General features: G+C 54.0%; 58 protein-coding genes (2 of these 58 only partly in view). 39 read left to right on the forward strand and 19 right to left on the reverse strand.

Annotated elements, in window-relative coordinates; genetic code table 11:
* Both NMK_RS11500 and NMK_RS18995 read left to right on the forward strand, forming a co-directional pair.
* A protein-coding gene (locus NMK_RS11500) for an acyltransferase family protein (RefSeq protein ID WP_109015895.1) crosses the window boundary here: on the forward strand, positions 1-387 show its 3' end. Its footprint begins 711 nt before the window's first position; 387 of the gene's 1,098 nt are visible here — the last part of the coding sequence; its start codon lies off the left edge, out of view; its stop codon occupies positions 385-387.
* 261 nt (positions 388-648) lie between these two features.
* Positions 649-813 carry a DUF455 family protein gene (locus tag NMK_RS18995; protein WP_306419342.1) on the forward strand — a complete coding sequence of 55 codons (165 nt, stop codon included), beginning with the start codon at positions 649-651 and terminating at the stop codon, positions 811-813.
* Positions 814-941: 128 nt separating this feature from the next.
* Here NMK_RS18995 and NMK_RS18310 read toward each other — a convergent pair whose 3' ends face one another.
* A complete protein-coding gene (locus NMK_RS18310; RefSeq protein ID WP_146187185.1) occupies positions 942-1,340 on the reverse strand; it encodes a hypothetical protein in 399 nt (132 codons plus the stop codon).
* 274 nt (positions 1,341-1,614) lie between these two features.
* Between NMK_RS18310 and NMK_RS11510 the strand changes: the two genes are divergently transcribed.
* The 4 genes from NMK_RS11510 (at position 1,615) to NMK_RS11525 (ending at position 5,135) form a co-directional block, all read left to right on the forward strand.
* Positions 1,615-3,099: a PAS domain-containing sensor histidine kinase gene (locus NMK_RS11510; RefSeq protein WP_181376262.1), complete on the forward strand. Its 1,485-nt coding sequence runs from the start codon at positions 1,615-1,617 to the stop codon at positions 3,097-3,099.
* Positions 3,096-3,704, forward strand: coding sequence for a response regulator transcription factor (locus NMK_RS11515; protein WP_109015897.1), 609 nt, complete (start codon positions 3,096-3,098; stop codon positions 3,702-3,704). Before NMK_RS11510 ends, NMK_RS11515 begins: the two co-directional genes overlap by 4 nt.
* A 112-nt stretch (positions 3,705-3,816) precedes the next feature.
* Complete coding sequence (locus tag NMK_RS11520; protein WP_109015898.1) at positions 3,817-4,443, forward strand: nitroreductase family protein; 627 nt, start codon at positions 3,817-3,819, stop codon at positions 4,441-4,443.
* Between the two features lie 143 nt (positions 4,444-4,586).
* Complete coding sequence (locus NMK_RS11525) at positions 4,587-5,135, forward strand: HPF/RaiA family ribosome-associated protein (protein WP_109015899.1); 549 nt, start codon at positions 4,587-4,589, stop codon at positions 5,133-5,135.
* A gap of 67 nt (positions 5,136-5,202) precedes the next feature.
* On the opposite strand, the gene NMK_RS11530 is transcribed toward NMK_RS11525, so the two are convergent.
* Positions 5,203-5,967 carry a protein-L-isoaspartate(D-aspartate) O-methyltransferase gene (locus NMK_RS11530; protein ID WP_109015900.1) on the reverse strand — a complete coding sequence of 255 codons (765 nt, stop codon included), beginning with the start codon at positions 5,965-5,967 and terminating at the stop codon, positions 5,203-5,205.
* Positions 5,968-6,165: 198 nt separating this feature from the next.
* Here NMK_RS11530 and NMK_RS11535 point away from each other — a divergent pair, with 198 nt between their 5' ends.
* The 8 genes from NMK_RS11535 to NMK_RS11570 all read left to right on the forward strand — a co-directional run bounded on the left by NMK_RS11535 (position 6,166) and on the right by NMK_RS11570 (position 15,531).
* A complete protein-coding gene (locus tag NMK_RS11535; RefSeq protein ID WP_109015901.1) occupies positions 6,166-6,390 on the forward strand; it encodes a hypothetical protein in 225 nt (74 codons plus the stop codon).
* A 239-nt stretch (positions 6,391-6,629) separates the two neighbouring features.
* Positions 6,630-7,958, forward strand: a complete 1,329-nt coding sequence (locus NMK_RS11540; RefSeq protein ID WP_109015902.1) for a serine hydrolase domain-containing protein — start codon at positions 6,630-6,632, stop codon at positions 7,956-7,958.
* Positions 7,959-7,966: 8 nt separating this feature from the next.
* The gene (locus NMK_RS11545; RefSeq protein ID WP_109015903.1) at positions 7,967-8,548 is read left to right on the forward strand and encodes a type 2 periplasmic-binding domain-containing protein; all 582 of its coding nucleotides are present in this window, start codon (positions 7,967-7,969) and stop codon (positions 8,546-8,548) included.
* A complete protein-coding gene (locus tag NMK_RS11550; protein ID WP_109015904.1) occupies positions 8,545-9,381 on the forward strand; it encodes a substrate-binding periplasmic protein in 837 nt (278 codons plus the stop codon). The genes NMK_RS11545 and NMK_RS11550 overlap by 4 nt, the downstream gene beginning before the upstream one ends.
* Entirely contained in the window at positions 9,381-11,966 is a 2,586-nt protein-coding gene (locus NMK_RS11555; protein ID WP_109015905.1) for an ATP-binding protein, read from the forward strand. Before NMK_RS11550 ends, NMK_RS11555 begins: the two co-directional genes overlap by 1 nt.
* 285 nt (positions 11,967-12,251) lie before the next feature.
* A complete protein-coding gene (locus NMK_RS11560; RefSeq protein ID WP_181376263.1) occupies positions 12,252-14,087 on the forward strand; it encodes an adenylate/guanylate cyclase domain-containing protein in 1,836 nt (611 codons plus the stop codon).
* Positions 14,084-14,578: an SH3 domain-containing protein gene (locus NMK_RS11565; RefSeq protein ID WP_109015907.1), complete on the forward strand. Its 495-nt coding sequence runs from the start codon at positions 14,084-14,086 to the stop codon at positions 14,576-14,578. The genes NMK_RS11560 and NMK_RS11565 overlap by 4 nt, the downstream gene beginning before the upstream one ends.
* A complete protein-coding gene (locus tag NMK_RS11570; protein ID WP_109015908.1) occupies positions 14,575-15,531 on the forward strand; it encodes a M48 family metalloprotease in 957 nt (318 codons plus the stop codon). The genes NMK_RS11565 and NMK_RS11570 overlap by 4 nt, the downstream gene beginning before the upstream one ends.
* Positions 15,532-15,796: 265 nt before the next feature.
* Here the strand turns inward: NMK_RS11570 and NMK_RS11575 are convergent, their stop codons facing one another.
* On the reverse strand, positions 15,797-16,627 hold the full coding sequence (locus NMK_RS11575) for a hypothetical protein (RefSeq protein WP_109015909.1): 831 nt from the start codon (positions 16,625-16,627) through the stop codon (positions 15,797-15,799).
* Positions 16,628-16,927: 300 nt separating this feature from the next.
* Between NMK_RS11575 and NMK_RS11580 the strand changes: the two genes are divergently transcribed.
* The 4 genes from NMK_RS11580 to NMK_RS11595 all read left to right on the forward strand — a co-directional run bounded on the left by NMK_RS11580 (position 16,928) and on the right by NMK_RS11595 (position 22,302).
* Positions 16,928-18,454, forward strand: coding sequence for a DUF4118 domain-containing protein (locus tag NMK_RS11580; RefSeq protein ID WP_109015910.1), 1,527 nt, complete (start codon positions 16,928-16,930; stop codon positions 18,452-18,454).
* Positions 18,455-18,462: 8 nt separating this feature from the next.
* Positions 18,463-19,143, forward strand: coding sequence for a two-component system response regulator KdpE (kdpE, locus tag NMK_RS11585; RefSeq protein WP_227871460.1), 681 nt, complete (start codon positions 18,463-18,465; stop codon positions 19,141-19,143).
* A gap of 41 nt (positions 19,144-19,184) precedes the next feature.
* Positions 19,185-21,062, forward strand: coding sequence for a potassium transporter Kup (locus NMK_RS11590; RefSeq protein ID WP_109015912.1), 1,878 nt, complete (start codon positions 19,185-19,187; stop codon positions 21,060-21,062).
* A 112-nt stretch (positions 21,063-21,174) separates the two neighbouring features.
* Positions 21,175-22,302, forward strand: a complete 1,128-nt coding sequence (locus NMK_RS11595) for an acyltransferase family protein (protein WP_109015913.1) — start codon at positions 21,175-21,177, stop codon at positions 22,300-22,302.
* A gap of 28 nt (positions 22,303-22,330) precedes the next feature.
* On the opposite strand, the gene NMK_RS11600 is transcribed toward NMK_RS11595, so the two are convergent.
* Positions 22,331-23,269, reverse strand: coding sequence for a TIGR01459 family HAD-type hydrolase (locus tag NMK_RS11600; RefSeq protein WP_109015914.1), 939 nt, complete (start codon positions 23,267-23,269; stop codon positions 22,331-22,333).
* 246 nt (positions 23,270-23,515) lie between these two features.
* Here NMK_RS11600 and NMK_RS11605 point away from each other — a divergent pair, with 246 nt between their 5' ends.
* Positions 23,516-24,025 (forward strand): c-type cytochrome, encoded by a 510-nt coding sequence (locus tag NMK_RS11605; RefSeq protein ID WP_109015915.1) that lies wholly within the window; start codon positions 23,516-23,518, stop codon positions 24,023-24,025.
* A 155-nt stretch (positions 24,026-24,180) separates the two neighbouring features.
* On the opposite strand, the gene ppnN is transcribed toward NMK_RS11605, so the two are convergent.
* A complete protein-coding gene (gene ppnN, locus NMK_RS11610) occupies positions 24,181-25,560 on the reverse strand; it encodes a nucleotide 5'-monophosphate nucleosidase PpnN (RefSeq protein WP_109015916.1) in 1,380 nt (459 codons plus the stop codon).
* Positions 25,561-25,777: 217 nt separating this feature from the next.
* Between ppnN and NMK_RS11615 the strand changes: the two genes are divergently transcribed.
* A complete protein-coding gene (locus tag NMK_RS11615) occupies positions 25,778-27,103 on the forward strand; it encodes a hemolysin family protein (RefSeq protein ID WP_109015917.1) in 1,326 nt (441 codons plus the stop codon).
* A gap of 21 nt (positions 27,104-27,124) precedes the next feature.
* Here NMK_RS11615 and NMK_RS11620 read toward each other — a convergent pair whose 3' ends face one another.
* A complete protein-coding gene (locus NMK_RS11620; RefSeq protein ID WP_109015918.1) occupies positions 27,125-28,291 on the reverse strand; it encodes an HD-GYP domain-containing protein in 1,167 nt (388 codons plus the stop codon).
* A 238-nt stretch (positions 28,292-28,529) separates the two neighbouring features.
* Here NMK_RS11620 and NMK_RS11625 point away from each other — a divergent pair, with 238 nt between their 5' ends.
* Complete coding sequence (locus NMK_RS11625; RefSeq protein WP_109015919.1) at positions 28,530-28,787, forward strand: hypothetical protein; 258 nt, start codon at positions 28,530-28,532, stop codon at positions 28,785-28,787.
* A gap of 18 nt (positions 28,788-28,805) precedes the next feature.
* Positions 28,806-29,297, forward strand: a complete 492-nt coding sequence (locus NMK_RS11630) for a universal stress protein (protein WP_109015920.1) — start codon at positions 28,806-28,808, stop codon at positions 29,295-29,297.
* Between the two features lie 19 nt (positions 29,298-29,316).
* Here NMK_RS11630 and NMK_RS11635 read toward each other — a convergent pair whose 3' ends face one another.
* From NMK_RS11635 to NMK_RS11675, 9 genes are all read right to left on the reverse strand, one after another.
* Entirely contained in the window at positions 29,317-29,514 is a 198-nt protein-coding gene (locus tag NMK_RS11635) for a DUF3079 domain-containing protein (RefSeq protein ID WP_109015921.1), read from the reverse strand.
* 21 nt (positions 29,515-29,535) lie between these two features.
* Positions 29,536-30,045 carry a nitrous oxide reductase accessory protein NosL gene (locus NMK_RS11640; RefSeq protein WP_109015922.1) on the reverse strand — a complete coding sequence of 170 codons (510 nt, stop codon included), beginning with the start codon at positions 30,043-30,045 and terminating at the stop codon, positions 29,536-29,538.
* A complete protein-coding gene (locus NMK_RS11645) occupies positions 30,042-30,857 on the reverse strand; it encodes an ABC transporter permease (protein WP_227871461.1) in 816 nt (271 codons plus the stop codon). The genes NMK_RS11640 and NMK_RS11645 overlap by 4 nt, the downstream gene beginning before the upstream one ends.
* Positions 30,854-31,765 (reverse strand): ABC transporter ATP-binding protein, encoded by a 912-nt coding sequence (locus NMK_RS11650; RefSeq protein ID WP_109015923.1) that lies wholly within the window; start codon positions 31,763-31,765, stop codon positions 30,854-30,856. Before NMK_RS11650 ends, NMK_RS11645 begins: the two co-directional genes overlap by 4 nt.
* Positions 31,746-33,002 (reverse strand): nitrous oxide reductase family maturation protein NosD, encoded by a 1,257-nt coding sequence (locus NMK_RS11655; protein WP_227871462.1) that lies wholly within the window; start codon positions 33,000-33,002, stop codon positions 31,746-31,748. The genes NMK_RS11650 and NMK_RS11655 overlap by 20 nt, the downstream gene beginning before the upstream one ends.
* Positions 32,999-35,224: a 4Fe-4S binding protein gene (locus NMK_RS18775; protein ID WP_109015925.1), complete on the reverse strand. Its 2,226-nt coding sequence runs from the start codon at positions 35,222-35,224 to the stop codon at positions 32,999-33,001. Before NMK_RS18775 ends, NMK_RS11655 begins: the two co-directional genes overlap by 4 nt.
* Before the next feature lie 72 nt (positions 35,225-35,296).
* The gene (gene nosZ, locus NMK_RS11665) at positions 35,297-37,252 is read right to left on the reverse strand and encodes a TAT-dependent nitrous-oxide reductase (RefSeq protein WP_109015926.1); all 1,956 of its coding nucleotides are present in this window, start codon (positions 37,250-37,252) and stop codon (positions 35,297-35,299) included.
* 165 nt (positions 37,253-37,417) lie between these two features.
* Positions 37,418-37,936, reverse strand: coding sequence for a hemerythrin domain-containing protein (locus NMK_RS11670; protein ID WP_109015927.1), 519 nt, complete (start codon positions 37,934-37,936; stop codon positions 37,418-37,420).
* A gap of 81 nt (positions 37,937-38,017) precedes the next feature.
* Entirely contained in the window at positions 38,018-38,710 is a 693-nt protein-coding gene (locus NMK_RS11675) for a Crp/Fnr family transcriptional regulator (RefSeq protein WP_109015928.1), read from the reverse strand.
* Between the two features lie 189 nt (positions 38,711-38,899).
* Between NMK_RS11675 and NMK_RS11680 the strand changes: the two genes are divergently transcribed.
* The 6 genes from NMK_RS11680 to NMK_RS11705 all read left to right on the forward strand — a co-directional run bounded on the left by NMK_RS11680 (position 38,900) and on the right by NMK_RS11705 (position 45,671).
* Positions 38,900-39,430 (forward strand): SRPBCC family protein, encoded by a 531-nt coding sequence (locus NMK_RS11680; protein ID WP_109015929.1) that lies wholly within the window; start codon positions 38,900-38,902, stop codon positions 39,428-39,430.
* A 113-nt stretch (positions 39,431-39,543) separates the two neighbouring features.
* Positions 39,544-40,146 carry a cysteine hydrolase family protein gene (locus NMK_RS11685; RefSeq protein WP_109015930.1) on the forward strand — a complete coding sequence of 201 codons (603 nt, stop codon included), beginning with the start codon at positions 39,544-39,546 and terminating at the stop codon, positions 40,144-40,146.
* A gap of 385 nt (positions 40,147-40,531) precedes the next feature.
* Positions 40,532-41,032, forward strand: a complete 501-nt coding sequence (locus NMK_RS11690; RefSeq protein WP_146187186.1) for a hypothetical protein — start codon at positions 40,532-40,534, stop codon at positions 41,030-41,032.
* Positions 41,007-42,947: a hypothetical protein gene (locus NMK_RS11695; RefSeq protein ID WP_146187187.1), complete on the forward strand. Its 1,941-nt coding sequence runs from the start codon at positions 41,007-41,009 to the stop codon at positions 42,945-42,947. Before NMK_RS11690 ends, NMK_RS11695 begins: the two co-directional genes overlap by 26 nt.
* Positions 42,948-42,957: 10 nt before the next feature.
* The gene (locus NMK_RS11700) at positions 42,958-43,950 is read left to right on the forward strand and encodes an ATP-binding protein (protein ID WP_109015933.1); all 993 of its coding nucleotides are present in this window, start codon (positions 42,958-42,960) and stop codon (positions 43,948-43,950) included.
* 5 nt (positions 43,951-43,955) lie between these two features.
* Positions 43,956-45,671 (forward strand): TniQ family protein, encoded by a 1,716-nt coding sequence (locus NMK_RS11705; protein WP_146187188.1) that lies wholly within the window; start codon positions 43,956-43,958, stop codon positions 45,669-45,671.
* A gap of 121 nt (positions 45,672-45,792) precedes the next feature.
* Here NMK_RS11705 and NMK_RS11710 read toward each other — a convergent pair whose 3' ends face one another.
* Both NMK_RS11710 and NMK_RS11715 read right to left on the reverse strand, forming a co-directional pair.
* The gene (locus tag NMK_RS11710) at positions 45,793-46,266 is read right to left on the reverse strand and encodes an antitoxin Xre/MbcA/ParS toxin-binding domain-containing protein (protein ID WP_109015935.1); all 474 of its coding nucleotides are present in this window, start codon (positions 46,264-46,266) and stop codon (positions 45,793-45,795) included.
* A gap of 221 nt (positions 46,267-46,487) precedes the next feature.
* Positions 46,488-46,910: a hypothetical protein gene (locus NMK_RS11715; RefSeq protein WP_109015936.1), complete on the reverse strand. Its 423-nt coding sequence runs from the start codon at positions 46,908-46,910 to the stop codon at positions 46,488-46,490.
* 95 nt (positions 46,911-47,005) lie between these two features.
* Here NMK_RS11715 and NMK_RS11720 point away from each other — a divergent pair, with 95 nt between their 5' ends.
* Positions 47,006-47,311 carry a helix-turn-helix domain-containing protein gene (locus NMK_RS11720; RefSeq protein ID WP_109015937.1) on the forward strand — a complete coding sequence of 102 codons (306 nt, stop codon included), beginning with the start codon at positions 47,006-47,008 and terminating at the stop codon, positions 47,309-47,311.
* Positions 47,312-47,881: 570 nt separating this feature from the next.
* Here the strand turns inward: NMK_RS11720 and NMK_RS11730 are convergent.
* Together NMK_RS11730 and NMK_RS11735 are read right to left on the reverse strand one after the other, a co-directional pair.
* Complete coding sequence (locus tag NMK_RS11730) at positions 47,882-49,291, reverse strand: heavy metal sensor histidine kinase (RefSeq protein ID WP_109015939.1); 1,410 nt, start codon at positions 49,289-49,291, stop codon at positions 47,882-47,884.
* On the reverse strand, positions 49,288-49,965 hold the full coding sequence (locus NMK_RS11735) for a heavy metal response regulator transcription factor (protein ID WP_109015940.1): 678 nt from the start codon (positions 49,963-49,965) through the stop codon (positions 49,288-49,290). Before NMK_RS11735 ends, NMK_RS11730 begins: the two co-directional genes overlap by 4 nt.
* A gap of 262 nt (positions 49,966-50,227) precedes the next feature.
* Between NMK_RS11735 and NMK_RS11740 the strand changes: the two genes are divergently transcribed.
* The 10 genes from NMK_RS11740 to NMK_RS11785 all read left to right on the forward strand — a co-directional run.
* Positions 50,228-50,698 (forward strand): hypothetical protein, encoded by a 471-nt coding sequence (locus NMK_RS11740; protein ID WP_227871463.1) that lies wholly within the window; start codon positions 50,228-50,230, stop codon positions 50,696-50,698.
* A 67-nt stretch (positions 50,699-50,765) separates the two neighbouring features.
* Entirely contained in the window at positions 50,766-51,107 is a 342-nt protein-coding gene (locus NMK_RS11745; protein ID WP_109015941.1) for a copper-binding protein, read from the forward strand.
* Positions 51,108-51,195: 88 nt separating this feature from the next.
* Positions 51,196-51,459: a heavy-metal-associated domain-containing protein gene (locus NMK_RS11750; protein ID WP_109015942.1), complete on the forward strand. Its 264-nt coding sequence runs from the start codon at positions 51,196-51,198 to the stop codon at positions 51,457-51,459.
* Complete coding sequence (locus NMK_RS11755; protein ID WP_146187189.1) at positions 51,432-51,770, forward strand: hypothetical protein; 339 nt, start codon at positions 51,432-51,434, stop codon at positions 51,768-51,770. Before NMK_RS11750 ends, NMK_RS11755 begins: the two co-directional genes overlap by 28 nt.
* 5 nt (positions 51,771-51,775) lie before the next feature.
* Positions 51,776-53,152 carry a TolC family protein gene (locus NMK_RS11760; RefSeq protein WP_109015944.1) on the forward strand — a complete coding sequence of 459 codons (1,377 nt, stop codon included), beginning with the start codon at positions 51,776-51,778 and terminating at the stop codon, positions 53,150-53,152.
* Positions 53,153-53,173: 21 nt separating this feature from the next.
* Complete coding sequence (locus NMK_RS11765; protein ID WP_109015945.1) at positions 53,174-54,574, forward strand: multicopper oxidase family protein; 1,401 nt, start codon at positions 53,174-53,176, stop codon at positions 54,572-54,574.
* Between the two features lie 23 nt (positions 54,575-54,597).
* Positions 54,598-55,143, forward strand: a complete 546-nt coding sequence (locus tag NMK_RS11770; RefSeq protein ID WP_109015946.1) for a DUF2231 domain-containing protein — start codon at positions 54,598-54,600, stop codon at positions 55,141-55,143.
* 21 nt (positions 55,144-55,164) lie between these two features.
* On the forward strand, positions 55,165-55,599 hold the full coding sequence (locus tag NMK_RS11775; RefSeq protein WP_109015947.1) for a DUF411 domain-containing protein: 435 nt from the start codon (positions 55,165-55,167) through the stop codon (positions 55,597-55,599).
* Between the two features lie 4 nt (positions 55,600-55,603).
* Positions 55,604-56,254: a DUF6629 family protein gene (locus tag NMK_RS11780; protein ID WP_109015948.1), complete on the forward strand. Its 651-nt coding sequence runs from the start codon at positions 55,604-55,606 to the stop codon at positions 56,252-56,254.
* A gap of 228 nt (positions 56,255-56,482) precedes the next feature.
* Positions 56,483-56,874, forward strand: the 5' portion of a protein-coding gene (locus tag NMK_RS11785; RefSeq protein ID WP_109015949.1) for a hypothetical protein. It continues 4 nt past the right edge of the window; only the first 392 of its 396 coding nucleotides appear in the window; it begins with the start codon at positions 56,483-56,485; its stop codon lies off the right edge, out of view.

The raw sequence follows: 56,874 nt of genomic DNA on the forward strand, positions 1-56,874 counted from the left end.
GCCAAAATAATATGGTTAAGAGTTGTGCCTTATATTATATTTTTCAGCCTGGTTTCATTCTGGCACCGAACTCAGCCCCATAACATCATTGAACATGCTCCTGAAATATTAAGCGGAACGTGGTTTAGCAAATATTACGCACTAATTGTTGCAGTCACTGGGTCTTTTGTTTTTGTTGATATAGCTAAAATATTAAGCTCATTAAAATTTGGCGCGATTAATTTTTTGTTGGGTTACATTGGCAGTGCTTCACTCGGTATCTATGCTGTTCATTTTTATTTTTTAGGCTATACCCCACCGATAATTGCTCCCATTGCAATTAGTTTGCTGGTTTGGCAAATGTTGTCGATCACTCCGATATTTGGAAAATTGCTCTTCGGAAAGTGAGTTTAATTTTTATTGGGTGTAATTTTTTTAATTGTCTTACAGTTAGATTTATGCGACCTGTAAACACACTCATTGAAACTCCTTGAGAGAGACCATGAGATTAATCTCGATATCCAAAGCCATTCATTTAGGATGTAATTGGTAATAGGTTGCCGTTAGCAACGCAGAGAAAAGCGGGAATTAAATGTTTGTATGCTATCAAGTTCACCGCCTTTGATTGCCCGTCTAAATTTTTTAGCGACATTTGTTTAAATCATCAATCTGGCATCATATGCTGTCTGGTGCTTTATTGGGATGCCGCAATCCTACTACCTCGATTGGCTGAAAGTAGCGGAGGAAAAAGCACTGCATTTCTTCTTGCTTTCAACGCATTTGCAAAGGCTGGAATGCAGCTATGGAGATATTTCCGCACACAACGGTTTATGAGATATGGCAGATAACACCCGCCATGACTTGCTGGCACGGCTCGCCTTGGTGCTGAGGACATTGGAAGCGCGGAGCCTGGACGCATTCTTGCGGAATGAAATCTCCCATTTGGAGGTTGGTAAAATGCCTCAGGATAAAACGGGGCGCAGAATGACCCGTAAATAATCGTTCCCCGAAGTCTCCACATTGTTGATGTACATCTCGCTTTCCATGTGTTGGCCATCCGGGCAGAGGACTTCGAAGCGATGGCCGATGTGAGATAGAAATTGCAGGCGGGGGTTGATGCGCTTGCCATCCGTCAGCTGGATGTTCTCCAACTGGGGAAGCAGCATTGAGATATGGTGCCAGATTAATCGACTAGAGGGGTAACCCAATACCTGGCGACTGGTCTTGCTGCATTCTCGGATCATGCCTTTGTTGTTCAGCATGAGTACTACGGAGTCCTGGGGAGGATCCACCGATTCGCCTCTGGAGGCAGATACGTGATGTTCAGGACGACCAGAAGATTTCGGTAGTATTGGAATCATGGCTCCTCCACTTTGGTTTTCTATCATTAAGATTCGTTTTACAAAGTCTTCAAACAGCTAATAAATAACCTCCGCCGACGCTTTCAGCATCGAACTTTTCGCTTATCTGCAGTTGATATTGGCATCTTAACGACATGACCGATTCCGCAGCATTCGGGCTAACACGTATAAGGGTTAGCCCTTATGTCTTCACGAATCCTTACAGAATGTAGGAATATACTTATACATGGTGTAATCTTCTATTTCCTATTAGAAAAACGTGCAGGATGAGCCTTTGATTAGACGTCTCGACCATCTGAGCTTTCATGCGCTCTTCAACATCGCGGCAGATGCGTTGCTGCTTGTGGATGCCGAGGGAAAAATCCTGGTTTCCAATCCTTCTGCGCAGGCATTCTTAGGCTATTCCCCCGAAGAAATGCAGCACATGTGTGTCGAGCAATTGATTCCTGAGCGCCTTAGGGATCGGCATGTGCATTACCGTCAGCACTATTTGGCAAAGCCGGAGAAACGCACCATGGGGCAAGGCGCTGATTTGCTGGCGTTGGCGCGGGATGGAAGGGAATTACCGGTAGACATCGGCTTGAGCCCTATCATGGTGGAGGGCGAACGATATGTCCTGATTACCTTCATCGATGCCTTGGAACGCCGTCGGGCGCAAGCTGCGCTTCGCGAGAGCGAAGAGCGGCTGAGATTGGCCAAGCGAGCGGCTGGATTGGGCGTCTTCGACCGCGATTTGCTGCGCGATACTGTCACCTTGGATGCACGAGCCCGAGAAATCCTTGGTTTGGAAGAAGATGCTGTGGTGACGCCAGAGCAACTGATGGCGCAAGTGCACCCCGAAGACGATGCGCTGCGCCGCTCCGCGCTCAAGCAAGCAATGAATCCGCATGGTACGGGCGAGTACTACCTGGAATATCGCAACAGTCAGTCTAGCGCTCCCGAGCGTTGGGTTGCAGCAAGCGGACAGGTGTTTTTCGAAGATGATGAGCCTGTGCGTATCGTCGGTACTTTGCAGGATATTACCGAACGAAAAGCCATGAAGCAGGCTTTCCGCGATCATCAGGCAGACATCGATGCCGCCTTGAAACGTCAGGCGGCGTCACAAACCGCCTCAGCCATGGCGCATGAGCTCAACCAGCCGCTCGCCGCGCTTTCTGCCTATAGTGAAGTGGCGTTACACGAATTGGAAAAGACGGCCTGTTCCGATCAATTGAAGCGAGCGTTGCAAGGGTGCATCGAGCAGTCGCATCGCGCTGGCCGTACCCTACACGAGTTACTGGAATACCTGCACGAGGGGGAGCCGGGGCTGGAAGCCATCGATCTCAACGTTCTCGTACGCGAAACCCTCACGTTAGCCCGCGCCGAAGGTCTGATCCAATTTAATTCCGTCCTGGAACCTTATCTGCACTTACCCTTGGTCCAGGGCAATCGACTGCAGTTGCAGAAAGTCATCGCCAACCTCATCCGCAATGGGCTGGAGGCTATGCGAGATGCTGGTGTGGAGAACCCGACGATCACGATCCGCACCTCACAGAAGGGGAACAAGGCGATGGTCACTGTCCAGGACAGCGGGCCGGGATTTCATCCCGATACCGCTACACGTATCTTCGAACCGTTTTTCACAACTAAATCGCGCGGGATGGGCATGGGGCTATCGATTAGCCGAGCCTTGGTCGAGGCCGGTGGCGGTTTACTTTGGGCCGATCCCGAAGCGGGACCCGGCGCGACCTTTCACTTTACCTTGCCGCTCGCCTCATGATGGATGCCGTCTATATCATCGACGACGATCCCGCCGTGCGGGATTCGCTCGCACTCATGATCTCGCAGGAGGGATTGATCGTTGAAGCCTTCGAGCGTGCCGAGGACTTTCTGAACTTCGTACCTCAGCATTGCCGGGGATGTGCAATTGTCGATATTTACATGCCTACGATGGACGGCATGGCATTGCAGGAGTCCTTGCTGGAACGGCAGGTGACTCTCCCCATCATTTTCCTGACCGGTCATGGCGAGATTCCGATGAGCGTACGTGCTATCAAGGCCGGTGCGGTAGACTTTCTAACCAAGCCGATTACTCGCGAACGGCTCATGTCAAGCATACGTACCGCACTCATGCTGAGCGAAAAGGTATACGACCAAGCCATGAAAGCCGAAACAACGCGCCACCGCCTCGACGATCTGACCGAGCGCGAGCGTGAAGTCATGTCGCTAGCGATCCTCGGACAATCCAACAAGGAAATCGCGCGACACCTCGGCATCAGCCATCGCACGGTGGAAATCCACAAGGCCAAGATCATGCACAAGACCGGTGCCACGAATCTGCTTGAATTAGCGCGTCTTGCCCAGGAGGGCGGTATCGTTCCCTAGATTCTTGTCTTGTATGCATCCTGCATACGTGCTCGCCCTCATTACGGGATTTCGGTGATTACTGCTACCTTAAGTTCACCTGATTTAATGTCGTAGCGGCGGAAATTCAAAAATGCATATGCCGGAAGTCGAGAAGAATGCGCTTGAGGTCATCCTGGCCCGGCGCTCGGTGCGACGGTTTACAAAACAGGAAGTCGACCGGGAGACGGTAAAACTGTTGTTGGAGGCGGCAGTTCGGGCACCCACTGCCGAGCATCGCGAACCTTGGGCATTTGTCGTCGTGCAAGATCCCAAGCTGCTGTTGGGTCTTTCCGAGATCGCAAAACCGCTGGTAGCCGAAGAGGTGCGCGGATTTCGGCTTGAACGTACCCAGCACATCGTGGATATGGTCCTGCGGCCCGATTTCAACATTTTCTACGACGCTCACACCCTGATCGTCATTTGTGCACGCAACAACGGGCAGTTCAGCGAGGCCGATTGCTGGCTGGCAGCTGAGAATCTCATGCTTGCCGCTTGTGCTGTCGGTCTGGGATCGTGCGTCATCGGCTCGGTCTTGCCTGCGCTTAATACTGTCGAAATCAAGTCCAGGCTCAACATCAGCTACGAATTTCGTCCGGTGGCGCCTATCATCGTGGGTTATCCGCAAGACAAGGTCGCGCCGACCACAAGAAAAGAACCGCAAATACTCAGTTACGTCTCCGCCCCGTCCGTCAGGAAGACCAGCATCCTAGACGCTTGAGGGTCTCCAAGCAGGAGGACATGCAATGCGATAGCGACTTTCAGCTTTGCCATGGCCGAAACACGGCTGTTTCCCCAGACGCCTCGAGGCTGATTCAATCATGCCCGATCTACCAAAAAGCCCTGACATCGACGGAGCCGATCATGCAGATTCCATTGCAAATCACCATACGCGATATCCCGCCTTCACAAGCGCTGGAGGCCAACATTCGCGAGAAAGTCGCCAAACTGGGAAGTCTTTACGACCACATCCTCTCTTGCCGCGTCGTCGTGGAAATGCCGCACAAGCATCATCACCAGGGCAAACATTTCAACGTCCGTCTCGACCTCGGCATGCCGGGACGCGCTATTGTGGTCAATCGCGACCATCACGAGGATGTCTACGTTGCTTTACGTGATGCTTTCGATGCCGCCCGTCGTCAGGTGCAAAGCTGCTGGGAACGGCTTCGGCGTACCACCAAGAGCCATGTCCTTGAATACATTGGTGCCGTGTCTGAGATCAATCACATCGATGGTTTCGGCTTCATCGTTCGCCCCGACGACGGCACGCGCCTGTATTTTCACCGGGACAATGTCATCGCCCCGCATTTCAGCCATCTCAAGCCGGGAGACGAAGTGAAGTTCATCGAGAGCACGGCAATCGCCGCACCTCAAGCCAAGCGCGTCAGCGTGGGCAAGCATCGATTGATGTGAAAAAGACCCCATGCCAGCCGGTTTGCGCCTGCGCTGGCATGGCGGGGGGAAGCGTCGTCCTCTCGGACTAGCTCATATTGATACCCATCAATGCCGGAAACGTGACCGGCAATATGGCTTTCTCGGTGACACGTCCAGCGGAGTCTCGCGTGATTTCCAGCAATTCCTGCCCGGTATGCAATGCCGAGACGGGAATCACCATGGTTCCGCACGGCTTGAGCTGATTAATGAGCGCTTCCGGCACATGATCGATCGCACCAGTCACGATGATGCCGTCGAATTGAACGGGCTCCGGCCAGCCTTCGCAACCGTTACCTGTCCTGATCTCGATATTCTTGAGCCCGAGGCTGTGCAGCCTGCGGCGCGCGTTTTCTGCCAGTGGGGCGATAATTTCCATCGAGCAAACGTGCTTAGCAAGTGTGGCAAGCAAGGCCGTCTGGTAACCCGAACCGGTGCCGACTTCCAACACTGTTGCATTCGGATGTGGATCGACGAGATCGGTCATCAGTGCCACCAGGTTGGGCTGGGTAAGACTCTGGCCGTAGCCGATAGGCAGGGCGCAGTTGGCATAGGCGCTACGCTTTAGTTCGAACGGCACGAAATCTTCGCGGTGCATGCGGTGCATGGCTTCCAGCACTTTCTTCCCCGGGAGGGCGCGGCCGGTCAGATGTCGCACACTGCGTAAATCCTCGGCGATATCTTCCATCAACCACCGCATCTGGCGCTCCGCATCGCCGCTCCAGTTCTGGTAGCGCGACTGTAGCCACACGGCCTCTTCGCGTATGTGTTTGGATGGCGGGTTTTGGAAATTCAGAAGCTCGATCTGGTTCATCGGATGCAGCCTCCCACAGATTCGATTGTGCTTGTTCGATGGCAAGCAATTCAGTTCGCGAACATTACAGTCGCATATGTCCGTTCCATTTCGCCATAAGGGGGATTACTTACGCGTTCGAACGGATTTAATTCGTATTTACATGGTCATACACTTACTCCCAATGTTGTCCTTATTGCGCAAAAAGGAGTCAAGAGCATGCAAATGGAGACACGTCAGAAAAGTATGGCAACGGCCGCACGCGGCATTCTCGAATTGGCGCGGCGTTACGGCAAGGTGAAATCCATTGAGGAAGGTGCGACGCCCCGTAGCGGCAAGCACAACTACCTCATCACTTATGCCAGGGAAGACGAAGCCGAAAAGGCATCCGCAGGGCTTAGAGGCAAGCACTGGGGCGTTTACGTTGTCCTGACCGGGCGTTAATTGAAACCTCTCTCAAGTTCTGTTCCCGTAGCAAGCGGCCAGTCTTTTTGTTTTCGTCTTAAATTGTCCTGTTGATTTGTTTTGGCAAAGGCCGAAAGCCGTTTGTAGCCAATCAATTCGGGCAAACGACTAGGTTTTTGCCCTTATAGGACACCCCCCGACTTTTTCGTATAGTGCCAATAGGTAGCTGTATTTCTCTGCCGCCAGAAAAGCTCGAACGTCGTGAAAAAGGAGGGGGTATGAATAAGAGACTTCTGCCGCTTTTGCTGGTCGTGGCCTTGTGGGCTCAGGGTACGGCCGCCGACAATATCAACATTGTTCGTCCCGAGGACGTTGGGCTCGCGAGTAACAAACTCGACAACGTCAGCCGCTTTATGCGGGGCTACGTCGACGACAGGAAAATGGCCGGGGCCGTGGTGCTCATTGCGCGTCACGGCAAGATCGCCTATTTCGAGCCCTTCGGTCAGGCCGACGTCGGCAAGCCGATGCAACGCGACAGCATGTTTCGCATCGCATCCATGACCAAGCCTCTGATCAGTGTCGCGGCGCTCCAGTTGTACGAGGAAGGCAAACTTCTGCTCTCCGACCCGGTCGCCAAGTACATTCCCGAATTCGCGCATCCCAAGGTGCTGGAAATGCTGCCCGAGGGTTCCAACCCGGCCTTCAAGCTGGTCCCGGCCAAGCGCGACATCACAGTCAAGCATTTGCTGACCCATACTGCCGGCTTGCCCTACGATTTCGACGCCGAATGGTTTCCCAAGGATCGCTTGTATCAGCAGATGTATTCGCTCTACCAGGACGCCGGTATCAGCAGCGGCCTGTACGAAACCGAGGGCACCATCGGCGATATGGTGAAACGCCTCGGCAAGCTGCCGCTGGCCAGGCAACCCGGCGAAGCCTTCGAATACGGCATGGCGGCCGACGTGCTGGGACGCGTGGTTGAGGTGGCCTCTGGCATGAAGCTGGACGACTACATGCACGAACACATTTTCAAACCCTTGAAGATGAAAGACACCTACTTTTTCATCCCTGAGAGCGAAGAGCCGCGTCTCGCGGCTGTTTGGAGCAGTGACTGGCAGGGCAAGCTGGAACGCGTGCCGGACGGCCTGCATCGCGAAGGCAAATACGCGTTTTCGCCGAGCTTTCCCTACAAGGGCCCCAAGACGTTTTTCTCTGGCGGTTGCGGCGCGGTGAGCACGGCCTACGACTATTACCGTTTCGCCCAGATGCTGCTCAACAAGGGCGAATTGGATGGCACGCGCATCCTGAGCCGCAAGACGGTTGAACTCATGACGACCAACCAGATCGGCGATATGGCAGCGACTACGCTGCACGACGAGGGCTGGAAGTTCGGGCTGGGCGTCGCGGTCCAGGCCGATCGTGCGCATTATGTGGATGCCGGCGATGTCGGTGCGTTCGAATGGGCGGGTATTTTCTCCACGCGCTTCAGCGTCGACCCCAGGGAAGAAAAAATCACCATCTTTCTTTCTCAGACCACTCCGTTCAGCCATCACTTCGAACTGTGGGACAAGTTGCTAATCCTCTCGAGTTCGAGCATCGGCGATTAGGAGGCATCATGAACATCCAACATCGTTTGAAAGTCCGCCTGGGTATGACGGCATTGATGCTGGCGATTGCCGGCGATGCATGGGCAACGGCTCCACGCATCAGTGCCCAGATGTTCGGCGAGGAAACCCACGCAGATATTGTCGCCTACCAATCCGCCGGCGGTGAAGCCAAAACCAAGGGTGACGAAGTCGTGGCGTTGGAACTAGTCAAGGAAGCCTTTGCCGCCGTCGGGAAATCGCCGGTAGTGGACGTTCTGCCTTCTGCCCAATTGGCGAGATATGCCATGACCAATCATGATGCCGCCGCCATGATAGGGGGGGAGGGTGATATTCCCTCCAAGGAGTCGTCACAAAATCCGGCCCAGAATGCGGCCGTAGTTTTTTACCTCAAGGGCGATGCTCCTATCGCGTTGATTTTCGCCAGGGAGGATGCCCGTGCCGAACCCTTGCGCAACGCCTTCAACCAGGGTTTGCAGAAGATATTCAAAAACGGCAAATACCTGGATATCCTGGAAAAACACCTGGGCAAAGGTCATGTGCCGATGGATTTCGAGAAGCGCTTGAAACGATTCAATCCCAATCTCAAATGACGGCTGAAAACACCAGCAAGCATGGTTTACGGCGATGGCCCCGAGCGTTACTCCTGATTCTTTTTGCATCAGTTCTCACTGCACAGGCCGAAACTGCCCCTATTGTTTTCGAATCGACGGATACGCCGCCGTTCTGGTCGCCTGAGTTGCCCGACGACGGCCTGAGCGGTTCGTTGCTCAAGTTGTTGTCGGCCAATGCCGGCGTCAAGTACACCATCGATTATCTGCCGGTAAAGCGCTTTCGCCAGAGCCAGGCCACCTTTATCGTGGGCGACCCCGATATCCTGGTGAACAAGCGACCCCGCGCCATACTGCCGTTCGGTGTGTTTCGCTCGTCGTTCTTCTACTACAAGCCGCACCAGGACGTGATCGCGTTTCACAGCCTGCGCGAACTGCGCGGCCGAACGCTCGGTGTGTTACGCGGTACCATCGAGGACAAGGCTGTGTTTGCCGAGAACGGGATCAACGTCGAGGAAAGCGATACCGTGGAATCGCTCCTACGCAAGTTGCGCCGGGGACGCATCGATTTGTGCATCGTGGTCAATCTAACGGGAAAATATGTCGTCAAGCAGTTGTTTCCGCAGGAGACCGAGCAGTTTGCTACGGTCGAGGTGCCCGGCTCGGTGCGCCCCATCGCTATCATGATCGATGTCAGCGACCCACGGGGGAGGCAAGTGGCGCAACAGTATCGCGCCGTACTGGACAATACGATCGACAGCCCCGAATACCTTCATGTGCTTGAACAGTTTTACGGGGTGGGGAATATTCCCAGGGATCGGTTGGAGAACCTTAAACGGTTCGAACGGTATTACGCCGCCGAGGGAAACGAGTAATGCAGCCCGACCGCTCGACTTCTCCTCGCCCTCGATCCCTCTACGGCGACCTTGCCTCTGCGCTTGCAGTGCTGATGGTGGTTGCATCCGTGCTGGGCACCTTGCTGGTCTATCGCTATTTCACTCATCAAGCCGAGCTGGCTTATCAGAGCAAAACGTCTGAGTACTCCGCCTACCTTCGCGATTCCCTCGAGTTGCCGTTATGGAATCTCGACGACGAACTGATCCAGAAAATCGGCATTGCATTTGCCGCAAACAGCGAAATTTCTGCTCTGGTCATTCGAGACGATGAGCAGCGGGTGGTGTACCGGCAGGAGAAAACCGATGAGCGCCAAAACCGGCAGAAGATCGTCATCCTGCACCGCGGTCAAGCCATCGGCAGTGTGGAAATCGGACTCACCCGGCGCGTTAATGAAGAGCATGGACGACAGTTGATGCTAGCCAGCGTGGCGACGACCTTGCTGTTGATTGTGGTGCTCATTGCCGCTACGCGCTGGATTTTGTCGCGCATGTTGAAAAAGCCCATCGAAAGCGTCATTGCGGCAACCGACGACATGGTGGCAGGTAAATATCATGCGATCGACTTACCCGAAACCTACCGCGAATTCGCGAATATCCTCACCGGCTTCAAGACCATGTCCGACGCGGTGGCGAGCCGGGAAGAAAGCCTTTATCAAAGCAACAAGCAACTGGCTGCAGAGATTGCCGAGCGCAAGCATGCCGAGGAGGCTTTGCGCGTCAGCGAAGAACGCCTGCATTTGGCCACCAATGCAGGCAGCATCGGCATTTGGGATTGGGATGTGGTCAACAACCACCTGCTTTGGGATGAAAGCATGTATATCTTGTACGGCATTCGCAAGGATGATTTCGGCGGGGCCTACGACGCCTGGACGCGCACCCTGCATCCCGAGGACCGCGCGTATGCCGAGGGCGAGATCCAGGCTGCGCTGCGCGGCGAACGCGAATACGCACCTGAATTCCGTATCGTTCGACCGGACGGCACGATCCGCAACATCAAGGCGTCATCCAAGACTTTTTACGATGATGAAGGCAAGCCGATCCGCATGATCGGCACCAACTACGACCTGACTTCCATGAGAAAAGCCGAGGAGGAGCTCAGGAAGTACAAGGATCACCTGGAAGACGAAGTCGAGCAGCGCACGACCGACCTGGTGCTTGCCCGCAATGCGGCTGAAGCCGCCAACAATGCCAAGAGTGTGTTTCTCGCCAACATGAGCCACGAGTTGCGCACGCCGCTCAACGCCATCCTGGGGTTCTCCAGCCTGATGCGCAACGATCCCGATTTAAGTCAGTCGCATCGAGAAAACCTCGACATCATCAATCGCAGCGGCGAACACCTGTTGACCCTCATCAACGACGTGCTGGAAATGTCCAAGATCGAGGCCGGTCGAGTGCAGCTCAATAACGAGGCTTTCAATGTCGGCAACATGGTGCGCGACGTGATGGACATGATGGAAATCCGGTCGCGCGAAAAAGGCCTGCGCTTGATCCTCGATCAATCTTCGCAGTTTCCCAGCTATATCAAGGCCGACGAGGCTCGCCTGCGACAGATCTTGATCAATCTGGTGGGCAACGCCGTCAAGTTTACCCAGCAGGGCGGGGTCACAGTGCGCCTGGGAGTTCTCGCCCCACTCAAGGACAAACTGCTGATCGAGGTGGAGGACACGGGCCCAGGCATCAGCATCGAGGAGCAGCAGCATTTGTTCCAGCCTTTCGTCCAGCTCGGCAAGCCGGACGCGCAGAAGGGCACCGGGCTTGGGCTTGCCATTACCCGGCAATATGCACAGCTGATGGGCGGGACGGTCGGCGTCAATAGTACTCCTGGTGTCGGTTCCACCTTTCGCGTGGAGTTGCCGTTCGAAAAGGTCGACCAAGTCGAGATTGTCATCCCGCAAACGGTTGATGCCGGCGAGGTGGTCGGTCTTGCACCGGGCCAGCCCGATTACCGCGTACTAATTGTAGAAGATCAGCTCGAAAACCGAATGTTGCTGGTACAGCTGATGCAGCATCTCGGCATTGCCTGCAAAACTGCCGAAAACGGCGAGGAGGCGGTACGGCTGTTCGAGGCGTGGCGTCCGCAGTTGATCTGGATGGACCGACGCATGCCGGTGATGGACGGCATCGAGGCGACACGGAAGATTCGCGCCTTGCCAGATGGCGGCAAGGTAAAGATCGTGGCCGTGACAGCCTCGGTTTTCACCGAGCAACGCGAGGAAATGCTGCAAGCCGGCATGGACGATTTCGTCCGCAAGCCGTATCGCTTCAGCGAAATCTATGCATGCCTTGCCCGCCAGTTGGGCGTGCGCTACCTCTACGAGCAAGGAAAAGGGGCGGAACACGAAACATTGGGAGAAACGCTTGCTCCCAAGCGATTCATGATCTTGCCCAATGAACTGCGCCAGTCATTGCGGCAAGCCTTGGAAAGCCTGGATACAGAACGAATCGACGCGGTCATTGAAGAAGTCGGGCACTACGACCTGAGATTGCAAAAAACCTTAAGTACCTTTGCGGGGAATTTCGACTATCCTGCGATCCTGAGACCGCTCCAACAAGCCGATGGATGATGATCTTGCTGGAATGTGCGGCCCAGGGATTTTTTGAAAACAATATTAGTTTTTCATTAAATAATAGTTGTGGACCTCAATGCGAACTTATTGCATTGAAGAGAATGTTTTGAATTAACCGATTTTTTGGGTAACATCCGCACAAACCTGCCGAGACAGGGTGTATGCCAAGCGGCGATCTGATTCGATCGCCGGGCAACCAATAATGATTCGGCGGGGGAGTATCGAGCAATGTCCGTTCGAATCCTTCATTGGGTTATGGGACGAACATATGCACGAATACTCATGCGAGATCAACGTTTAGCCGATTTCCGGCGCAATTTTTCCTGGATATTGATTCCTGTCGTCTTGCTGGCGATTGGCGCGTTCCGTCCTTGGCACGGCTTATGGTCGCGCATCGACCATCTTGGCGGCGACGCTTTGCTGGCCTTGCACGCCCAGCATCGGCTGCCGCCCCAGGACGTGGTGCTGATCGATATCGACCAGGCCAGCCTCGATCATCCGCAAATGCTGGAGCTCGCTGGCAATTGGCCCTGGCCGCGCCTGGTGCACGGCGAACTCGTCAGTTATCTCGCCCAACAGCAGGCGCGCGCAGTGCTGTTCGATGTGATGTTTTCCGAGCCGGACGTGTTCCGCACCGAGAGCGACGCCGCATTTGCCTCTGCCATCAAGAATAGTCCCATCCCGGTTTACTTGCCTTTTGTCGTCGCCGCAGACGGCGCGGCCAGTCGTTTGGCTGACCTGCCGCCTGTGATGGGCATCGCGCCCGGCGCCAATGCTGCGCCCGATGCTCGCCTGCCGCTGCTAGCCCCCAAAGCCTTGCCGCCTGAGCTGTGGCGCACGGGGATGATTAATTTCAACGAGGACGATGACCAGCGCGGACGCCGGCTGGAATTATTCCGCGAATACCAAGGTTGGCGATTGCCGCACATGGTCGGACGGACGGCCCATGAACTCGGGATGGTTGTGCCAGACCAGCCGAGCATCCCATTGCATTGGTATGCCAAGCCGTTCTTGCATATCCCTTATCACACGCTTTATCTCAAGTCGCTGTCCAGCGATACCGGGGTAGATGCCCGTCTGGCCGGAAAGATCATCATCGTCGGTTCGACGGCGCCCGGCCTGGGCGATTTTCATCCCACGCCGATGGATGCCCGGACGCCCGGGCCTGAAATCATGGCGACGGCCCTTGCCAACCTCAAACATCAGGATTGGCTGCGTCCTGTCAGCAATATCTGGTCCATCCTGTTGGCTACACTCATGGTGTTCGGAACCGCTTTGGGCTATCAACGAGGGCGGCATCCCTCCTTAATCCTGGCGATAGCAGTTGCTATTACAGTGATGGCCGTTGTTGCTGCCTATTTGCTGCTGGATCGCAACCTGCAATGGCTGCCTTTCTCGGCCTTGGCACTGGGCTGGTTGGCGCAAATCGGCCATGGGGCTGCTGCCTATTTGCGGGAGCGTCGCCGCCGCAAGGAAACCACTGATCTCTTCGGCCGTTTTCTCGATCCCAACGTGGTGCGTCAATTGACCGACCTGAACGCTTCGGCCGAGGCGCGAGTCGGGCGCACGCAGCAAATCACCATTCTGTTTTCGGATATCCGCGGCTTTACCACCTTGTCCGAAACCCACCGCGCCGAAGAAATCGTGGAACTGCTCAATCGCTACTTTGATTTGCAGGTCGAGGCGATTTTCGACCACGGCGGCACGCTGGATAAGTTCATAGGCGACGCCATCATGGCGTTCTGGGGAGCGCCGGTTGAAATGCCCGACCACGCCGTGGCGGCCGTGGAAGCCGCATTGGTCATGAGCGACCGGCTTGAGGCCTTCCGCAAGGAACTCGCTTTCCCGTTCGAAATCGGCATCGGGATTCATACCGGCGAGGCCGTGGTCGGCTTTATCGGTGCGAAAAAACGGCTGGATTACACGGCCATCGGCGATACCGTCAATTTGGGGAGCCGCATCGAGGGAAAAACCGCCGGCATCTCGCGCATCCTCGTTTCGGAATCCACGCGCGAGGCGTGCGGCGAGCGTTTTGAATTCATCTATCACGGGGAATTCGCCGTCAAAGGCCGTTCCCAACCCGTAAAACTGTATGAGCCAAGGAGACAAACATCATGAAAATATCCTGTTGGGCTGCCTTACTGATGCTGGTCGCGGCGCAAGCCCATGCGACGCCGGCATCGGTTGCACGCGGCAGCGAACTGAAAAGCAAGCCCGCCCTGGATGCGACCAAAGTAGCTGACTTGAGCGAGGGAGAGCAGGTCGAGCATCTCGGTAACGAGGGCGGCTGGTCCAAGATCAAGACCGCGCAGGGCAAGACCGGTTATATCCGCATGCTCAACCTGCATTTCGCGGCAAGCGCCTCGAATTCCAGCGCCGTGGCCGGATTGTCTACGCTCGGTAACGTCGCCCGCACCGGCTCCAACACCAACGTCGCCACCACCGGTGTCAAGGGTGTGACCAAGGAAGACCTCGACAAGGCAACGCCCAATCCGGAAGAAGTCGGCAACATGGAACGGTACGTCGTAAGCGCGGACGAAGCCCGCAAGTCTGCCAAGACCGCCAAGCTCAGCCCGCAAGACATCGCTATGCCGGAGGTGAAACCATGAAAACCAAGCTACTGATTTCACTGGCCGTGGCGAGCGCCGTGATGAGCGGTTGCGTGACCGACGGTGCGACCGATGCGCTCAAGAACACCAACGTCAATCGCGACCAGGTCAACAAGGCTGTCGATACGTTTATGCCCGACAGCGGCTACAAGCAGGCGCTGAAAGGCGCAGTAGAAGCCACGCACACCTGGACGCCGGAAGAGGAACGCCAACTGGGCACCAACATGTCGGCGGTATTGCTGGGCGCGAGCCCGCTGTACAAGAACCCGCAGGCCGAACGATACGTCAACGAGGTCGGCCTGTGGATTGCATTGCAGACGACGCAGCCCGACCTGCCGTGGCGCTTCGGCATCCTGGATACGCCCAACGTCAACGCCTTCGCCGCGCCCGGCGGATATGTCTTCATCACACGCGGATTGCTGCTACGCCTGCATAACGAATCCGAACTGGCCGGCGTGCTGGCCCACGAAATCACCCACGTCATCAACCACCATCACGCCAACGCCATGAAGAAGCGCGGGGCGACGGATGTCGTAGCGGGTCTGGTACAGCAGAAATCCGGCAGCGCCAATACTGCTGCCTTGGGTAACTTGGCGAAGGGCTTGTATTCCTCGGGTCTGGACAAGTCTGACGAATACGACGCTGACCGTAACGGCGTTTATTTGGCGGCACGAGCAGGGTATTCGGCCTATGGGCTGCCGTCCGTGCTGCAAATGTACGCTTCCACCCCGCAGGACGCCGGCTTGCAGTTGCTCTTCGCCACCCACCCCGATCCCAATGCACGCCTCGACGCCTTGAACACGGCGATGGATAAAACCAATTTCCCCAAGGGCGTGGAAGACGCAGCCCGCTTCAAGCAACTGCAAAAGCTGGTGCAGTACGAAGCGCCCGCATCCGAAGCCCCCGCGGCAGCGCCTAAAAAAACCAAGAAGAGCAAGAAGAGTCCGGCTTGAGGCGGTTTTAACTTTTACTTCTGTAGATATGAAAAGCACCTGCCTTGGCAGGTGCTTTTTTATGGCTGATTGCAGTTCAACAACAGGGCTAAGAAAGCTCCAACCTATAAGCAGGCGAGGCAGCTGCGCTACAGTCCAAGCCTTAAGTGCTGTATAGAGGATATCCAATCTGTCCCTTGGCGCTTCGCTCAGCATAGAGGCGGCTCGGAAGAGGATGTTGGAATGTTAGAGCTTCTTCCTGGTTATGCGCCTAGCTTGATGGAAGTTAGGGAGCACCAAATTCAAACTTGTCAAAGCCATCGAAGCTCATATTCTTAGGCATATTTTCAATGTACATTTTATGAATCGATCTTTGAAGTTCAACTTTGACTGGCCGTTCAGCAAAACGATATTTAATTATTTCCCCGACTCCAGAATTAAAGTCGAATGTTCCTTCGTAGCCATCAGTGCCACTTACTTCTCCAAGTATCTCTTCGGCTTCCATGAGTACATGTGAGTTTTCGCTATTGCCTTCCGCTGGATTGTAATGGCTAGCCGAGTCCCACCTTACAAGAACTATCCTTGATGAGGGCGGGTCGTACGCAAAATAGAATCGGTCCAGCCAAATACTATGAACAGGATAAGATTCTTGCGTATATACAACCATCTCATCTTCAACATTCAAAGACGCTTTGGCTGTTCCTGCCAAGATAATTGGCCAGAATGCTTGATCGTTACTTCCGATTTTAAGCCAAGTTGCCCCTCTTTCTTTCCAAAAAACCAATTTTCTTGGTGCGTCTCGATTCTGGCCTAGAGGGCTAGGGCAAAAGTACCAAACAGGCAAGATAACAGCGGCGATTAAGCTAGTTTTGCTATTCTCAAGTTCAATAGGATTAAATAACTCACCATCAACAGCTTGTAAATTTTCAATTTCTAGCCGCTCGTAAGATTCAACACCATCAGTTTTTTTAATTTGACTTTGAATTCCATCAGGTAAATCTGCTCTTAAGTTTGGTACACATTTACTTTCGTTTGATTGAGATGCGAACGAAAATGAAACCCAAAAAAATACGTATATAAGTAGGAGGCGTTTTAGCAAATTGGAGGCAAGAGACATATGAACCCTAACGGTTATTATACGAACCGATGTGTCCACATAATGGTATTGAAGAACCAAGAGTTCGCATGTTTTTTCTTTCTATATTCTTATTGTTAGAAGTGGCATGGCATCATAGTAATTTTTAGCAATTACGGGCGCAAGCAATAGCCACGATGTGATCCAGCGCCCGTTCAATATCTGGAACAACAGCACTTCTACCTAACGTCAATCTTTTCCAAACCACCCTATAGTTTTTACACCTTTTTTACATCGTAAGCGCCACAATGCCCTCCATCGCTTGAGGGAACATAAGGCACCGTGCTTCAACCCAATCACGATCAACCAGCACTTGGCCACTACGCCTTGGCGGCATTGGCCTGTACTGTCACCGCGCTGATCGCCACGCCGCTACGGCCTTATCTGGACCTCGTGAATATCGTCATGCTGTTTTTGCTGACGGTGTTTCTGGTTTCGCTACGATTGGGAAAACAGCCTGCCGTATTGGCGGCTTTTCTCAGCGTGGCTTTGTTCGATTTCTTTTTCGTCCCTCCGCGCCTCACGTTTGCCGTCGCCGATGCGCAATACCTCGTGACCTTTATCGTGATGTTGGCCGTGGCGCTGGTCACGGGCCAATTGACGGCAGGACTGCGCCGCCAGGCTGAGATTTCGACGCAGGAGGCGCGGCGCAACATTGCGCTCTATGAAATGGCCAAGTCTCTTTCGGGAGCCATGACGCTCGCCCATGTGATCGAGTGTTCGCAGGATTTTCTGCGCGACGTCATCGGTGTCAAGTCCGACCTGTTGCTGCCGGGCGAGCAGGGCGAGCTCGTCTCAGCCGGCAAGCATGGCGTTTGGTACGAGGCGCACGTTGCCCTGATGGCTTATGCCGAGGATAGGCGCACTCAGCGTCATCCCCTGACCGAACTTGACGGCGTGCGCTATTACACCTTGCACGGGTCGACCCGAACGCGCGGCGTGCTGGTGGTCTCGCCATTGGATGGTGACATCGATGCGCTGGATGCCGATCATGCCTTGTTGGAAGCCGTGGCGTCGCTCATCGCCATCGCCCTGGAACGGCTGCATTACGTGGAGGTGGCACAAGCCGCGCAGATCGACATGGCGTCGGAACGGCTGCGCAGTTCCATTCTTTCGGCCTTGTCGCACGATTTGCGCACGCCGCTCACCATTCTTTACGGCCAGGCCGACGCACTGGCACTCACCAAACCGCCCCTGCCGGAAAAGCAGCAACAGGCCGCCGACGCCATCCGCGAGCAATCCATGCGGTTGTGCAGCCTGGTAGAAAACCTGCTGGACATGGCGCGCTTGCACGCCGGACAAGTCAAGCTGCGCAAGGAGTGGCAGCCGCTGGAAGAAGTCGTCGGTGCTGCTATCAAGTTGCTGGAACGCAGTCTTGCCGGGCACATGATCAAGACGGCATTGCCGCCCGACCTGCCGTTGCTGGAGTTCGATGCCGTCCTCATCGAGCGAGTGCTGTGCAATCTGCTGGAAAACGCCATCAAGTATTCGCCGGAGCCTGGCACGATCGAGATCAAGGCAAAGCAGGTCGATACCAAGGTGGAAGTGGCGGTATGCGACAACGGCACCGGAATCCCCGAAGCGCGGCGCGAGAAGTTATTCGACATGTTCGTGCGCGGTTCGGCCGAATCGCCGCTGCCGGGCGTCGGACTGGGGCTGGCGATCTGCCGCGCCATCGTCGAGGCGCACGGCGGCGAAATACGCGCCGATGATCGACCTGAAGGCGGTTCCTGTTTTGTATTCACATTGCCGGTGGGCAACCCACCAGTCATCGAGGCTGAAGCCGAGTTGCCCGAGGTGCGGGTATGAATTCAGCCATGGCCAGGATCATTGTGATTGAAGACGAATCGCAAATCCGTAAATTCGTCTGCGATGCACTGCATGAAGCCGGCTGGCAAACCTTCGAAGCTGGGACGGCAGCACAAGGCGTGGTAGAGGCCGGTACGCGCAAGCCCGACCTCATCATTCTCGACCTGGGATTACCCGACCGCGACGGAGTGGAAGTGGTGCGCGACGTGCGTGCTTGGTCGGGGCTGCCTATCCTGATCCTTTCCGCGCGCTCGGCAGAAAACGACAAGATCGCGGCGCTCGATGCAGGCGCCGACGATTACCTCACCAAGCCTTTCGGGGTCGGCGAATTGCTGGCTCGGGTGCGAGCCTTGCTGCGCCGCAATCTACGCACGCCGGAGGCCGACGGTGCTGTCGTCAGTTTTGGTTCCATCGTGCTGGATCGCGCTCACCGTACCGTTTCCCGCAACGGCGAGGCGCTGCATTTCACCCCTATCGAATATCGCCTGCTGTGCACCCTGGTGGCGAGTGCCGGCAAGGTGCTGACGCATCGCCAGTTATTGCGTGAGGTGTGGGGGCCGTCCTATGTGGAGAGTAACCATTACTTGCGTATTTTCATCGGTCACCTGAGGCAAAAACTGGAAGCCGATCCCGCCCAGCCGCAGCACATCCTGACAGAAACCGGTGTGGGATATCGCTTCCAGCTCTGAGCGCATGACCGCAGATTTTTATTAGTAGAAGGTTCTTCCCTATGCAATCAACCCCATCCAAAAGCCAAACCGCCGGCCTTGCCCTTGCGGCCTTGGGCGTGGTTTACGGCGATATCGGCACCAGCCCGCTGTATACCATCCACGAGATTTTTGCCGGCGCGCACCATCCGGTGCCGATGACGCCTGACAATATCCTGGGCATCCTGTCGCTGATTTTCTGGTCACTGATCGTGGTCGTGTCTGTCAAGTACATCGCCTTCATCATGCGTGCCGACAACAAGGGTGAGGGCGGCATCATGGCGCTTATGGCCTTGGTTCTACGCGGGGCGGAAGGAAAATCTTACGCGCCTTGGCTGATGCTGATGGGACTATTCGGCGCGGCCTTGTTCTACGGCGATGGCGTGATTACGCCTGCCATTTCGGTATTGTCGGCAGTGGAAGGCCTGGAGGTCGCCACGCCCTTGTTCAAGCCTTATGTCATCCCCGTCACGCTGCTGGTGCTGCTGGCCTTGTTTTACTGGCAATACAAGGGAACGGCGCGAGTCGGCATGCTGTTTGGGCCGGTGATGATTGTGTGGTTTTCCAGCCTGGCCTTGCTGGGTGTCGTTAATATCCTTCGAGCGCCCCAAGTGCTTCAAGCGCTGAGCCCATGGCATGCCGCCACCTTCATGTTGGCTGCCCCGAAGTTGGCATTTCTCTCCTTGGGCGCGGTATTCCTGGCCGTGACCGGCACGGAAACGCTGTATGCCGACATGGGCCACTTTGGCCGCAAGCCGGTGCAACTGGCCTGGTTTGCCCTGGTGCTACCGGCACTGGTCCTGAATTATTTCGGGCAGGGAGCGTTACTGCTGACTAACAAAGACGCACTACAGAACCCGTTTTACCTGATGGCGCCCGATTGGGCCTTGTATCCTCTGGTCGCCCTGGCAACGGTAGCCACGGTCATTGCCTCGCAGGCGGTGATCTCAGGCGTGTATTCGATTACCCAGCAAGCAATGCAGCTGGGCTATAGCCCGCGGATGGAAGTGCGCCATACCTCGGGCTCGGCGCAAGGTCAGGTCTATATGCCTGGTATCAACTGGCTGTTATTCATCGCCGTGGTCGGCCTGGTGCTGGGCTTTGGGTCGTCTACCAGCATTGCGTCGGCTTACGGTATCGCGGTGAGTACGACCATGATCATCACCACAATCCTGGCCTTCATCGTCGTGCGCAACCTATGGAAATGGCACTGGCTGGCGAGTACGTTGGTGCTGGGCGTTTTCCTCGTCGTCGATCTTGCCTTTTTCTCCGCCAATATCGTCAAGATTCACGACGGCGGCTGGTTCCCGCTCACCTTCGGCTTCGGCGTTCTGCTGCTCATGACAACCTGGAAACGCGGACGCAAGCTCCTGACTTCGCGCTTGTTCGCAGAGGCCATGCCGCTCGATGTGTTCATCCCTAATATCACTAGCTCTTCGATACAGCGCATACCCGGTACGGCAGTATTCATGACGCAGAACCTCGAAGCCGTACCTCATGCCCTGATGCACAGCCTCAAGCATTACAAGGCTATGCACGAACGCATCGTGCTAGCTACAGTAACGGTGGCCGACGAGCCTTATGTAGGCGGCGATCGCCGAGTGAGGGTCGAATCCATTGCAGGCAATCTCTACAAGGTTCGGGTGACCTACGGTTTCATGGATAAGCCCGACCTGCCGGAGGCGATGACGCACTGTGCGTCCCAGGGATTATTACTGGACATGATGGATACTTCTTTCTTCCTCGGCCGTGAGACGCTGATTCCCAAGGTCGGCTCGGACATGGCGCTATGGCGCGAGAAGCTGTTTATTGCCATGTTTCGCAATGCAGGCAGCGCGGCTGCCTATTTCAAGCTACCGCCCAATCGCGTGGTGGAACTGGGGGCGCAGGTGGTGTTGTAGCACCAGGCAGAGCTTGCCGTAGGGCTCAACCGAAGACGGCCAGTATTCATAAGCGCAACCGTACGACGAAGGGAGTATGCTTCCAACGATGTAATCAAGTGATCGTGGGCTTATGATCAGAAAACTACAAAAACAAGGTTATATCGATGCACTGAGAGGCTACGCCATTCTTGGCGTGCTTCTGGTGCATAGCGCCCAACAAGTTCCGCCGGCAAGCCATGTGCTAAAACTCTTGCGGAATTTCGGCATCTACGGTGTTCAATTGTTCTATGTCGTGAGTGCCTTGGCTTTGTTCATGTCCTGGCATTTCCGTAACGACCACGAATTATCACCCGTTCGCAATTTTTTCATCCGCCGTCTGTTTCGTATCGCGCCCATGTTCTGGGTAGTTACGGTGGCATTTTTAGCGCTCTACGGTACGGCCCCTGGCTATTGGGCGCCCAATGGCATTCATGGGTGGCAGATTGTAGGGACACTGCTCTTCGTCAACGGCTTTCATCCCGAGGCGATCAATGCTGTCGTGCCCGGCGGCTGGTCGGTGGCCGTGGAGATGTGCTTTTATCTGATACTGCCGCTGCTGTTTTGCTCTATCAAAAACATGCGGACTGCGCTTGGTTTCCTTGCGATCAGCCTGGGGATTTACATCGTTTCGCCCACCCTCGTAGATAGTCTATTTGCCGGGACTTTTCCGTCGAGGCAGCAATATTTGCTAGAGAGCTTCAAATACCAGAACTTAATGGGGCAATTACCGGTGTTTGCTATGGGAGTCGTTACCTATTTTATGGTGCGGGATTTCAGCCATAGCCGCGTGGCTGCAAAGACTGCGCTAGGCGTTGCGGGCGTCATGCTGGTATTAGTGGCGGTCTTTCCAAAATCGCCCCTCATTCACCACCATCTCACTATGGGAGTCTTGCTCGCAAGCCTAACTTTCACGCTGGCATGCTACCAAGCCAAACGTGTCGCCAACCTGCTGATCGTCTTTATTGGCAAGATCAGCTACAGCATGTACCTAACGCAATTTTTCGTCATCTTTACCCTACGAGATCTCCGCGTTTTGCAATACTTTTCCAGGACGGATTGGGGCTGGCTTGCTTACTTTCTCATCGCGACTATCTTGATCATCATGGTTTCTACCCTGACGCATCGTTATATCGAACAGCCGGGCATCCGCCTCGGTCAAAAGCTGATCGCCCACCTGGAGTTGACCGATGAGAAGCGTGCGACAGAAGCCCCCGCTTGACCTTAGAGGAGACGGTTTCTTCCTTGGATCACCAGGATAAGGTTGTCGCAATCCAGTTAGGAATCTGGGACTCGCATTCGGCGAGGCGCATCACCGCGTTCTCTTTGTCCTGCGCGGTTTTGAATTCGGCCAGTTCGTGGCTGAGGATACCTTGCTCGATCAGCAAGGTGTCGCACCCGGCGGCGTTACCTCCGGCCACGTCGTGATGCAGCGAATCGCCGATCGCCAGCACTCGGTCTTTCGGCGAGCGGCTCAGGCTTTGGATGGCATAGCGATAAATCTCCTTGAACGGCTTGCCGATCTGGATCACCGCGCCGCCAGCTGCTTCGTATCGCAAGGCCACCATGCCAGCGCTGGGTTTCAGCCCGTGGTTGGTGATGCGCATGTGATCCGGGTTAGCGCATATTAGCGGCAGTCCGTTGCTAACGCCGGTTTCGATGAGCATGTCGATGGTCGATTCGCTGATATCGGGATTGAGCCCGCTCAACAAGATGAAATCTGCATCGTCCAAATCATGGGCTTGCGCAATATCGAGGCCTTCCAGGAAATGCGCAGAGCGGTCGCTGCTGATCAAGAAGCAGCGCTTGCCGCTGAATTCTGAAAATACTCCGTCGGCATCCTTGAAAAGCTGCCAGGCCACTTCGCCGGAGGTGACGATGGAGGAATACAGGGCTCGCGGAATCCCCAGATGGTGCAGGCGAGTGATATTGTCGTTGGAACGCAGCCCGGAATTGCTCAGTACGCCCACAGCTTTGCCGAGGCGTTGCAAGTTTTCGAGGGCATCGATGACGCCAGAGTAGGGGGCAATGCCGTTGTGCAAAACGCCCCATTGGTCGATCAGGAAAATGTCGTACTTATCTGCGATGGCCGATAAGCTCTGGATGAAGCTGGGTTTGCGTGGCGACGGCCAGAATGCCGGTTCCATGCCTTGCAATGCGTCGAGTTCGATTTGACTTGCCAGTTTCATGCGTGCCTTTCCATTTAAAAACGAGCTCTATGATCGTAAAAAACTGCTATCGATTCCAATCAATCTTGTCTATTTGAACCATAGTTTTTTATCTATCAATTTAAATGGGGAGGAATCACTGGAGGAGCAAGCGCGGTAACACACAGATGCCGCATAGAAGAAACCTGAGACTGAATTTGGACTCTATAAACGACAAGGCTGGATACCAAAGGCCTGACGATTCAATATCATGACCAGGAGATAACCATGAGGATCAACCGCACCATCTTGGCTGCTTCGATCGCAACCGCAGCTATTTTCATTCATCAGAACCTGATGGCTGCCGAAGGGCAGATGCAGCAATTCGTCGCAACGCAGGATGGCAGCCCGTTGCAAATCAAGCCGGAGCTATTCGATACGCCTGCAGCCAAGGAATTCGCCGCCACGGGCAAGAACACTTACATCGGCAATCAGGACGCCATCGCTCGCGGCAAGAAATTATTCCAGTTGTACTCGTGTACGCAATGCCACGGCGGCGATGCCCAGGGCCAGACGGGCCCCAGCTTGCACGGGCCGAATTTCCACTACGCCAAGGACGCTACGAACAAAGGCATGTTCGAGACTATCTGGCACGGCACCAACGGCGGCATGGGTGCCAAAGGTAAGGGGCTGATGGATCCGACGGACCCCACCAATGGTTTGACGCCCGACGAGGTGCTCAAGATCGAAGCCTGGATCCGTACGCATGGCAGCATCACCGGCAACGAAAAATCCTGAGGCGCGGGCCAAAGATACAACTTGATACAAGGAGTTCATACTTCGCTTACAAATTTCGGTTTAAATGCTTCTCGTAATGCGAAACATCTCCTCCCTTCAGCGGCCTTCATGGCCGCTTATTTTTTGTAGTCGCGTCTTAATTCAAATCTGCAGTCTCATTCATCTTGCTCGACCATGATTCGATAGCAAGGCTCATAGCGGCCCGTGAGCTTCATGCGGTGTTGTTCGACAAAGGCCGATAGCAGGGCATCCATCTTCTGCATCACCATCTCGTCGCCGTAAATCTCAAATTTGCCGTGCTTTTCAATGGCGCGGATGCCTGCATCCTTGATATTGCCGGCCACGATGCCGGAAAACGCGCGGCGTAGATTGGCGATCAGCGTGTGCTTGGGCTGGTCGAGATGCAGCTTGAGCTTGCGCATGTTGTCGTGGGTGGGATGGAAGGGCCGTTGCATCTCGTGCTCGATCTTGAGCTGCGAATCGAAGTAATAGGCGTCCCTGTTCTGCTTGCGGTAATCGCGCACGGTCTTGATGCCGGCCTGAATTTCCTGCGCGACCAGGACCGGATCGTCGATGATGATCTTGTAGCGTCTCTGCGCCTCCACGCCCAGTACCTCGCCGATGAACTGGTCGATCTGCATGAAATAATCCTCTGCGCTTTTCGGCCCGGTGAATATCAGCGGAAAAGGCAGGTCAGCGTTCTTGGGATTGAGCAGCACGCCCAGCACGTAAAAAATTTCTTCTGCTGTACCCGCGCCGCCGGGGAACACGACAAAGCCATGGCCGAAGCGGATGAAAGCTTCCAGCCGTTTTTCCACGTCCGGCAAGATCACCAGCTCGTTGACGATGGGATTCGGCGATTCGCCGGCGATGATGCCCGGTTCGGTAAAGCCGATGTAGCGTCCCTTACCGATACGCTGCTTGGCGTGGCCGATGGCGGCGCCTTTCATCGGGCCCTTCATCGCGCCAGGGCCGCAGCCGGTACAGATGTCGAGCCCGCGCAGGCCGAGTTGGTACCCGACGTGCTTGGTGTATTCGTATTCCTGCCGATTGATGGAATGCCCGCCCCAGCACACCACGATCTTGGGGTCGGTCCGAGGCCTGAGCACCGAGGCGTTGCGCAGGATGTGGAACACCGCGTCGGTAATGCCTTCCGATTCGTCGAGATCGAAGCGCGGGTTGCCGCGGATTTCCTCGTGCATGTAGATGACGTCGCGCAGCACCGAGAACAAGTGCTCCTGGATGCCGACGATGAGCCGGCCATCGACGAACGCTGTGGCAGGCGCATTGCTGATATCAAGCTTGATGCCGCGCGGACGTTGGATGATCCGGATGTCGAAATCGCTGTAGCGTTCCAGCAGTTCCTTGGCATCGTCGAGCTCGTTGCCGGTGTTGAGCACGGCCAGTGAGCAATTACGGTAGAGCTCGTGCAAGCTGCCGTGACCGCTATCGAGCAATTTGGCGGCTTCCGTTCTCGAAAGTACTTCGAGACGGCCGAGAGGGGCGATCTGGGTGTCGTGGACGGGATATTCCATGCGTGTTCGCTTGTGATTGTTGATTGGGGCCGCAGCGGGCTTGGTATAACCACGTTATGCAAAGCACTCATACTGCGCTGTTCGGTATGGTACAGAAACCTCGGGTCGAAATGCAGCACATCCCCGAGGCAAGCCGTACCGACAGTATCTGCCAATGCTGTACCATTCGCAGTGTTTTTGCCATTTCAGGAGAAATCAAGGCCATCCGGCCTTTGTTATGGGTCATCAATTGTTGTTGATCGTTGTTGCCTTCCTACTGGTTGTGCTCAACGGATTTTTCGTCGCAGCGGAGTTTGGCCTAGTCAAGCTCCGGCAAACGCGGGTGAGGGCGATTGCCCGACTGTACGGCTTGCGCGGCCGCATCCTGGAAAAAGTCCACGGCCAGATGGACGCTTATCTCTCCGCCTGCCAGTTGGGCATTACGCTGGCCTCGCTAGGCCTGGGCTGGATCGGCGAACCGGCCTTCGCCAAACTGCTGGAACCGCTGCTCACCTGGGGTGGGATCGATTCACCCAGGTTGGTGGAAGGCATCGCGTTCTCGGCAGCGTTCTTTACCATTTCCTTCCTGCACATCGTGGTGGGCGAGCTTGCGCCCAAATCCATGGCGATCCGCAAGACCGAGCGTATCGCCTTGTGGACTTCAGTTCCGCTCTACGGTTTTTACTGGTTGATGTATCCCGCCATCTGGACGCTGAACGTCAGCGCCAATGCGGTGCTCAAGCTGGTCGGGCTGAGCCCGGAACACAACCACGAAACGCGCTATTCGACAGAGGAGCTGAAGCTCATCCTGAAGGGCAACGTGACTGCCGGAAAATTCACGCGCGGTGAATGGAATATCCTCGCCCATACGCTCGATTTCGGCGAACTGGAAGTGACCGATCTCATGCGCCCCTTCAACGAAGTCATCGCCTTGAGCGCGGCCAATACGATCGAGCAAAACCTCGACCTCATCGGACAGCATCGCTACAGTCGTTACCCATACCTGGACGAATCCGGCGAGGTGATGGGGATCATCCATCTCAAGGACCTGTTTCTCACCCTGCACCGCGACGGGCGATTGGGCGACCTGGCCGAACTGGTGCGTCCGGTGCAGCATATCCAGCCGGAAATGCCCGCGATGGAATTGTTCCGCCGTTTCCGCAAGGGAGCGCCGCATTTCGCCGTCATCGGCCTCAAGGGCGAACCGCCCATGGGCTTCATCACGCTCGACAATCTCCTGGGGGCATTGGTGGGCGAAATTCGCGATGAATTCCGTCAGAGCTACAACGACTGGGCCATGCTGGACGACGGCTCGTTGATGGGTAAGGGCAGCCTGCCCATCTTCACCCTGGAGCGTGCATTGGGCATCGAGCTTGAGAGCGACGAGGCGGATTCAGTGGGCGGCCTCGTGATGGAAAAGCTCGGTGCATTGCCGCAAGAGGGCGACCGTATCGAATTCGAGCAGTTCGATGTCGTCATCAAGAAAATGATCGGGCCGCGCATCGTGCTGTTGCGGGTTTACCCCAAGGTGGCAGATCAGCAGGTGCATACGGCCAACCAGTGATCTTGCGCTTTCCATCCAGTACTAATCGGACGCTTCTTTCCCCCAGATATGCTGCATGGTGAACGGGATGATCGACCAGTCCGGGCGTACCGCTTCACGAATGGCATAGCGTTCGTGCTCGGTCTCCCGCTTGTGCGGAAAAGGCAGCGGAGAGCCCCGCGGCGCCAGTAACGCGTGGACAATGGGAGCGCGGCTGTTCTTGGTGCGCTTGGTGACAATCGCAATTTCGCCGCTGGCGAGCTTGACGAAGCTGCCGGGCGGATAAATGCCCAGAACGCGAACAAAATTGGCCGCCATCGCCTCGTCAGTCCCTTTTCCGCGATCCATGAGCATGTTGCGCAGGGCTTCTCCGGACAGGATGGAGGGCCGGTAACTACGCGGGGCGATGAGCGCCGTGTACCGATCCGCCGTGGCGATCAATTTAGCGTTTTCTGGGATATCCGCACCCGACCTCCCCATGGGGTAGCCCGTGCCATCGATATTTTCATGATGATGGGCCACGCAGGCTAGCCAGGCTTCGTCGGTCAACCCTAGTTGCTTGAGTATCTCGACCGACGCCTGCGGATGCCGGCGAATGGTTTCCGCTTCTTGCGGGGTGGGGCCGGATTCGCGGGATTGCAGGACTTCCTGAAGCGCATAGAGGCTGACGTTCATGGTCAAGGCAGCGCCGACGATTGCGTCGATCTCGGCCTCCGGCTTCTGCATGGATTGCGCCATGAGCAACACGATGATCGCCGTGGCTACACTATGGCGTGCCGAATAACCGTCGGCTTTCTGATTGAACAAAATCGACGCCAGCGCCACATCCGGATTGATCTCCACCGCCTCCCTGATCTGGGTGGCGATTTCTTTCAAATCGCTCAATAGCTTGATGTCGCGATCCCCTTCTGTCAGCTTAACCAAAAGCTGATCGAGTTGAAGATTGGCTTGCTGGATGAGCCTCAGGGATGAGCGGGTGTCGTTCGGTTCCTGGGGAGACTCTTCTTTTTTCTGGGCACTGGGGAATAGAGCGTAGTCGGCATCATCGACGAAGACGCCTCGTTCCATCATCTTGTCCAGCAGGCGTTCATTCGAAATGACATGTCCTCGCCGAAGCAAGAGTACATCGTGTTCGCCATACACATCGCAGAGCAAAGCTTCGCCTAAAACGATATCTCCCGGCACTAGAGGGCGCTTGGTCGATGACATTGAGCCGCTTACAGAAATAGGACGATGTGTAATGTCCTTAAAGATGTATAAGGTTGTCAAGATATATTGTAGGGATTGAGCTTGGTCTTATGTAAGAAATTACTTATATGATTAATTTGGCCAGGATTCTGGCTCTTCTTCCTTGTAAGTGTTTGCGCGGATATACCGAAGACGGGGCGTCCTGATATGTTGAGGAAAATTGGATGAGTCAGTATCTCGACCTTGCAAGGGAGTTCCGATGATCCGTCACCATAAAGCTGGGTTGGTGCTAGCGGCATTGCTGGGGGGGATGCATGCGCTATGGACCTTGCTGGTTGCTTTTGGTTGGGCACAGTTGGTGATGGATTTCATCTTTCGCCTGCATTTCATCAAACCGGTATTCGAGATATTGCCGTTCCAGCTTGCTACGGCCTTGATGCTGGTGGCGTTGACCTGCTTGATAGGCTATGTCTTGGGCGTATGTTTCGCCTGGCTATGGAATCAACTACGTCGATAAAGTTGAAGGGAATACCGCATGTACCAACGTATCTTGTGTCCCGTGGATGGTAGCCAACCCTCTAACCGCGGCATGTTCGAAGCCATCCGCCTGGCTCACGACCAGCAGGCTAGCCTGCGGTTTGTATTCGTGGCCTGTATCTACGTTCCACTCATCGATATGGCAGGCGAGTTCAACGTCGATCGATTGACCGACATGCTGCGTAAAAGCGGCGAACAAGTGCTGAAGCGTGCCGTGGCAACCGCCGAGGCGGAAGGGGTCACGGCGGAGCATGCGCTAAGGGATTCTTTCGAGGGGCGTGCGGGGGAGGCGATCGTTGCCGAGGCTCACGAATGGCGAGCCGACCTGGTTGTAATGGGGACGCACGGTTATCGTGGCTTCGATCATTTTGTGATGGGCAGCGACGCCGAGTTCGTGGTGCGCCATAGCCCAGCCCCAGTCTTGCTGGCGCGTAGTCCCCAACTGTTCAATTCCACTGGGGTTTCAGCAAGTCATACCAGGGTTAATTAATAGACAGTTCAAGCGAGATTCACTTGGGTTGCGTCGGCGATTCTTCCTGATTCATCCAGCCGTTGAATGCAACCCAATCTTCCCCGAACAACTCTACCGGATGCTGGGTACGTTCCGTCCCGTTGCCGCATTGCATCGCGCCAACCGCGCAATAACGGTCGCAGCCCCAGCAAATGCGCTCCGGGTATTTGGGGTTGAGCGGGAAGCGTTTAGCCATGCTGATCGTTAGCTGGCTGAATTACATGGCGTCGTGCACTACGCCGCCGGTGAGGTTGACCATATCTGGCGTGACTTGCTCGAATTTCAGGACACGCCCGCCGTTGGCCTGCGCAAATTTTTCCGCATCGGCCTGTTGCGCAAAGGCGGCAATGGTCGGCCCCATGGAGCCGGTTTTCTTGCTGCCGGTCACGTAGAACGCCTGTTTGGCGTCGATCCAATGGCCTTGAGGCTTGTCCCAATCGGTTTGGCCCATGTTCTGCGTGTAGATCGCGGTGATGCGGCGCTTTTGCTCAGGCTGCAAAAACATCGCGAACATTTCCAGCGTGTCGCAGAAAAAATCGGTCTCGCCGGTGGCGTAATGAATCTGACCCTTGGGGCCGGGAAAGTCGGCCAGCACCATGCCGTCGAGGGCACAGGAGGTGTCGGCGGCGATTTCCTTGGGGCCGACGGAGGCGGTTTGCTGGGTGCAGGCGATCAGCGCGGCGAAGACGAGCGGCAGGGCAGGGCCCAATACATTGGGTAGTCTCATTTGAATCTCCAATAAGCGAGGGACAGCGGCGCGATCATCCAGGCCAGCATGACGCCGCCGAGCAGCCATGGATTGGACAGGCTGGCGGGAAACACCGTCGCCAGGCCGTAGAAGGCGCGGATGTCGTCGGCGCTGAAAATATTGAGGATGCGGAATACGTCCGTGGGGTTGAGCAGCAGCAAAAAGGGGAATAACTGCTCGCCGAATGCGCCGCCGGAAAACACCAGCGCGCCCAGCAGCGCGAGGTCGAACACCAGCACGAACAAAAACCACACGGCAATCGCGCCGCCGCTGGCCCGCGCCCGGTCCTTGGCGAATACCGAAACCATGACCGCAAGGCTCAGGAACACCATGCCGAGCAAGATCGCGCTCAGCATGAACCCCGCGTAATGAAAGAGCGCGGCAACGCCGCCGTGGGAAACCAGCAAAGCACCGACCAGCCCGAAGCCCAGCAGCGTCGACACCGACAGCGCGGCGGATAGCCCGCAGAACTTGCCGAGGAGCAGCTCCAGCCGGGTGATCGGCATCGAGAGCAGCAGGTCGAGCGAGCCGCGTTCGCGCTCGCCGACGATGGCGTCGTAGCCCAGGATGAGCGCGATCAGCGGCAGCAGGTAGATCACGAGGCTTACCAGGCTTGCAATGGTGAATTCCACGCTGCGCAGACCGACTTCGCCTTGCTGGGCTGCGCCCAGGTAGGCGATGGCGAGGGCGAACAGGGTGAAGATGACGGAGACTGCAATGACCCAGCGGTTGCGGATACGGTCGCGGAATTCCTTGCGGGCGATGACGCGGATTTGGCCGAATTCGATCATGATTCCCTCGCGTATCCGAGGAACACGTCCTCGAGCGTCGGTTCGCGTACGACGATGTCGTCGACCTCCGCCAGCATGCCGAGTCGACGCAGCACGTCCATCTTGTCGGTACGATGGCATTCGATGACGACGTTCTGGCCTGCGATTTCCAGCTTGACCAATGCGACGCCCTGCAATGCCGTGCGCACGGCTTCTGCCGTCTCGCGCAGGATCAGGTGAATGGCAAGCGGCAGATCGACTGCCTCGCGCAGTTCCTGCACGGTGCCCAGGGCTTGCAGCTTGCCGGACTTAATCACCGCCAGCCGCTCCACGCGTTCCTGAATCTCGGACAGGATGTGCGAGGTGATGACTACCGTTACGCCGTCCGCGTTGAGTTCGTGCAAAATCCGATAAAACTCGCGGATGCCTTCCGGGTCGAGGCCGCTGGTCGGTTCGTCCAGGAACAGCAGGCGCGGCTTGCCCAGCAAGGCCTGGGCGAAACCCAGCCGTTGGCGCATGCCCTTGGAATAGCCGTCCACGCGCCGGGTAGCGGCATGGCTTAAGCCCACTTTTTCCAGCACGGCGAGACAGTCACGCTTGTCGCAGTTTTTAAGCGCGGCAAAGAATTGCAAGGTTTCCAGCCCGGTGAGGTTGTCGTAGAACACCACGTTTTCCGGCAGGTAGCCGATGGTGCGGCGCAACTCGCGAAAGCCGCTGCCGCGCACCGGCTCGCCGTTGATGCGTATTTCACCCGCCGAGACCGGGATCAGCCCCAGCATCATCTTGAACAAGGTGCTCTTGCCTGCGCCATTATGGCCGATGAGCCCCAGCGTTTCGCCGCGCCGCACGCTGAAGCTCACTCCATCCACGGCCAGCACTTCGCCGTAGTAGCGGTAAACGTCGGAGACTTCAATGACGGGGTGTTTCAAGCCAATCGCTCCAATGTGAGTTGAAAGGCCGCATGTGCGGATGGGGGTCGACCACGCTGGTCGCCCGCAGCAGCGGAAACTGGCGCGCGACAAGGCGTAGCGTCTGCACTGCAGGGCTGTTGAGCAGCAGCTTGGCGGCAGGGTATTTCCAGGTTAACTGGTCCACGACGTCGTTGGCTTCGTAGGGCACGTCGCCAATGCCATCGCCGTCGCGATCCCAGCCCACGTAGTTGCTCCAGTAATTGCCTTGCTTCTCGCCCCAGGTATCGTCCCGGGTCGAGACGTATTTGATCTGCTCGTGGTTGTCGATGAGGTCGTTGCCTTCGACCTGGTTATGGATCGAACCCGCCCACAGATGCACGCCGACGCGGTTGGCCACCACCTGGTTGCCGCGCAGCGTGTTGTATTCGGCATCGTAGATGAAAAAGCCGCGGCCGTTGCGGGCGACGACGTTGTTTTCGATAATGGAGTCCTGGATGGTGCGCAGCATGATGCCGTGGTCTGAATTGCCCCAGGCGCGGTTGTTGCGCACGATCTGGTTGCGTACTTCCATGAGCGCCAGGCCGCCGCGGTTGAGATAGGTCTCGTTGTTTTCCCACACGTTGTTGTTGGAGTTCATGTAGTGCGTGCCGTAGCGCAGGTGGTGCAGCCGGTTGCCGCGGAAGAGGGCATGGTCGGAGACATCGACGTAGATGCCGTCGCGCGTGAAGCTGATCTGGTTGTCGAGGATCTTCGCGCCCCGGCAGTTGTAGAGCTGTATGCCGTTGCCGCGCTGAGGCGAGGCGAGGTCGCGCATGCCGGTAATGTTGTTGCCGGAGATTTCCACGTTGTCGGCTTTCTCGATCCATAGGCCGAACAGCGTGTAGTTAATGACGTTGCCGCGGATGACGGCGCCGTGACTGCCGGGCTCGATGTAGATGCCCGCGTTTTGCGCGGTGAGGTTTGCGCCGCTGTTGCGGACGATGAAGCCTTCGACAGTCACATTGGGCGATTTGATGCGAATGACGTCGCCGCGGAGTTCGCCGTCCAGTGTGGGGCGATCAATGCCCTTGAGCGTAAGCGGCTTGTCGATAACGAGATGGGTGATGAAATGCCCGCGCTCCACCTTGACCGTATCGCCGTTCTTTGCCGCTGCCACGGCTTTTTCCAGCCCATCCCCCGGATGTACGACCCATTCCCGGGCCTCGGCCAATCCGCTAGACAGCAGGCAGCAGAGTAGGAGCGCCCGCAGTTTCACGCGGTTTTCTCCAGTTTCGGCATGCGGCCGATGCTTTCCACCGGAATGAAATAACCCTCGGATGAAATCGGCGTCAGCGGCAAGCCAGCCTTCTGGCGGTGCTTGCGCTCCTTGGAAAGCGGCGGGCAGGCGTGGTCGTCGTAGTACATCACCATGCAATCGAGGCAGAGCAGGCATTCGCGCTGGTCTATTTTTCCTTTCTCATCAATGGCCTGAGAACCGCATCCGGCGGCGCAGGCATGGCAGCTCGTGCATTCCTGCTTGCGCTTCAAGGCAATGCCGCGGAACTGGCTGGGCAGCGCGAGTGCGGCGCCCAACGGACACAGGTATTTGCAGAACGGACGCTCGGAGAGCAGCGACAACCCGAACAGCACCAGCCAGAACGTCACGAACGGCCAGGAGCGATTCCACACGCCGACGAGGAAGGTGGTCTTGAACGGCTCCACTTCAGCCAGTTTTTCGGCGAGGCCCATGGAGTAGAACGATGCGCCCAACAGGGTGAAGAAGATGAGGTATTTCAGCCACTTGAGCTTGTCGTGCAGTGTCTTGGGCAGCATGAACTGGAAGCGGCGCAGCGGCGTGGCGTGGACGAGCTTGTAGGCGAGTTCGGTGAGCGATCCGAACGGGCACAGCCAGCCGCAGAAGAGCCCCCGGCCCCAGATGAACACCGTGACGATGATGAACCACCAGAACACGAAGATGAACGGGTCGGAGAGGAACAGTTCCCACTTCCAGTGGAACAGCAGGGAATGAATCCAGGTGAGCACGTGGGTGATGCTGGGCTGCGCCATGAAAGTGAAGCCGGAGGCCACGATGCTGAAAATCCAGATGGCATACTTGGGAATGGAGACCCAGCGTTTGTCCTTGTGGTTGGCACGGCGCACCAGTTTGTCGCGGATGGCATGAACAAAAGCGGTGGCCAGCAGGACGAAAGCGAACAGGGCGATGGAAACCTTCTTGTCTTTCCATAGCTTGAGCCAAGTTGGGTCGGGCTTGACCACGTGCGGGCGTCCGCCTTGCAAATACCTGGCATCCAGCCAGTATTCGCGATCGAAGTTGGCGAAGGACTTGGCGCCGGTCTGCTTGTCCATCTTGTTGCCGAGGAACACCAGATTCCAAGGATAGGCCGCGCTGAAACTGGCGCTGCGGATGATGAAAATGCCGCTTTCCTTGAATTCCGGCGCACCTTGCGCGGCGATCTCGTACAGATTGCGGTAATCGGTGTCGCGGAAGGTGAAGCTATCCATGTCCTGCGCGACCTGGATGCGGTCGTAAATACCGCCCCGCACAAAGCCGGAGCCCTTGAACGAGGCGCTGCCGTTGGCGACGATGAAAATCGCATGCTCATTGGGCTTGAGGTCGGCCATAAGGCGTTGGTAATTGCGCTCGCCAAGGATACTGCGACCGATGACGGGCGCGTTGAGGTAGCCGAAATAAAGGTCGATATAGGGCTGGCCGTTGCCGTCCAGGCCCACATCCTGCGGGGTTACAAGGAGGTGCTGGATGCTGCCTTCGTCGACGAGTTTGTCCCATGACAGGGTATTTTTTATTGGTGTGAAAGTGGCTTGAGGACGCGGCTGCGACTTGATGATGCCGACCTGCTTGGCGATCTCAAAGGCAGAGCGCATCACCACCTGGTTTTCGGAGATCACCGTGACGGTGGCACCGCTGATGGCGTCGATGCCGATGTAGCCGTCTTCCGCCCGCGCCTTGCCGATCTCCACCTTGTTCCAGGCGAACTTGCCGACGTACTGACGGATGAACTTCATGAGCTCGGATTCGGGGATGCCGACCAAGAGAATCGGCTCGCTGTGCTTGAGAATGCGCACGCCGACGATCTTGCCGGCGGTATCCATGCCGATCAGCGTGACGACGGGTTTGCCGGAATAGGCGGGGATATCGACAATATCGGTGGAGAGAAACACGTAGCCCAGCAGTTTCTTCTTGTTGTCGTCTTCATGATAAGCCTCGACATAAGAAGGGCGGCCCTTGCGAACCGAAAAACTGTCTGCACCCGGAAACGCCTCCTTGCAGGGGGCGTAGGCACATAGGTCCGAATCGTTGGAAAGCTGCGGCGGAAGGGGGGCTTCGTACGAGGCCGCAGAAGCGATATGCCCGGCAGGATGATGCTCATCCTCGTCGGCGGTTGCATTTCCGACAAAGCCGGACAGTGCCACAGCCAGCAGTATTGATCCAAACAACGACCTAAACCAGGTTTTCATAGCGCGGATTGCCCGAAAAAGCGGGCGGGCCAAGGGGGAAGGCCCACCCTAATTCCCTGCAACGATTCCTTTCTACTTCTCGACGATGAACCGGCTGCGCATTTCCAGGTGCAAGGCATGACAGAAATGCGTGCAGTAGATCCAGAACGCGCCGGGTTTATCGGCCTTGAACGTGACCGAATGCGTTTCCTGCGGATTGATGATGAAGTTAACGTTGTACTTCTCGATGCCGAAGCCGTGCGTGAGGTCTTCCACCTTGTCGTGGTTGGTGACCGTGATGGTGACTTCGTCGCCGTGCTTGACCTTGATCTCCGCCAGACCGTAGTTCGGCGCTTGCGAGGTCATGTAGACGAACACCTTATTGCCGTGACGTTCGACGCGGTTGTCATCCATGCTCTTCACCGCATTGGGGAAGTCGTTCATGTCCGAGACCTGCTTGGTCTTGACGACATCTGCGCGGACGATGATGGCATCGTGCGGCTCTGGATAGGCCGTATGGTCGTGGATCAAGCGCATCTTGTCGCCGGTGATGTCGATCAATTGCTCGGTTTCCACATGCAGCGGGCCGACGGGGAGGAAGCGATCCTTGGAGAACTTGTTGCCGGCGTTGAGGAACTTGCCGTCGGCTTCCTTGGTTTCGCCCATGGAGGCATAGGTGTGGCCGGGCTGGTAGTGCACATCGATGCGGTCCACCACGGGCTGCACGCTCTTGTCGCCCTTGTACTGCGCGATGGCCTTTTCGACGTTCCATTTGACGATCTGGCTGTCCAGGAACAGCGAGGTGTAGGCGTTGCCACGTCCGTCGAAAGCGGTATGGAGCGGGCCCAGGCCGATTTCCGGCTCGGCGACGACAGCATCGCGCGGATCCTTAAGTTCGCCCGCGAACCACTTGTGCACGAGCTCCGTGGCGATGACCGTCGCTGTCGGGGAGAGCTTGCCCGAGCAGACGAAATACTTGCCGTCCGGAGAGAGGTTTACGCCGTGCGGGTTCTTGGGCACCGGCACGTAGCAGGTGAGGGCGGTCTTGGGGTCCTGGTTGGCGGCGTGCGTGCCGTCCACGACGGGAACCTTGGAGTCGCCGATGGTGAAGCTCTTGCCTGCCTTGATGGCGGCTTCGACGCGTTCGATGTTGAAGAATACACAGGCATCGCGCTCGGCCGACATCATGTCTGCGAGCAGATAGCCGTTCTCTGTATTGTACTGGTTGGTGGCGGCGAGCTTGCCGTCGTAAGAAGTGGCAACGAGGTCCATGTTGCCGTCCACCTTGACCTGCCAGCGTACGTCCATGCTTTCGGCATCTACGCAGGTAAAGAGGGCGAACCACTTGGTCGGGTCGTTGACGTCGCGCCCGTCGTTCGGCTGCGGGCTATGGAATTCGGCACCGCAGAACACGCGCGTGGTGTGGTTGATGTTGGAATCGACCGGGTCGCGCTTGTCAGGAAAAATGCCGTGGAAACCCTGCACGTTGGGGATTTCGGTAATGGCGTCGCATTCCATTCGATCCATGCGAATACGGGCGATGCGGCCATTGAGCTTATCGTTGGTCCAGAGGTATTTGCTGTCGTAGGTGCCGTCGGTGTAGGAACCGTGCACGTGGTGGGTATCGCCCGTGGTGTATTTGAGTGTGCCGTCCGGCTTGGTCCCCATGATTTTCTTGGATTCGTTGGTAATCCCCCAGCCCACCATGGGATCGAGGTTGAATACCGGGATGCGTTTCAGCGTGCGGCCGGAAGGCAAGCCGTAGATGCGGACTTCGCCGTTATGACCAGCGCTGGAGAAAATGTAATAGCTGTCGAGCTTGCCGGGATGAACATCGAACTCACCCGGGGCCACGGCGCGCGCGCCATCCCCCTCGGCGGCTTTGGCGGGAGCAGTGGCAGCAGGCTTGTCGCTCTTGCATGCGGCCAACCCCATGGCCAACCCTGCACCGGCAAGGGTAGCCTTGGCCGTGGTTTCCAGAAAATTACGTCTCCCCTGATCCGGCAGGACAGGCGTGCCGGAGATGTCGGTTTCTTTGTGATCCATCATGGTCTCCTTAATGAGCGGCGGTGGCCGGGGTGCGACAACTTGTCGCATGGGGATACCTTAAGCCCGCCGTGAAATGAAAACCTTGATCAGCATCAAGGAAATGAAACTTTCGAGAAGTTCTTGGATAGAGACCGGCAGAGTGCATCATTCGATAATCTGCTCGGGTTATGCGCCAGCTTCCAATTGCAGTGCCCGCGGAAACAGGACGTGATCTTCCCAATGGATGTGTTCGACCAAATCGGCATCCAATTCGGCAAGGGCGTCGTACAGCACCTGGATCTGCGAGATGGCATCAGCAGGACAGCTGTAATGGTCCGTGAGGCGGCGTAGCTGCTCGAGCAGTTCCAGACAGGCGGCGTGCTCCATCTGCATCATGGCGATTGGGTTGGCCACGCTGCCGAAGCAGGATCGGGGCGGGTTGGAGGGGCTATGTTCCAGCGCGACGATGTACGGGAAGAGGATATTTTCTTCCTTGAGCAAATGGGGCAGCAGGTCGGCGTGCAAAGTGCGGAAGCATTCGAGCAACGCGGTGCGCCTGGATTGATCCGGCAGCGGTGTGCTCTCAAGCAGCGCTTCTATACGTGCTAGCGCTTCGCGAGTGAAGGTGTGGTGGGTGGCTTCGATCTTGGCGATAAGATTGCCCAGCTTGGAAGTTTGTGGATCGGCGATAAGCGGGGTATTCATGACGGACTCGTTGTGCGTTGATGAACGCTCAACTTACCGCGCGACCGTTTCAGGGTCTTTGACCCAGATCAACTCTGTAAATTATCCCCCTGCATTCAAGCCGAAGCGTTTGAGCCCGGCCACGCTCAAGATGACGATGTCTTTTCCCTGTACCTCGATCAAGCCTGCTTGCTGCAGCTTGAGCATGGTGCGGGAGAGGGTTTCCGGCGTGAGGTTGAGTAGGGAGGCGATATTGGACTTGCTGGCAGGGAGCGTCAGGCGATTGCCATCCTGGCTTTCGATCCCGGTTTGCAGCAGATAACCGATCAAACGCTGCGTGCTAGTAAGTAAGGAAACGGATTCAATATCCTGCACAAGCTGATGATTACGCATGGATAATCCAGCCAGCATCTTGCGTGCGACAGAGGCATCGCGCTCAAGCAGATCAAAGATCACTCGCTTTGAGACCAGTAATACGTTCGATTCCGCAGTGGCCTGGGCATAGATAGGATAGAAAGGGTGGTTGAGGAAAATGATCGCCTCGCCGAAGCTTTCGCCAGGCCCGATTAAGCCGATGATTTTCTCCGTCCCTTGTGGCGAGGTCACTGCCAGCTTGATTTGCCCGCTTGCCAACAAATACAGCCCGCTGGTTGGATCGCCGCGATGGAAAAGGATATCGCCCCGATGCACGCTTAAACGCTGCGTATCGGCGGCAACCGTAGCTATTTGCTGCGGGTCCAGTTCGCTGAATAAGCTGAATTTGGGAAGCAGAGGGGCGATGTCGGTGTTTTCCATGAGTCAATCATGTATCTAAAAAGCATGTTATGAGGACTTTAACATCATCTGCATCTAACTGTAATTTGCAAAAAATAATATACAGAGCTGTATAAAAATATACAGATCGGTATAATGTGACCGTCTCGAGCAATTTTTCGAGGCGATACTCGAAGATCGTCCATATAAACGAACAAGGAGCATGAAGAGATGAAAATTTCGATACTCTTGGCTGGACTAATGTTGTCGGCCTCATTAAATGTGTTTGCTGCAGATGCAAAACTACTGAAGGTCGAAGAAAAAGTAGAAATCAATGCGCCTGCGCAAAAGGTCTGGGCTGCGGTCAATAATTTTGGCGATCTGGGCGCCTGGCATCCCGCTGTTGCAAAAACCGAAATCAAAAGCGGCACCAATAACCAACCAGGCGCCGTGCGTGAACTGACGCTCAAGGATGGCGGCAAGATCACCGAAAAATTACGGCGCTACAATGACAAGAAAATGATGTACGAATATGCGATCCTGGAAGGCGTACTCCCGGTCAGCCATTATGTATCAGACGTCATAGTCAAATCCGAAGGCGATGCCAAGACGGTGGTCACGTGGAAGGGGAGCTTTAAACGCAAGGATTTAAGCGCTGCTCCTGCAGCGGGTCAGGATGACGATAGTGCGGTCAAAACCATCACCGGGGTGTATCGTGGTGGCTTGGATAATCTCAAGAAAATCACTGAGAATCAACCTTGAAATAACTTTAATAAAGCCGGCCAAACGCCGGCTTTTAATGATTTAATTGTTAAACTTATTGTGCATTATCGAGAGGATTAAGCCTCATCTACGATCAATATAAAGGAAACGTCATGAATACAACGACAACCACTTTGCGAGATCTGGTCGGGCTTGGTCAAACGCCATCCCGCTTGAGCGAATCGACCTTGATCCTGATCGATTGCCAGAATACCTACAGGCAAGGGATCATGCGCTTGGAGGGTGTGGAAGAAGCCCTGGTTGAAGCGCAAAAACTGCTGGAAATGGCCAGGCAACTGAATAGGCCGGTTATTCACATAAGGCACGATGGCGGCGCCGGAACACCTTACGACGTAAGCGCTGAAATCGGCGCAATTAGTGATGAAGTCGCACCTGAGGGTGACGAAGTCGTCATCACCAAGCATTATCCCAATTCCTTTTTCAATACAGAACTCGATCAGGTACTGAAGTCCTACGGCGCACAAAACATTGTGCTCGCCGGTTTCATGACCCATATGTGCGTCAATTCAACGGCACACGGCGGTTTCAACCTCGGCTACCGACCAACTGTCGTCGCCAGCGCAACCGCAACCCGATCCTTGGAAGGTGCAAAGGGCAACATCGTCCCGGCGCAACAAGTACAAGATGCAGCACTTGCTGCAACGCGTGATTTATATGCGGCTGTCGTTGATTCTGTTTCTGAAGTACAAGCTTAACGAATTGGGATTTCAAGCGGTCAGGTTGAGAACGACGATAAAGCTGCTGGCGGGGAGGCTCGACGCGCGTGCAAGAAAAGTTCTTTCATATGTTGTTTTCCAAACTTATGAAAGCAAAAGAACTCTATAAATTGTGAAAGAATTTTTTATGTCCTGACTTCATTATGAAAAATCTTTTCATAAATGCAATATGAGTAAGCAGAGCCCTAGCTTGCAAAGCCTACTCGAGCCGCAAGCCTTTGCGCGCAGGAATTATTCGTCCCATCTATATGCCCCGTTCTCTCTCAAACTGAATCGCCGCGTTTATCTATATACCCACTATGGATACGACTTGTGGGTGCATTTGGAAAGTGCGCATGCAGTAACCAAGTTCAATGAAAGAGTCATGCCCGTACCATTGGTTCTTGACGATGGGCGGGCAATTGTTTTAGCGCCTGCCGCAGCGTCAGCTAATCTTCATGAGAAAGTAAACATCCATACATTCTCCTCATCACTTACCGAAAACACAGAAGATGTAAAAGGAATCGCGTGGAAAAGATGGTGCGAGCTACATGGCTTTGAGCATCAGGAATGGAGCGAGGAGCGATTGCGTGGGGAGCCGATTAGGCTAGCCAATGTTAAGCGCCTGCTGAGATTTACCTCATGGCCTGGATATGTCAGGAATGTCATGCTCGAGAAAGCCATCATGAGTGAGTTAAGAAATGTGCGTAAGACTACATTTGCCAATCTGGTTCTGCAGTTCCCCCAATCTGATCCTGATGAAGTGCAGCGATTGTTGGCAAGATTGATCCTCAACCAGGATGTTCATTCAGACATTCACCTCACCTCGTTTAGCATGGTTACCGAGGTATCTGCTTATCATGAGTTCCCGCCAAACTCATCGTAGAGGATATCCAGGATTAGAGGATATTGAAACGTGGCCAGTCCCGGATGTGTTGGCGATGGGGGAGAGCGAGCGGCAGGACTTTGAGCGTAAAAAAGCGGCGATTGACCAGTATTCGCAAGGGAGTAGCTTTAACGACATCGAGAGAGCAACCACTTTATCAAGACAGTATGTAGGGTACCTGCTTAGGCGCTGCACCCAGATACATAGTAACGGCTATCCCGTTGGTTATTTTGCCTTGCTCAAGGGGCGCCATACAGTAGCTGTAAGGAGAAATTCGCTCGATAAGATCGAATCCGGTCGCGCGCTACCCGGTGCATTGCAGGCATTATTCAGCAAATATCCGGACTTGCAGGAAACCATGTACAAGTTGGTCGTCAACAAGGTTCCTCCTGAGTCTAAACGCGCTGACTATCGATTGTCCTGGCATCATATTCATGAGATTTTTCTGGGACAGTGCAATTTGCTTGGGATTGAGCCACCGTCCTATCCATTTTGCAGTGGTTCTCAGGGAAGATATGCCTTGGAGAATTGGGGCAGACGCATGATTTCAGAGCACCAAGTGAGCAAATCCTCCAGCTTAAATGCCAGGGCATACGATAGGTACGTGGGGAGGGGGCCACCATCGCGTGTTTTTGAGCGTGTGGAGGTCGATGGGCATGCGTTGGACATCAATTGGACTCTGGAGGTCCCAAGCCTCAACGGCGATGGCATCATCTATTGCAAAATATCCAGGCTATGGCTGATAGCTTTGCTGGAGGTGAGAAGCGGCGCCGCTATCGGATACAGTCTTTCTATTGGCAGAAACTATAACGCTTCAGACGTCACGTGCGCTGTGCAAAGCAGCCTAGTTCCCTGGAAGCCGCGCCAACTTACTCTCTCGACGATTTCCTACAAGCCAGGCGAATGCCTGCCGAACGCTTTAATGCCTGAACTCAGTTATGTCTGCTATGACGAGTTATGGCTGGATAATGCCAAAAGCCATCTCAGCGACCTTTTTCTGACCATGCTGGAGAGGACGGTCAATGCCGTGCCTGTATTTGGCCCCAAGGCGTCCCCCAATGTCCGGCCACACATTGAAATGCTATTCGATCTTATAGAGGAGGCTGGCATCCATTGCCTCCCAGGTACGACCGGATCGCATCCCAAGGATCCAAGAAAATCAGGCAAAAACGAAGAGCGCTTTATTCTCAAGCTGGATGTGCTGCTGGATTTGATTGATTTGCTTATTGTCCGATACAACACGGGCATAGCTCCTGGCACGACCATCAGTCGTAATGAAGTCCTCAAGCGTGCGGTCATGCGCGAAACGAATATATTCCGCCGGGTGCCTCAGAACAAGCGAGAGCTCTGCACCAAATATTCGATTTTCGAGGAATCCCAAATCGGTCAGGACCGCGGGCGCCCCATACTCCGCTGGAAAAATGCGCGCTATGACGGCCCTGGCTTACATTCCCACTCCAATCTGGTCGGCCAAAGGGTGCTTGTTATGGCGAGCCAAGACTTACGCAAGATTGAGGTTGTTCTGTTAAAGGATGGAAGCTCATTAGGAGAGCTGGTTGTCGAGAAGCGTTGGCGTGACACGCCGCATACTGTATTCACCCGTACTGCCCTGAGGAGCATGATGACCAATCATGGTTTCGTTCGCCATGCAGCTGATATTCCCTTGGCAGTGAGAGCTCATATCGAAAAAGAGGTTGTAGAAAAAGGGCGTCAGCAAAGATTGCTGGCTCGATTGCTGCGTGAGCAGCAAAGCAATTCTAAAGTTGAGATGAAATCGGTATCTCCCGATGCTAGCACCCCTCCTGGCATATCTGGAGAGCTAGCTAAAAATAATACCTCGCACTCTTTCTCTAAGCATTCAGAACCCGATGTGTTGGACGCATTAATCGACAAGTTGGGTACTACTTACAGATAGGGAGAATGCCATGCTACAGAGCCCTTTTGACACCGAACGTACCAAAATTTCGACACGTTTGCTAGCAGGTCGTGCTTTTCTGGTAAAAACGCCGCCATGTTCCTTTTACCTCAAGGCACTAACCAATTGGTTGATTACGGGTTCCCATGGAGCCTTGGTGTATGGCCGGCCCCGCCTCGGCAAGACATCCGCAACGCGCTGGGTGCTAAGGGTGCTGCCCGAATTGGTCGGTAATGTACCCAATCTTGAAGTCCCAGTACGCGGGCAGAACATCGCATCGGAACGTGCTTTCTTTCAGCACCTGTTGCGTTGTGCCAGACATCGCCATGCGATGACCGGAACAGCTGGAGACAAACGCGACCGCCTGACCGAATGGTTAATGGCACGCGCCATTCGCTCGCCTGTGAACACCGCTGTGATTTTTTTTGATGAGGCGCAACTGTTGCAGGACTGCCAATACGATTGGTTATTGAATATGGGGAACGAACTCGACAAGGCTGGATGTCGACTATTTTGTCTGCTCGTAGGCCAGTCGGAACTGGCACAAACCAAGGCCAAATTCATCGATGGTGGTAAAGAACAGATAGTCGGCCGCTTTATGGTGAGAGAGCTCGAGTTTTCAGGTATCCGTTCAGAGCAAGAACTTGCTAGTTGTTTCAAGGAATTCAACTACACCATCTATCCTATGGAGACCGGTACCTCTTTTGCTGCCAATTTCATACCAAAGGCCATTCAGAGTGGCTTTTGCTTGCAGGAATTGGCACCGGCCTTCTGGTCCGTGTTCCAGGAAAAATGGCTCAGTACTGGATTAGGCCATGATGCCGCTATTCCCATGCACTACATTAATGCCTCCTTGATCGGATTACTCAATTCGCTGGTTAGCCATGATCGATCAGAGCTAACGGTCTCGCATGACTTGATCGCAAAATCGATCTCCGCTTCTGGCTACATCGAATCATTGCAGGCTCTCAAGGCGGGCCAACAAAGACGACTAAACGGGTAACAATCATGGCACAACTCCCACTCTCATGCTGCTGGCGTCCCGGTACTTTGCGTCCTTTCGAGTCTGTAGCATCATTTGGCGCCAAGTACTGCTATCTCAACAAAATACGGTTCATCGATTTATGGAAAATGCTGACAGAATTTCTTCCTCGAAATGCAAATGTGCCTGACGGCATTTTTGCCTTAGATGTTGCTGAGTTCAATATAGGTAGGTTCGCCCATTATTTGGGCGAATCCGTGTCGGTTGCTAAAACGATGATTTTGGAAAGAAGTATTCCAGGGCCTCATCTACAAACCGTTTCCGGAGTGGGCATCTCGGATTTTAATCACAAAGCATTGAGCTTCTGCCCTGCATGCTTGGCGAATGGTTATCACTCCAACCTTCACCAAATGGAATGGATGGATAAATGTTTTATTCATGGCGTGCCGCTCAAATCAGATCACAGTTTGTTCTCGACGAATTCGCGCCTTATGCTTCGCTTGATCCAACCTTTGTACTTTCAATGGTTCAAGCCGGAAAAGGCCCATCTTGCTCTCGATGAAACTTGGCCAGGGGGCACAGGCCCGACATGGTCCTTCGGCGATCACAAGCTCATCTGTGAAGACGCAATGAAGGTCATCTCAATGCTGCACACCGCAGAAAGAAGATTGGTTAAATTAGAAAAAAATCTCCCGCGTCTGATCGGCAATCCGCCAAGTAGTGCAAGCCTGGTGATGGTCATGAATATAGTGGGCTCAAGCAATCAACGACTCTCTGAGTTGGTGAATCCAAGGAGACTAACTCTTAAGCGCGCGCGCCAATTTAGCTGTGGTGCAGCGAAGGCCAAGGCTATTTTCGATCTTGATGATCATGACTTGGCGTTGCTGATGCATAGTCGTCAGGTTATGTGCGCCATTTCTGGGATTCGGCCGCAATGGAGGATTGTGCTTGATCGGTTGGAGCGACAACTTTCGTCAGGGCATGAGCATTGTCTGAAACTACTGCATGAGAGTACTTTCTGTGGAGAAAAAATACGGCTCGGGAACTCCAGTCAATTCGTTCAGGCTCCGTTCAATCGAGCAAGGTTTCATTCGATGCCATGCGATCGCATTGTCACCATGAGCTTCTTCCAAGATTTGCAAGATATAGAAGAATATAACCCATTTAGTCAAACATCGTTGACGGAGTTGTCCATGGATAAATACCGTTGGCCATCGCTGAAACGTTTGGGACTGGTTGACTATATCTCTGGGTTTATCCCTAGAAATGGCCATCAGATTTTCCGGGATGACAATATGTATTTCAGAGATGTCGATTCAGATGAAGCGGATCAGCGGTACTGCCAACTTCATGCTCCGTTAGGTGTATTGGCGGATGTCATCGACGAAATGATCTTGGCTAATGTTAGATCATGGGCTTGGGCATTGTTTAATTTGGAGCGACATGCCGATTGCCTTACCAATTCCCCTCGCTCCCCAGAAAAATTTCTGAGGAACGAAATCAATAAACTGAAACCGATATTCTCACTGCAGAAAGCTTTTTCGGGACTGGCGATGAAGGAGGGAACATTTGTACCAATTGAATTACCCCCATGGAAAACCTGTCTCGGCAATATGCAAGATCATGTGCAGGAAGTGACGGCTCTGTATAGTTTCTTCTTGAATCGCCTGGAGGAACAAATAAATAGAGGAATGCATAAAATCGCGTTTAATGATTCCTTGATCAAATGGCTGAGTGAATGAAAAAACGCTGCTGCTTTGCGCTGTGTGGTAGCTCACGCCAAAGCATAAAAGAGCAGGACGTAGGAGGATTATGCAGCGGCTTTAGCATTCTTCGATTTTGCAAAAATATCTCGAAGCGATTTTAACTGTAGGCTCCGCTTTGCATCCTTGATAAAAGGTTGGAAATCATTCTTTGACCTTCTATGGTATCCAGATAGTCTGCGGGATGTTCTCCGTTGAGGGCAGGTAAGGGTATGGCCAGCCAGTGTGCGAGCCATTGCGCAGCATTAAAACCCTCAGGGTTGCCTGAATCTACAACCATGGATTGCACTTGCCCGACCATTTTCAAAACACCCAATACAAGTTCACTGTGCATCGAAGACAATTTTTCTCCACTTTGAGCTTTCCTGTTTACAGTGGCTGCAGTGAGCCTGAGAGACACCAGAATGAGGTGTTGAGGAACATCTAACTTCTTAAAGAGATCTTTCAACTCACGGGCAGATACACCATCACGGACGATGTCTATGATCGTTTGTGGTGGGGCGTTATAGATATTAACGAAGTCTAAAAGGGAAAGAGATTTCACTTTTCCTTTCCGTTTAGTTGTCTTTCTCATTCTCTATGTATGCCTTTTATTCGGTGCATTCGATGGGAATGAATTTTTCTGACTCCACATCACCGAACTTCAGCATTTCGCCAGCAACGATCACAAATCAGTCGGGATACGATCGAAGCCATTTTCTTACACATTTTTCATGATTGCACTATTGGGTTTCACTTAAATTTAAGTGATCCTTGGTTAGGTAGCCTATTTTAGTGAAAGGCTGGATGGACACATTAATCAATATTCAGCAACAGCTCCATTTTTCTAGCTTTGTTGGAACAATCCGAAAGCCGCTCCCCATTGGAAAGGACGAAGGTGTGTCCTTGGCTATGAGTATGCTTCCAAATTTGCTTGACCTTATTAAGTTGGAAACTCTCTCCCTTATTTTTTCTGTTCATATGGTTAGGGCTCAGAATTAGAACTTCAGTAACCGTCAATAAATCGCTCTGCTGCTTAAAGATGTCTACTACCTGATTCACATCACTCATCAACAAATCTCGGCAAACTGGAAGCTTTTCAGCTTCATCTCTTTCTTTTTGAATTATGGACACGAGGAAAAGAGGGATACGAATTCCGATTTCTACCCAAGACCATGTTTTTTCTCCTTCCAGTAGAGAGAAGAATGGGATCTCAGCAGAAGAGAGTGTGTGAAACATGTCGATTCAACGTCCAGAATCAAAATGAATACTATAGATTGTAGTCCTATAGTTTTCGCTCTGGCTATATGCAAGCCTGACTTTCAGGGACTTGCATGGACATCCGCCGGGCATTCGCCCTCGCTTTCAAACAACTCAGAAAATCCTCAGGCTTAACGCAGGAGGATTTCTCAGTGGTATCGAGTCGGACATACGTAAGTGTGCTCGAACGTGGAATGAAGAGTCCGACTCTGGAAAAAATAGACGAGTTGGCAAGCACCATGCAAATACATCCACTGACACTGCTTACCTTGACCTACATGCAAGCGGGAAGTGAGGACGAGGCTAATCGTCTATTTGAAATAGTCCGCCTCCAAATCGCTCAAAGCGATCCTGAAAGAAAAAAGAACCAAACCTCTTAGATTGACATACCAATTTTACTGGATACCGAATACACCGGTCTCGGACAAATCGTTCCTGGGCTAATATCGCTCGCGCTTGTGCCGGAAGATGGCAAAGCCCCGTTTTATGCAGAAATTTAAATGGGTGAGGGCTGGGCCAAACAGGATTGTGCTGAATTTGTGATAGCCGAGGTATTACCAATTCTGAGAGGTGATGAATATCAGGTAACTCGTATTCGCCTCAAGGAAAAGCTACTCGTTTGGCTGGCCGAGAGGCCTAGGCATTTACAAGTGACCTGCGACTCAGAAACAGATTTTCGCTTTCTTAAGCAGACACTAGGTCGGGATTGGCCCGATAAAATGGATACTTCAGTATTTTGATTTGCGACCATTGATTGACACTACGGTGTACGAACGCGCAGCACAAGTCTTCTATACTCAAAATAATTTGCCCCATAATGCTCTTGCGGATGCTCAAGCCCACCGTGCTGGTTGCTTGCATGGATGGATGCTAACAAACAGAACGAAACGTGGCGATAAAACCTTCTATTCTAAATAGTTGAGTTTCAAAGCGATAAGTTAACATCTCAATTAATCGCCATATTTCCCTGACAGGGAAAGTTCAAACCGAGTTAAGCCCTTTTCTGACCATACCCTTATTTTCCCTTGGTGGGCCTCTATAATTGACTTGGTAATTGCTAGTCCAAGTCCGGCTCCATCGCTGGTTTTTTGTCGAGAGGGATCAACACGATAGAAGCGATCGAAGAGTCTGGGTAAATGCTCTGGGGGAATGACTTCTCCCTCGTTCTCGATGATGAGGGTGGCTTCACCGTTTGTGGATTGCTCGATAGCAATTTTGACCTCGGTATGTTTAGCGGAATGGCGGATGGCATTAGAGAGCAAGTTGCTGAGTGCCCGTCGCAGCATGAGCTTGTTACCTTTGACAATCCCAGCACCGTTAAGCACTAGTTTGATGTCTTTTTCTTCAGCCACGGCCTCATAAAAAGCGAATAGTTCTCGCACCTCAAGAGCCAAGTTAACCGACTCCGTGCTGGGTACGATGAGACCATTGTCCGCCTTGGCCAAAAAAAGCATGTCGGCAATCATGCGAGCGAGTCGTTCATATTCCTCAAGATTGGAATAGAGAACCTCCCGATATTCATCGATCGATCTCTCTTTCGAGATGGCAACCTGAGTCTGGGTCATCAAGTTGCTAATTGGCGTCCTTAGCTCATGTGCAAGATCGGAAGAAAAGTCGGAAAGGCGTTTGAACGAGTCTTCCAGACGCGCCAGCATGTCATTAAAATCCTTTGCCAGGTCAGTCAACTCACGAGGGACTGAGCCTGGCGGAATGCGATCGCCCAAATGGCTGGCAGATACACCACGGGTTACTTTTGCCATCTGACGTACAGGTTCCAATCCTCGGCGTGCCGCAACCCAGCCCAGCAGCACCGTCAGACCAATACCCGCTGCAATTGCGAGCCAGAGGTTATGCTGAAAAGCAGTCATGAATTCCTGATGATGTTCGATATTGATGGCAAGCGCGACCACCATGGGCGGTTGATCAGGAATACTGGTTTTGGCACCTGCGGTGATACCACGATATATCTCATGTCCCGTGCTCCAGACCATCAGCCTTGAATGTCCTTCCACGGGTGTCTCTGACGCAATGTTTCTAAGTAAGTGCTCGGCGAAAGTTGCATCTGTCGTCGTAAAAATACCCTGATGATCGGAGGTCATGACCGTCACTGAAAGATCGGGATGTCCCACGAGAGCGTCTGCAAGGTGTTGAGGGAGTGACTTCATCTCGGCGAATGAATTCACTTGTGTCAATGCATGCCTAACCAGTTGCAGTTTACCGTCGAGCTCAGCGCGGTCCATTTCTTCAAAGTGCGCTTGTACAAAGGATCCCACCAAGGCTCCCATTACAAGCAGTACCGCCGTGGATGCAGTCGAAAAGAATAAGGTGAGACGAAAGGTGATCGACTGCGTTCGCTTCATGCTTCAGGGACTTCCAAAACGTACCCCATGCCTCTTACAGTACGGATGAGCTTAGGCTCAAACTCGTCATCGACTTTGGCTCTTAAGCGTCGCATTGCGACTTCAATGACGTTGGTATCGCTATCGAAATTCATGTCCCAGACCTGGGAGGCGATCAGTGAGCGCGGCAGCACTTCGCCTTGACGCCGAAGTAGCAGCTCCAGCAGTGAAAACTCCTTGGATGTGAGATCAATGCGCTTTCCGGCCCGCGTGACACGCCGACGCAGTAAGTCTAATTCCAAGTTGGCTGCCTGCAGTACCTCAGCTTCCTTGGTCTTTCCCCGTCGCAATAGAGTCCTTACCCGTGCGAGCAGTTCGGAGAATGCAAATGGTTTGACAAGATAATCGTCCGCACCCAATTCCAAACCTTTGACACGGTCTTCGATCTGATCACGGGCGGTGAGGAATAGAACCGGCATTTCCTTTCCTATTTGACGGATGCTCCTGAGTATCTGCCAGCCGTCCATTCCTGGCAGCATGACATCGAGGATAATCAGGTCATAATCTTCAGTCATCGCCAGGTGCAACCCATCAATTCCATCGCGCGCCAGATCTGCCACGAATCCCGCCTCGGACAAACCCTGTTTCAGATAGTCCCCCGTTTTTTGCTCGTCTTCAATAATCAGAGTCTTCATGTGATGGTTATATTCAGATTGAACTATTCAATTGTGCACGCTGGTTTGCTAAATGGTTTGAAGATTACAAATTTGTAATCTTGATGTCAGCTCGCAGTTATGGCGTTGCCGTGAGAATGATGTCTTTCACTATGCAAAGTCTAATTTTTCGCCTGTTGTGCAATGGAACGGCAACCCCTGCATGAGTTTGAAGATTACAAAGTTGTAATCCCATTGTCAGCTTAGGGTAAACGTGAGAATAGGACAATGGAGTCGTCATTAAATGCAATTCGGTCTCCTCCGATTTGATGGCTCGATTAAATTCATCACTATAGAAAGGCGAATCATGAACAAATTATCCCTAAACCGTATTGCCGCTGTTGTGGCGCTATGCAGTATCGGTTTCATGTCCACTGCAGCTCTGGCCGGTCCCGACGAGTTTCAGCTTCAGCTGAACCGTAAAGCTGCACAAGCCAGGCAAAAGCTTCAGCAAGCTGAAGCCGCCAAAGGAGAAGAGCGTCAGAAGCTCATGGCGGAGCATATGAAGCTTATGCACGAGACGATGGGCAAAATGCAGGAAATGAAGCCAAAGGCCGGTATGTCCATGCAGGAGCACGAGGAATGGATTACCGAACATCAGAAACTCATGGATGACCTCATGGGACAAATGATGCAGGAGCATCACATGTTAATGGGTAAGGACATGGGGATGGATTGCAATATGGGAGCATCGAGCGACGCTCACAAACATTAACTTAACAAGCGCCAGGCTGGGGTTTTCAACCTGGCGCTATTCCACACATCGTTACTAGGATGATCACATGAACAAAACTATCTTCGCTGCAGCTTTTGCGGCTTTATTCAATCTCGTAGCCATTCCTGTCTATGCCGATACTCACGAGTCGCATCATGCGGCAGGCGCCGAGACTCAAAAAACCTATGCAGCCAAGGGTGAGGTGGTATCGCTCGATCAGGAAAACGGCAAGGCCAAAATTCGGCATGAGGCTATTCCTGAACTCGGTTGGCAAGGCATGACCATGGTATTTCCTGTCGCGGATAAGAACCTGCTCAAGGATGTGAATCCCGGCGACAAGATCGATTTCACCATCGCCAAGAACCCATCGGGTCAATACACGATTCAGACGCTCCAGCCGGCCAAATGACCAACCAAGGTCCATGATGGCGTCTCCACATACTGTTTATCCCGTTCATCGCGCCTTTAAAGTGCAGAGTGCCGATAAGGGGACTCATGTGCTCGAAGCCATCCAACAGCAACTTCCCGGAGTCGAGGGAGTGAAACTGAATGTGGCAACGCGGAAGCTCACTATTACTTACGATTCTGGAGCGATTGCATTCCCTGCCATTCTTGCCGCATTGGCGCAGATGAACATACGCCCAGTGGATTCCTGGTGGTTCAGGCGAAAATTGGCCTGGTACGAATATACCGACCGCAATGCGGCAGAGCTGGCACATGAACGTCCCAAGGCTTGCTGCAACAAATTGCCGAGAGCATAGAGATCAATATGAAACACTACAGCTTTTTGTTGATAATCCTTGTGGCCATGGTCCCAAGCTTTGCTCAAGCAGATCAGCCGAATGTCTGGACTGAGGATGTGCCAACGACCAGTCTGCAATACAAGTCATTCCTGGGCGATTATCAATCCTACCGCGATGCCAAGGTCGGTTCTTGGAAGGCGCAGAATGCAGCGGCTACTGATGGTATGGATGACGGAATGAAAGAGGATAAGAATCCTATGGATCAGCCAGTGAAACCCGCTGAAGCGCCTTCGCCTCATGCCGGTCATCATATGGATCACAAGGAATAACAAACATGGCATCTTCTAAATTCACACGGAAAAAGACTCTCCTGGCTCTGGCTCTGCCGCTTGTGCTTGGGGGGTGCGCAACCTTGTCCAAGGATGGCGGTCTCGATAGCGTACAGCGGACGACACAGGAACGTATCGGCAAGGACGTGCAATGGGCACGGACCGCACAGGAACAGGAGAAACTCGCGGATCGTGTGAATGATTTGCTGAAACAGCAGCCGTTGAGTGCCGACAATGCCGTGCAGGTCGCACTGCTCAACAATAAGGGATTGCAGTCCAGGTTCAATGATCTAGGCATTTCCGAGGCAGATCTACTACAAGCAAGTGAGCTTCCCAATCCGAGTTTTTCGATGCTGTATGCAAGTCATAACGGCGAGTACAAGATCGAACAGTCGTTGACTTTTAACATCTTCTCGCTTGTCACCATGCCGATGGCGCGTGAAGTCGAGCAGCGCCGCTTCGAGCAGACCAAGCGCCTGGCAACGATCGATGTGCTGAGACTCGCCGCCGACACACGCAAGGCCTATTACAACGCGATTGCTGCAGAACAATCGGTGGCCTATTCGGAACAAGTCCAGAGAGCGGCGGAAGCCAGCGCTGAGCTTGCTAAAAAGATGGTGGAGGCCGGCAATTTCAGCGCTCGGGACCATGCGCGGGAACAGGCCTTCTATGCAGAAGCTGCCGCTCAGCAGGCGCGGGCGCGACAACAAGCCGTAGCTACCCGGGAACAATTGGTTCGCCTGATGGGATTGTGGGGCGAACAAACCAGCTTCAAGTTGCCGGAGCGCCTCCCTGATCTGCCTGCCGCACCTACGGATCAGCCGGATATCGAGGCTAAGGCCATGCAGCAGCGCATCGATCTGCAAGCGCTCAAGCAGGATATTGATGCGCTTGCCAAAAATCTCGGTTTGGCGAAAACCACGCGCTTCATTAATGTCCTGGAGTTCGGCCCAGCGCGCGTCCTCGAAGGCAAGCGCTCGGATCCATATAAGAAAGGCGTGACGATCAGCTTCGAGCTCCCGATTTTTGATTTCGGAACCGCCAAGGTTGCCAAAGCGGAAGCGATCTATATGCAGTCTTTCAATCGCGCAGCCGAAGCCGCGGTGAATGCGCGCTCTGAAGTACGCGAGTCCTACTACAACTATCGTAGCTCCTACGACCTCGCCAAGCACTATCGCGACGAAATCGTGCCCCTCAGGAAACGTATCTCTGACGAGAACATGATGCGTTACAACGGCATGCTGATAAGCGCCTTTGAACTGCTGTCCGACGCCCAATCGCAGATTGCAAGCGTCAATAGTTATATCGAGGCATTGCGCGACTTCTGGGTGGCACAGGCCAATCTGGACATGGCCATGACGGGTAAGCTCTCAGCCAATTGAATGATATGAAGGAATAAATGAATGGTTTCCCGCAGAACTTTCTTAAGCAGTGCAGGTGCTGCGATGCTGAGTATGGGCCTAGTCAACAAGGTTGGCGCAGCATCTCTGCCTGAACTCATCACGCGTTCGGATGCTGCAACTCAGCCCCCGCTGCAGCCGCCCAATGGTCGCCCATACAACCCGGTGGTCACGCTCAATGGCTGGACCTTGCCATGGCGCATGAAGAATGGTGTCAAGGAGTTCCATATTGTTGCAGAGCCCGTGGTGCGTGAGATCGCACCTGGCATGAAGGCTCACCTTTGGGGATATAACGGCCAGTCGCCAGGCCCAACCATTGAAGTGGTTGAAGGTGACCGCGTACGCATTTTCGTCACCAATAAATTGCCTGAGCAGACAACGATCCATTGGCACGGGCAAAGGTTGCCCAATGGCATGGATGGCGTAGCAGGTGTGACCCAACCGCACATCCCTTCCGGCAAAACCTACGTTTACGAATTCGTGGCGGAACGCCCAGGAACCTTTATGTATCACCCGCATGCCGACGAAATGTTGCAGATGGCGATGGGAATGATGGGCATGTGGATCACGCATCCCAAGAATCCCAAGGATCCGCTGATTGAGCAAGCCGATCGCGACTACTGCTTTCTACTGAGCGCCTATGACATCGATCCAGGGAGCTACACCCCCCGCGTCAACACCATGCTGGACTTCAATCTATGGACCTGGAATAGCCGCGTGTTCCCCGGTATCGATTCGATGGTGGCTGGTTTGGGGGACAAGATCCGCATCCGCATGGGCAATCTCACGATGACCAATCACCCGATGCATATCCACGGTCACGAATTCACGATTACTGGTACGGACGGCGGTCCGATTCCCAAGACAGCGCGCTGGCCGGAAGTTACTGTCGATATCGGGGTGGGACAAGTCCGCCAGATCGAATTGCTTGCGCGTGCCGAGGGCGACTGGGCGTTCCATTGCCACAAATCGCACCATACGATGAATGCAATGGGGCATGGCGTCCCCACTATGGTCGGTGTTGATCAGCGTGAAGTGACCAAGAAGATATCCTCGCTGTTACCCGACTATATGGCAATGGGCTCCAGCGGTGGTGCCGATATGGAAGGCATGCAAATGCCTCTGCCGGATAACACCCTACCCATGATGACAGGAGAAGGTCCCTTTGGACCTATCGGCATGGGTGGCATGCTGTCGCTCATCAAGATCCGAAAGGGCCTCGCCAAAGGAGACTACAAGGACCCCGGCTGGTATCAGCATCCTCAAGGATCGGTTGCGTATGAGTGGACCGGTGCAGAGGAGGCAATGCCGACAGCAGCAGAGGCTCCGGATAAGATGACACAACCCAAATCCGGCGATACCGTGCTCAAAGTCCGCAAGGGTGGCGGGCATACAGGACATTAACAACCAAGAGATAAAACAGCACCATGCCTTACATCATTCCCAACTTGCATCCTTTAGTCGTGCATTTCCCCGTTGCGCTAATTACGATTGCTGCAATTTTTCACCTTGTGGCGGCTGTCACACGCAGCAAAACCTGCGCGGTTATCGCGCATACCTCGCTATGGCTGGGGGCGCTAGGCGCAGTGATTGCCGTGCTGTTCGGTTGGCAGGCATATAACAGCGTGAATCACGACGAAGCCGGGCATGCCGCCATGCTCCTGCATCGGGCATGGGCACTAGGAACACTCGCCGTAGTTGTGACATTGGCCGCTTGGGATGGATTGCGTCGAAAGGCTGACGACATTCCTTCCAAGTGGTTCAGTACAGCAATCGTTATTGCGTGGGGTTTGGTAGCTGTTACAGCTTGGCATGGTGGGGAATTGGTTTACCGACACGGACTGGGGGTCATGGCCTTGCCCATCATCGAAGAAGGTCACCACCATCATGGTGATGGAGATGATGCAAGCCATACGCATGCAGCTGATCATCCAGAACCTGCCGATCATGAGCATGACCACCATGAACATTAGGCCATGACAAAGGAGAACAACATGCGCCGATTATTGATGAGAATTGTTGCAGCAACTTTGATGCTCGCTTCCACGTTGGCTCTAGCAGGTCCATCAGTGACCTTATATAAGAGCCCCACCTGTGATTGCTGTGAGAAATACGTAAGCTACCTGCGGCAGAACGGCTTCGATGTCAAAGCCTATGACGAAAATGACATGAATGCCATCAAGTACAAGTATGGCGTTACACATGTCGCGAGCTGTCACACCGCCATTATCAACGGCTATGTCGTGGAAGGTCACGTGCCGGTCTCAGCGATCAACAAACTGCTCAGGGAAAAACCGGCTATCGTGGGAATTAGCGCGCCTGGCATGCCGCTGAATTCGCCAGGAATGGGCGAGATGAAGAAAGGCACCCTGACAATTTATAGAATTCCAAAAGGCGATGAGAAACCGAGCGTCTTTTCTGTAGAGTGACACGATGTGCTTTTCTGCCACAGCAAGTTTTGTCGCTGGAGGCGCACTGTCCTTACTCGGCACCGTCACCCTAAGAAAAGCACGCTGTAGGGCAGAGGTGCCCCTCGCACTAATTCCGCTTCTGTTCGGTATTCAGCAAATCATTGAAGGGGCGTTGTGGCTCTCCTTCCAATTTGATTTGCCTCAAATCAAAACGAGCATGACTTATGCTTTTACCCTGTTCTCGCATGTTCTTTGGCCGATATTCGTTCCTTTGGCCGTCAGCATGGTAGAACCTGATGCACGGCGGAAGAAAGCCATTTACGCATTTCTACTCATAGGGATTGTTGTCGCCCTGTACCTGTTGTACCTGATCGTTAGCTACCCAGTGATCGCGGAGATTGACGAGCATATAGTTTATGCCTCCCCCCATTTCTATAAGGTCCCAGTAATGTTGCTTTACCTGGCGGCTACCTGCATGGGGTCTTTGTTCTCCAGCCATAAACTGATCAATACGTTTGGCCTGACGGCATTTATATTATTTGGCATCGCTTACTGGTTCTATACAGTTGCCTTCTTCTCTGTCTGGTGTTTCTTCGCGGCAATATTGAGCGCCATCCTTTATCTGTATTTCAACCTGAGTAAATATCCTCAGCTTGAAGTTGCTAATTCCTGAGCGAAAAGCCGTACCGTCCAGCCTCATCTTCAGTTAAACACGTGTGTATGAAGAAGGCTTTACCGGACATCTTCAAGATTACTTTTTTGTAATCTTCTCGTCAGCTTCTTGTTAAGCATTAATTGCCACAATGCTATTAACAGATTTTAATTAGGGTCTTATAACAAGATATAAAGATCGAGACATATTGACTTTTCCTGTTGGATTTATTGCTGTTGGAGAGAGGATATGAAAATGAAAATGAGTGGGATTTTTTCCGGAACTGCCGCGATTTCGATTGGGGCGGCTCTGTTGCTAGGTGGGTGTGCTATTGAAAGTCCCAAGAAACCTGTTGCCATCGAGCAGAGGATTCAGAGCGCACATACGCCACAAGATCACCAAAATATTGCGTCTGAGTATGAGAGACAAGCAGCTGCTGATACTGCTGCAGCCAAGGCGCACAGTGAAATGGCGCAGAGATACAAGTATTTCACGGGGCCAAAGGGGACAGCACCCGGGGCATTCTCTAGCCATTGCGACAACTTGGCGAAACTATACGAGCAAGCAGCGGCAGAAAATAGGGAACTGGCAAGGCTGCACCAGGAAGCTGCTGCCGATTTGTCCACCAGTGGCAGTCGGCA

This window comes from Novimethylophilus kurashikiensis (genome assembly GCF_003112435.1).
Lineage (GTDB): Bacteria > Pseudomonadota > Gammaproteobacteria > Burkholderiales > Methylophilaceae > Novimethylophilus > Novimethylophilus kurashikiensis.

Excerpts from the sequence above, each read along its gene's own strand:
- NMK_RS18310 (WP_146187185.1), bottom strand. The coding sequence starts at position 1,340 with ATGATTCCAATACTACCGAAATCTTCTGGTCGTCCTGAACATCACGTA.
- NMK_RS11515 (WP_109015897.1), top strand. The coding sequence starts at position 3,096 with ATGATGGATGCCGTCTATATCATCGACGACGATCCCGCCGTGCGGGAT.
- NMK_RS11520 (WP_109015898.1), top strand. The coding sequence starts at position 3,817 with ATGCATATGCCGGAAGTCGAGAAGAATGCGCTTGAGGTCATCCTGGCC.
- NMK_RS11525 (WP_109015899.1), top strand. The coding sequence starts at position 4,587 with ATGCAGATTCCATTGCAAATCACCATACGCGATATCCCGCCTTCACAA.
- NMK_RS11530 (WP_109015900.1), bottom strand. The coding sequence starts at position 5,967 with ATGAACCAGATCGAGCTTCTGAATTTCCAAAACCCGCCATCCAAACAC.
- NMK_RS11535 (WP_109015901.1), top strand. The coding sequence starts at position 6,166 with ATGCAAATGGAGACACGTCAGAAAAGTATGGCAACGGCCGCACGCGGC.
- NMK_RS11540 (WP_109015902.1), top strand. The coding sequence starts at position 6,630 with ATGAATAAGAGACTTCTGCCGCTTTTGCTGGTCGTGGCCTTGTGGGCT.
- NMK_RS11545 (WP_109015903.1), top strand. The coding sequence starts at position 7,967 with ATGAACATCCAACATCGTTTGAAAGTCCGCCTGGGTATGACGGCATTG.
- NMK_RS11550 (WP_109015904.1), top strand. The coding sequence starts at position 8,545 with ATGACGGCTGAAAACACCAGCAAGCATGGTTTACGGCGATGGCCCCGA.
- NMK_RS11555 (WP_109015905.1), top strand. The coding sequence starts at position 9,381 with ATGCAGCCCGACCGCTCGACTTCTCCTCGCCCTCGATCCCTCTACGGC.
- NMK_RS11560 (WP_181376263.1), top strand. The coding sequence starts at position 12,252 with ATGCGAGATCAACGTTTAGCCGATTTCCGGCGCAATTTTTCCTGGATA.
- NMK_RS11565 (WP_109015907.1), top strand. The coding sequence starts at position 14,084 with ATGAAAATATCCTGTTGGGCTGCCTTACTGATGCTGGTCGCGGCGCAA.
- NMK_RS11570 (WP_109015908.1), top strand. The coding sequence starts at position 14,575 with ATGAAAACCAAGCTACTGATTTCACTGGCCGTGGCGAGCGCCGTGATG.
- NMK_RS11575 (WP_109015909.1), bottom strand. The coding sequence starts at position 16,627 with ATGTCTCTTGCCTCCAATTTGCTAAAACGCCTCCTACTTATATACGTA.
- kdpE (WP_227871460.1), top strand. The coding sequence starts at position 18,463 with ATGGCCAGGATCATTGTGATTGAAGACGAATCGCAAATCCGTAAATTC.
- NMK_RS11590 (WP_109015912.1), top strand. The coding sequence starts at position 19,185 with ATGCAATCAACCCCATCCAAAAGCCAAACCGCCGGCCTTGCCCTTGCG.
- NMK_RS11595 (WP_109015913.1), top strand. The coding sequence starts at position 21,175 with ATGATCAGAAAACTACAAAAACAAGGTTATATCGATGCACTGAGAGGC.
- NMK_RS11600 (WP_109015914.1), bottom strand. The coding sequence starts at position 23,269 with ATGAAACTGGCAAGTCAAATCGAACTCGACGCATTGCAAGGCATGGAA.
- NMK_RS11605 (WP_109015915.1), top strand. The coding sequence starts at position 23,516 with ATGAGGATCAACCGCACCATCTTGGCTGCTTCGATCGCAACCGCAGCT.
- ppnN (WP_109015916.1), bottom strand. The coding sequence starts at position 25,560 with ATGGAATATCCCGTCCACGACACCCAGATCGCCCCTCTCGGCCGTCTC.
- NMK_RS11615 (WP_109015917.1), top strand. The coding sequence starts at position 25,778 with ATGGGTCATCAATTGTTGTTGATCGTTGTTGCCTTCCTACTGGTTGTG.
- NMK_RS11620 (WP_109015918.1), bottom strand. The coding sequence starts at position 28,291 with ATGTCATCGACCAAGCGCCCTCTAGTGCCGGGAGATATCGTTTTAGGC.
- NMK_RS11625 (WP_109015919.1), top strand. The coding sequence starts at position 28,530 with ATGATCCGTCACCATAAAGCTGGGTTGGTGCTAGCGGCATTGCTGGGG.
- NMK_RS11630 (WP_109015920.1), top strand. The coding sequence starts at position 28,806 with ATGTACCAACGTATCTTGTGTCCCGTGGATGGTAGCCAACCCTCTAAC.
- NMK_RS11635 (WP_109015921.1), bottom strand. The coding sequence starts at position 29,514 with ATGGCTAAACGCTTCCCGCTCAACCCCAAATACCCGGAGCGCATTTGC.
- NMK_RS11640 (WP_109015922.1), bottom strand. The coding sequence starts at position 30,045 with ATGAGACTACCCAATGTATTGGGCCCTGCCCTGCCGCTCGTCTTCGCC.
- NMK_RS11645 (WP_227871461.1), bottom strand. The coding sequence starts at position 30,857 with ATGATCGAATTCGGCCAAATCCGCGTCATCGCCCGCAAGGAATTCCGC.
- NMK_RS18775 (WP_109015925.1), bottom strand. The coding sequence starts at position 35,224 with ATGAAAACCTGGTTTAGGTCGTTGTTTGGATCAATACTGCTGGCTGTG.
- nosZ (WP_109015926.1), bottom strand. The coding sequence starts at position 37,252 with ATGATGGATCACAAAGAAACCGACATCTCCGGCACGCCTGTCCTGCCG.
- NMK_RS11670 (WP_109015927.1), bottom strand. The coding sequence starts at position 37,936 with ATGAATACCCCGCTTATCGCCGATCCACAAACTTCCAAGCTGGGCAAT.
- NMK_RS11675 (WP_109015928.1), bottom strand. The coding sequence starts at position 38,710 with ATGGAAAACACCGACATCGCCCCTCTGCTTCCCAAATTCAGCTTATTC.
- NMK_RS11680 (WP_109015929.1), top strand. The coding sequence starts at position 38,900 with ATGAAAATTTCGATACTCTTGGCTGGACTAATGTTGTCGGCCTCATTA.
- NMK_RS11685 (WP_109015930.1), top strand. The coding sequence starts at position 39,544 with ATGAATACAACGACAACCACTTTGCGAGATCTGGTCGGGCTTGGTCAA.
- NMK_RS11690 (WP_146187186.1), top strand. The coding sequence starts at position 40,532 with ATGCCCGTACCATTGGTTCTTGACGATGGGCGGGCAATTGTTTTAGCG.
- NMK_RS11695 (WP_146187187.1), top strand. The coding sequence starts at position 41,007 with ATGAGTTCCCGCCAAACTCATCGTAGAGGATATCCAGGATTAGAGGAT.
- NMK_RS11700 (WP_109015933.1), top strand. The coding sequence starts at position 42,958 with ATGCTACAGAGCCCTTTTGACACCGAACGTACCAAAATTTCGACACGT.
- NMK_RS11705 (WP_146187188.1), top strand. The coding sequence starts at position 43,956 with ATGGCACAACTCCCACTCTCATGCTGCTGGCGTCCCGGTACTTTGCGT.
- NMK_RS11710 (WP_109015935.1), bottom strand. The coding sequence starts at position 46,266 with ATGAGAAAGACAACTAAACGGAAAGGAAAAGTGAAATCTCTTTCCCTT.
- NMK_RS11715 (WP_109015936.1), bottom strand. The coding sequence starts at position 46,910 with ATGTTTCACACACTCTCTTCTGCTGAGATCCCATTCTTCTCTCTACTG.
- NMK_RS11720 (WP_109015937.1), top strand. The coding sequence starts at position 47,006 with ATGGACATCCGCCGGGCATTCGCCCTCGCTTTCAAACAACTCAGAAAA.
- NMK_RS11730 (WP_109015939.1), bottom strand. The coding sequence starts at position 49,291 with ATGAAGCGAACGCAGTCGATCACCTTTCGTCTCACCTTATTCTTTTCG.
- NMK_RS11735 (WP_109015940.1), bottom strand. The coding sequence starts at position 49,965 with ATGAAGACTCTGATTATTGAAGACGAGCAAAAAACGGGGGACTATCTG.
- NMK_RS11740 (WP_227871463.1), top strand. The coding sequence starts at position 50,228 with ATGCAATTCGGTCTCCTCCGATTTGATGGCTCGATTAAATTCATCACT.
- NMK_RS11745 (WP_109015941.1), top strand. The coding sequence starts at position 50,766 with ATGAACAAAACTATCTTCGCTGCAGCTTTTGCGGCTTTATTCAATCTC.
- NMK_RS11760 (WP_109015944.1), top strand. The coding sequence starts at position 51,776 with ATGGCATCTTCTAAATTCACACGGAAAAAGACTCTCCTGGCTCTGGCT.
- NMK_RS11765 (WP_109015945.1), top strand. The coding sequence starts at position 53,174 with ATGGTTTCCCGCAGAACTTTCTTAAGCAGTGCAGGTGCTGCGATGCTG.
- NMK_RS11770 (WP_109015946.1), top strand. The coding sequence starts at position 54,598 with ATGCCTTACATCATTCCCAACTTGCATCCTTTAGTCGTGCATTTCCCC.
- NMK_RS11775 (WP_109015947.1), top strand. The coding sequence starts at position 55,165 with ATGCGCCGATTATTGATGAGAATTGTTGCAGCAACTTTGATGCTCGCT.
- NMK_RS11780 (WP_109015948.1), top strand. The coding sequence starts at position 55,604 with ATGTGCTTTTCTGCCACAGCAAGTTTTGTCGCTGGAGGCGCACTGTCC.